Origin of the sequence: Bordetella hinzii LMG 13501 (assembly GCF_001548475.1) — a bacterium.
Classification (GTDB): domain Bacteria; phylum Pseudomonadota; class Gammaproteobacteria; order Burkholderiales; family Burkholderiaceae_B; genus Bordetella; species Bordetella hinzii.
On sequence record NZ_LRUJ01000026.1, the window covers coordinates 1 to 57,173 of the forward strand.

Here is a 57,173-nt window from a genome sequence, read left to right on the forward strand (position 1 = left end):
CGGCGCGCGGCGCGCGCGCCGGCCGGGCCGCGCAGCCGGCCAGGGCCAGCGCGGCCGAAGCGCCGGCCAGGCCAAGAAAACGACGGCGATCCCAGGCATCGATCATGACAACTCCCGCGGTGCGAATGCCGCGATTATGCCAAGCGCGCCCTTGGCTTGGCCAAACGGCGCGGCTGCACTTTCCGGCGCGGCCTTGTACAATGCCGGGCCATGACCCGTCTCGTGTATGCCGCCCGCTTTGATTGCACGCCCGCCCTGCTGCGCGGCGCGCTGCTGCGTGGCCGCCAGGCTGGCACCACGCCCACCCTCGCCGCAGATGATTAAGCCCGGCGACCTCAGCACCCTCCCCTAACAGCGCATTTCCTCCAGGTCGTCGGGCATAGCCCGCGCCCAGCCGCGTGCCCTCGCCGGCGCGCGTGTCGTCCCGCCCCGAGGCGGGCGGTAGGAATACGCATGGACATCACCAAGGCCTTCATCAAGGCCAAACAACCCTGCGCGGACGGCTTTCGCTGGTACGTCCGCAATGCCCGCCAGGACAGCAGCTACCAGGAACTGCTCGACGCGCTGGTGGCCGACGGCCGCGTCAACGACGCCGGCTGGCTGCTTGACCAGTTCGGTCCCACCGACGCCGTCCTCACCCTGGACCACGTCAATGCCGAGGCCCTGGTCTTTGCCGGCACCATCCGCGTGCGCGGCGGCATCGAGGCCGGCAGCCTCGTGCGCGCCGGCCGCGACATCCACGCCGGCGACGGCATCACCTGCGGCGGCGCCATCGTCGCCGGCGGCGACATCAAATGCGGCGCCTCGCTGCGCGCCGAAGGCAAGCTGCAGGCAGGCGGCCTCATCCAGGCCGAATGGAATATCGAAACCGGCGCCGAACTGGCCTGCGAAGCCCTGCGCGCCGGCTGGGAACTGCTGTGCCGCGGCGCGGCCGAGGTGGGCGGCGACTGCATCGTGGGCGAATCGCTCACCGCGCTGGACGATTTCTATTGCGCCAAAGGCCTGCGCGCCGGCGGCGGCATCGACGCGGCCCAGCGCCTGCAGGCCGGGCATGGCATCGAGTGCGGCGCCGATGTGCGCGCCGGCGGCCATCTGGGCGCGGGCTGGGGCATCAAGGCGCGCGGCGACATCCTGGCCGAGGGCAGTATCCGCGCCGGCGAAAGCCTGGCGGCCGAAGGCCGCATCCAGGCCGGCGACGGCTATGGCGTCTATGCCGGCGTGGAAGTCTGCGAACACGCCTGGGAATCCAGCGCGCGCGTGCACGCCAACCGGCCGCCGCGCGAGCTGCGCAGCGGCTGGTGGGCCGGCCCCCTGCCCGGCCTGGGACAGGCGGCATGAGAATCGATGTGCATTGGGATATCGCCACCGTCGAGACCGAACTGGACGCCCTGGAAACCCGGCTGCGCGACGCCGGGCGGCTGGACCCGTCCCTGGCCCTGCCCGCGATCCTGCCCGCGCCCCTGCGGGTCTGGCGCCAGGAGGCCGATGGCGAATTCTTTTTCTATATCGAGGATGCGGACCGCGGCCTGCTGGCGGGCTGCATCATCTTCAACCGCCTCATCGAGGTCAACCGGCGCATCGACGCGGTGTTGCGCTCGCCGCACGCCCGCCTGCGCGCCGCCTACCAGCGCCGCGGCCTGGCCGCCAGCCTCTACCAGCGCGAGCTGCAAGCCGGCTATTGCCTCATGAGCGGCGCGCGCCAGTCGCCGGGGGCCCACGCACTGTGGCAGTCCCTGGCCGCCCGCCATGAGTCCGGCTATGTCCGCGTCGCCGACAAGCGCCTTTACGGCCTGCCGTGCCGTCCGGACCCGGCGACCCTGGACGACCTGCACACCCGGCGCGTCCTCTGCGGCCGGGGCTGGACGCTTGAAACCCTGCTGCGCCTGACGCCGCGGCGCGGCCAGGCGCAGTCCGGCCGGCGCCGGCAGCCCGCGCCACGCGCCGGTATCCGTCCCTGAGGCTGGCCGGCCCGGCGGGGCTGGCCGCGCGCGAGCGCGGCGCAGGTATTACAATCGGCAGATGTGGCGGCCCCGCAGCTCTCCAACCCAATAAAGGAAGCGCGTGCCGGCATGGAAGGGACGACGCTGCCCGTTCAGACGGGAGGCGCCCGCTTTTCCGCTCCCGCCGGAGCGGCCAAGCGCGCGCCGCTCGATCCGCGGCGGTTAGCGGCGGCGCGTCGACCTGCTTAACACTCCCGACAAACTCTACAGCGTATTGCGCAAAGTATGTCCGGATGCGCGCAGCGCACACGGGCAGTCAAAAAGACTATGTCTAACACTCCGAAGATTATCTATACCTTCACCGACGAAGCCCCGGCCCTGGCCACCCGTTCGCTGCTGCCCATCATCCAGACCTTCGCCAAGCCCGCCGGCATCACGGTCGAAACCCGCGACATCTCGCTGGCTGGCCGCATCATCGCCGTATTCCCCGAATTCCTGACCGATGCCCAACGCATCGGCGATGCGCTCTCCGAGCTGGGCGCGCTGGCGCTCAAGCCGGAAGCCAACATCATCAAGCTGCCCAACATCAGCGCCTCCATGCCCCAGCTCAAGGCCGCCATCAAAGAACTGCAGGCCCAGGGCTACAAGCTGCCCGACTACCCGGACGAGCCCAAGACCGACGCCGAGCGCGACATCAAGGCCCGCTACGACAAGGTCAAGGGCAGCGCCGTCAACCCGGTCCTGCGCGAAGGCAATTCCGACCGCCGCGCGCCGCTGTCGGTCAAGAACTACGCCCGCAAGCACCCCCACAAGATGGGCGCCTGGTCGGCCGGCTCCAAGTCGCATGTCGCCAGCATGGATAGCGGCGACTTCTACGGCTCCGAAAAATCCACCACCATCGCCGCCGCCGGCGATCTGTCCATCGAACTGACCGCCGCCGACGGCAAGAAGACCGTCCTGAAGGACAAGGTCGCCGTCAAGGCCGGCGAAGTCATCGATGCCGCCGTGCTGTCCACCGGCAAGCTGCGCAGCTTCCTGCAGGCCCAGATCGACGACGCCAAGAAACAAGGCGTGCTGTTCTCCGTCCACCTGAAGGCCACCATGATGAAGGTCTCGGACCCGGTCATCTTCGGCCACGTGGTCTCGGTCTTCTACAAGGACGTGCTGACCAAGCACGCCGACGCCCTCAAGCAGGCCGGCTTCGATCCCAACAACGGCATCGGCGACCTCTACGCCAAGCTGGGCAGCCTGCCCGCCGACCAGCAAGCCGCCATCAAGGCCGACATCGAGGCCCTGTACAAGACGCAGCCGGCGCTGGCCATGGTCAACTCCGACAAGGGCATCACCAACCTGCACGTGCCCAGCGACGTCATCGTCGACGCCTCCATGCCGGCCATGATCCGCGACTCCGGCAAGATGTGGAATGCCGCCGGCCAGCTCGAAGACGCCAAGGCCGTCATTCCCGACCGCTCCTATGCCGGCGTCTACCAGGCCGTCATCGAGGACTGCAAGCGCAACGGCGCCTTCGACCCGGTCACCATGGGCAGCGTGCCCAACGTGGGCCTGATGGCCCAGGCCGCCGAAGAATACGGTTCGCACAACAAGACCTTCATCATCCCGTCCAATGGCGTGGTGCGCGTGCTCGACGCCAGCGGCGCCGTGCTGCTGGAGCAGCCCGTCGAAGCCGGCGACATCTGGCGCATGTGCCAGACCAAGGACGCCGCCATCCAGGACTGGGTCAAGCTGGCCGTTGCCCGCGCCCGCGCCACCAGCACGCCGGCCGTGTTCTGGCTCGACGAGAACCGCGCGCACGACGCGCAGCTCATCGCCAAGGTCAAGCGCTACCTGAAGGACCACGACACCAACGGCCTGGATCTGCGCATCCTGTCGCCCGTCGAGGCCACCAAGCTGTCGCTCGAACGCATCCGCGCCGGCCAGGACACCATCTCGGTGACCGGCAACGTGCTGCGCGACTACCTGACCGACCTCTTCCCCATCATGGAGCTGGGCACCAGCGCCAAGATGCTGTCCATCGTTCCGCTGATGGCCGGCGGCGCGCTGTTCGAGACCGGCGCGGGCGGTTCGGCGCCCAAGCACGTGCAGCAATTCCTCGAAGAAGGCTTCCTGCGCTGGGACTCGCTGGGCGAATTCATGGCCCTGGCCGAGTCGCTGGATCACCTGGGCACCACCTATGGCAATGCCCGCGCCCGCGTGCTGGCCAAGACCCTGGACCAGGCCACCGGCAAGTTCCTGGACACCAACAAGTCCCCCGATCGCAAGGTCGGCGGCCTGGACAACCGCGGCAGCCACTACTACCTGGGCATGTACTGGGCCCAGGCCGTGGCCGAACAGACCGAAGACAAGGAACTGGCCGCGCTGTTCGCGCCGGCCGCCGCCGCCCTGGCCGCCAATGAAGCCAAGATCCTCGACGAGCTGAAGGCGGCCCAAGGCAAGCCGGTCGACATCGGCGGCTACTACCAGCCCAACGCCGACAAGGCCAGCCAGGCCATGCGCCCGAGCGCCACGCTCAACAGCATCCTGGCCTCCATCGCCTGAAGAACACTCTCGGCATGACCCCAAAGCGGCCCTCGGGCCGCTTTTTTTTGCGCCGTGTTTTTCGGCGCCGCCCTTCACGTCTTTGCACGCGGGCTTTCCCGCCCGAAACCTGAAAGAAAGCTGAATGAAAGTTATAGGTATTTTCCCGTAAATTGCCGTCAATTAGGCACTGATTGAAAGCGGAACGGAAGTTTCGGCTTTTAGACTGCACGCCTTTTCAACCTAACGTCAGCTTGGCTTAAGACGTCCGTCAGCCAAGCAAGAGGAGAGACGAGGATGCAGCAAGAGCCAAGGCCTGCCCGCCGGGAGTGGGTGGCAGGCGGAACCATGATCGTGTTGGGATTGGGCGCCTTCGCCCTGGCCACCACCTACCAGCTCGGAACACTGGCCCGGATGGGCCCCGGCCTGTTCCCCGCCATTCTGGGCGTGTTGCTGGCGCTGCTGGGCCTGGCCATCGCCCGCAGCCCGGAAGAAGACCCCGCGGAGGCCGCCGAACACCAGGCGCCCCCCCAATGGCGCGGCTGGGGCTGCATCACTGGCGGCCTGGCCGCCTTCATGCTGCTGGGCCAGTACGGCGGCCTCGTGCCCGCCACGCTGGGGCTGGTCTTCATCTCCGCGCTCGGCGACCGCCAGCACACCATCAAGAGCGCGGCCCTCCTTGCCGTCGGCGTGACCCTCCTGGGCGTCGCCATTTTCTCCTGGGGCCTGCAGCTGCAGTTCCCGCTGTTCCGCTGGGGCTGAGCACAACATGGAAATCCTCAACAACCTGGCCCACGGCTTCAGTGTGGCCTTCGCCCTGGACAACCTGCTCTGGGCAGTCTTCGGCGTGTTCATGGGCAACCTGATCGGCGTGCTGCCCGGCATGGGCGTGCTGGCCGCCATCTCCATCCTGCTGCCGCTGACCTACACCATGACGCCCACGGCGGCCCTGGTCATGCTGTCCGGCATCTACTACGGATCGCAGTATGGCGGCGGCATCACGTCCATCATGCTCAACCTGCCCGGCACGGCCTCGCACGCGGTCGCCTGCCTGGACGGCAATCCGCTGGCGCGCAATGGCAAAGCCGGCTCGGCGCTGTTCATGCTGATGTTCTCGTCCTTCTGCGGCGCATCGGTGGGCATCCTGGCGATGATTCTGTTCTCGCCCATGCTGGTGGACGTGGCCTTCAAGTTCGGCCCGGCCGAATACTTCTCGATGATGATGCTCGGGCTGCTGGCCGGCGCCACGCTGGCCAAGGGCTCCGCGCTCAAGGGCGTGGCCATGGTGGTCGTGGGCCTGCTGTTGGGCGTGGTCGGCACCGACGTCAATACCGGCACCATGCGCTTTCACTTCGGCATCCTGGAGCTCAGCGACGGGCTGCAGATCGTCGCGCTGGCCATGGGCCTGTTCGGCGTCGCGGACTTCCTGAAGAACATCAACCGCATCGGCGACGGCGGCAGCGTCGCGACCACCAAGATCAGCATGAGCGCCATGCGCCCCCAGCCCGGCGACATCAAGCAGTCGCGCGGCGCGCTGGTGCGCGGCACGGCCATCGGCGCGGCCTTCGGCATCCTGCCGGGCACGGGCCCCACGATCGCCTCCTTCATCTCCTACGCCACCGAGAAAAAAGTGGCGCGCGAACCGCAGCGCTTCGGCCGCGGCGCCATCGAAGGCATCGCGGGCCCGGAAGCCGCCACCAGCGCATCCACCCAGACCAGCTTCATCCCCACCATGAGCCTGGGCATCCCCGGCGACCCTGTCATGGCGCTGATGCTGGGCGCGCTCATCATCCACGGCATCCAGCCGGGTCCTCAGATGATGGTCGAGCATGCCGACATGTTCTGGGGCCTGATCGCCAGCTTCTGGGTCGGCAACGTCCTGCTGCTCCTGCTCAACCTGCCGCTGATCGGCATGTGGGTGCGCATGCTGACCGTGCCTTTCCGCTATCTCTTCCCGGCGGCCCTGTTCTTCGTCTGCGTGGGGGTCTACAGCACCAACAACAACCTCTTCGACGTCGGCATGGTGACCTTCTTCGGGGTGGCCGGCTACTTGCTCATGCGCCTGCGCTTCGAGCCCGCGCCGCTGTTGCTGGGCTTCGTGCTGGGCCCCATGGTGGAAGAAAACTTCCGCCGCGCCCTGCTGCTGTCGCGTGGCGAGCTGTCGGTCTTTGTCACCCGCCCGATCAGCCTGGGCTTTATCCTGGCCTGCGCCGCCTTGATCGCGTTGCTCGCCGTCTCGGCCCTGCGCCAGCACCAGCGCCGCAAGGAGCTGGCCTTGCAAGGCTGAAAACCCTGACACCTTGCGGTCGCCGTCCCTGCGCGCAGGGACGGCTTTTCAAGCGCTCCTCAGGGAGCGTTTTTTTTCGCGTGGATCCCGCCACGAGGCGGTCGATTACGGCATCCGCCGGCGCGCCTCAGAGCATCTGCCCCAGGAAGGCCTTGGTGCGCGACTGCTGCGGCGCGTCGAAGAAGGCGTGCGCCGCAGCCTCCTCGACGATGCGGCCCTGGTCCATGAAAATCACCCGGTGCGCCACTTCGCGCGCAAAGCCCATCTCGTGCGTGACCACCAGCATGGTCATATGCTCTTCGGCCAGCTGGCGCATGGTGCGCAGGACCTCCACCGTCAGCTCCGGATCCAGGGCCGAGGTCGGCTCGTCAAAGAGCATGATGTCAGGCTCCATGGCCAGCGCCCGCGCGATGGCCACGCGCTGCTTCTGGCCGCCCGACAGCCGCCCCGGGTAGTTGTCGCGCTTGTTGATCAAGCCCACCTTGCGCAACAGTTCCTCGGCCTTGGGCACGATGGCGTCGCGCTTCATGCCCTTGACCGTCATGGGCGCCTCGATCACATTCTGCAGCACCGTCATGTGCGGAAACAGATTGAACGACTGGAACACCATGCCCATCTTGCGGCAGATGCGGCGCACCTCGGCGTCCGCGGCATACTGGCTTCTTCCGCCCGGCACGGCGCGCGCGAGCGCCTCGCCCTCGACCTCGATGCTGCCTTCGTCGATGGTCTCCAGGTGATTCAGGCAGCGCAGGAAGGTGCTCTTGCCCGAGCCGGACGGACCGATCACGGCCACGACCTCGCCTTTCTGCAGGGTCAGCGACACCCCATCGAGCACCCTGGCCGCGCCAAAGGACTTGACGATGCCTTGGGCGCGGATCATGGGCGGGCTATTCGTCGTACTTGGCATAGCGTTTTTCCAGGTGCTGGAAGAACCAGGTCAGCACCAGCGTCATGATGAGATAGAAGGCCGCCGCCACCAGGAAGGGCGTAGTGCTGAAATCGCGCTGCACGATGCCGCGCGCCGTGCGCAGGATGTCGTTAAGCGCGAGCACGTAGATGAGCGAGGTGTCCTTGACCAGGGTGATGGTCTCGTTGCTCATGGGCGGCAGCACGCGCTGCACCATCTGCGGCAGCACGATGCGGCGCAGTGTCTGCAGATACGTCATGCCCAGCACCTTGCTGCCCTCGTACTGCCCCCGGTCCACCGACAGGATGCCCGCGCGGAAGATCTCGGCGAAATACGCGGCATAGTTGAGCGCGAACGCCACGATGGCGGCCGGGAAATCCGGCAGGCGCACGCCGACGACCGGCACGAAAGGCAAGGCAAAATAAATGAACAGCAGCTGCAGCATCAGCGGCGTGCCGCGCATCAGCCAGATATAGCCATTGACCAGCCTGGACAACAGCTTGAACTGGGAAATGCGCGCCAGCGCCAGGGCCAGGCCCAGGGGCACGGCCAGGGCCAGGGTAATGAAGAACAGCGAGAGGGTGACCTTGGCCCCCTCGGCCATCGGTCCCAACAGGGATATGACGTAGTCCATGCGGTAAGCGGGCGCGCGCCCGCCGGCCTTATTTGATGATGTCGGCGCCGAACCACTGGGTGGCGATGCGGCCCGAGGTGCCATCCTGCTTCATCTCGGCCAGGGTCTTGTCCAGCTTGCCCAGCAGCTCGGTGTCGTCCTTGCGCACGCCCACGCCATAATCCTCGGTGCCGAAGTTCTCTTCCAGCACGCGGTACTGCCCCTCGCGCTTGGAGGCCAGGTAACGGCCGACCACCTCATCGACGACCACGGCGTCCAGGCGCATGGCCGACAGATCCATCAGCGCGGTCACGTTGTCGCCGAACATCTTCAGTTCTTTCAGGCTCTTGAAGACGGCCTCGTCTTTCTTGATGGCGTCCACGGCGCTGCTGCCGTCTTGCGCGCCCACGACGTGGCCCGCCAGGTCGGCACGAGTCTTGATGGGCGAATTGGCGGCCACCAGGATGATCTGGTGATTGGCCATGTAAGGCGCCGTGAAGGCAATATTCTTCTTGCGCTCCTCGGTGATGGTCAAGCCGTTCCAGAGCACGTCGACGCGCTTGCCGTTGAGCTCGGCCTCCTTGGCGCTCCAGTCGATCGGCTTGAACTCGACCTCCACGCCCAGGCGGCGGGTGGCCTCCTTGGCCATGTCGATGTCAAAACCCACCAGCTGGTTCTTCTCGTCCCGGAAACCCATGGGCGGGAAATTATCGTCCAGGCCGACCACGACCTTCTTGGCCACGGCCGCGGCGGGCGCGCTGGCCTGCGGGGCGTTATCGCTCTGGCCGCAGGCGGCGAGCAAGGCGGACATCATCAAGACAGCACTGAGTTTTTTCATTTGGATAGGGCGCAAAAACGGATGAACGCCGAAGCCCCACGCTCCGGCAGCGGACCGAATCCGCCATTATATCGGTCCGGCCCCATCCCTGCCCCGGCTACGGGCGACGCAAGGCCTCGACCTGGATCTTCAGCTCCACCTCGGGCTTGAAACCCATGTCCAGCCCGAAATCCAAGCCGAAATCGCGCCGGTTGAACTCGGTGGACACATCGGCGCCGCAGACCTCGCGCTTCTCCATGGGATGCGTCATGCACTTGAAGTCGTCGATGTCCAGCGTCACGGTGCGCGTGACGCCGCGCAGCGTGAGCTCGCCCCGCGCCTTCTCCGGCTTGTCGCCGTCAAATTCCGTAAACCGCCCCTTGAAGGTGGCCGTCGGGTATTTCCGCGCATCGAAGATATCCGGCGCCACGGCATGCTTGTTCATCTCATCGTGGCCGAAATCCACCGAATCGATCTCCACGGTCACGTCGACCGTGCCGCTCCTGGCCTGGCGGTCCAGCACGATCACCCCGCTGGAGCGATTGAACTTGCCCCGCCATGTCGACAGCCCGCCCATATGGTCGGCCTCGAAACTCGGATAGGTATGGGAAGGATCGATGTCATAGGTCACGGGCGCGGCCTGCGCCGCTTGCATTGCGAAGGCCAGGCCGGCGGCCACCAAAGCCAGGGATTTCATGCGGACTCCTCGTTGGGAGGGCGGCCCCGCGGCCGCCCTTGCTCTTGGTTCAGTTTATCGTCAGACAAGTTCCCTGGGGCTTGCGCCGGGTCAAACCGGCTTTCAGTCAAAGATATCGATCATCATGCCGGCGCCCGCGCCTATCATGGCGCCCGCCGTGCCGTCGCCGCCCGAGGCCCGGTCCACGCCTCCGCCGATCAGGCCGCCGGCGGCCGTCGCGCAGCCGGCCAGCACCAGCACCAGGAGGGCCGCCGCGAATTTGGCTTTCCGCTTCATAGTCTGTCCTCCTTGCTCAACGAGCCTGCTTGACGAGATCGCGCCAGATGACGCCCATGACCGGCGTGGACTGCTTGTCCGGATGGGCGCGATACCAGGCGGTCACCCGCTCGCTCCACTGCCAGAGATTCATGCCGCTGACCGCCTCGGTAATCGCCTTGGCCGCCCCGGGCTCATCCTGGTTGCGCCGCTTGGCATAGGCGTTCTCGGCCACGATCATATTGGCCACGCCGACCAGGAAAGCGCGCCGCTCCAGGTCGGACGCCGCCAGCCAGCCCTTGCCGTCGACCACGATGGCGCTGCGTGGCGCCGGCTTGGCGGGCGCGGCCGGCGTGGCGATCTGCGCCTGCGCCGGCCCCAATACGGCGGCCAGGCAAGCGGCCCCCAGCCAGCATTGCATTCGTTTATGCATATGGACCTCCCTCTATGGACGTTTCCGGGGCGGAAACGGATAGGCCGGTGACCCGGCCCGCGAGGGGCAGCCGGCGCCGGGGCCGACCGCCCAGGAACCAGCGTGTTACCTAGGGGTTAGCCCCACTATGCCATATCCGGCCGCCAGGGCCAAAGGCCGGCGCCTGGCCGCCGGGCCCGGCCATGCCAGACGGTCCGGGGCCTTGGGGCGGCTGGGCGAATCCATGCGTTTCTGTTCGAAATCGAAACGCCCCCTTCGAGAGGCAGCGCCGCGCATGAGGCATGTGTTATCCGTCCCCTGGAAATGATCAGGCTAATTCCATTACTATCGATTCAATAGTCAGACTAAACAGTTATTACATCCATAAATGGAATAATCTTTTCAAGATTACCGGGTTTATCCTAGGTCAATGCAAGTGCACAATGCAGTCATTGGGAAACAAAAACGAACTTTGACGGTAGCTCCGCCAGGTCCGCTCCCAGGAACCTAGACCTAAAGGAAACCGCTATGAAAACCCTGACTTCCGCCCTGTTGATGTCCATGGCCATGTTGAGCGCCGGCGCCTATGCCTCGCAGAACATCGAGCCCAACAACGTCCCCTTCCAGGGCGTCTACGGCCAACAAGACCAGGCCAAGAGCAGCGCCCAGGTGAAGGAAGACCTGGCCCAGGCCAAGGCCAACGGCCAATACACCTTCGGTGAAAACGACTACCCGCCCGTCGCCGCCGTGAGCACCTCCGGCAAGACGCGCCAGCAGGTCAAGGACGAGCTGGCCCAGGCCAAGGCCAACGGTGATTACACCTTCGGCGATCTGGACTACCCGCCCCACGCCAACTAAGCGCGAGCCACGCGCGATGCAGTAGCGAGCCAGAGCAACGGCTCGCGCAGTACCTGGACCAGAGCATCGGTCCAGCGCAGTAAAAGGCCAGAACATCGGCCTTGGCCGGACGCGCTCCGGCCGGAAACGCCGGCTCCTCCGCCGGCGTTTCTTTTTGGGCGATCTGCTCTACTATGCGCGCTTGCCTGGATTCACCGAGTCGTCTCTTGCCTTCCTCTTCCCCGCCGTCCAGGGCCACGGCCATCGGCCTGCTCGCCATTGTGTGCTGGAGCGCCGCCGTCGGCCTGATACGCAGCATCGCCGAAGCCCTGGGGCCGGCAGGCGGCGCGGCCTGCCTGTTCACCGCCAGCGCCCTGCTGGTCTGCCTGGTGCGCGGCCTGCCCGCCCTCTCGCGCTTTCATCCCGTCTATCTGTATGGCTGCGGCGCCCTCTTTGCCGCCTATGAAATCTGCCTGGCGCTGGCCATCGGCCTGGCGCATACCCGGGCCGAATCGCTGGAACTCGGGATGATCAACTATCTTTGGCCCAGCCTGACCATTGTCGTGGCCGTGCTGGCGCGCCAGGCCCGCGGCAATTGGCTGCTGTGGCCGGGCGCCGCGCTGTCCTTTCTGGGCATTGTCTGGATCACAGGCGAGGGCCAGGCCCTGTCGTTTGCCCGTCTGCAGGCCAATATCGCGGGCAACCCGCTGGCCTACGGCCTGGCCTTCGCGGCCGCCGGCCTGTGGGCGGCCTATTCCGTGCTTACACGCCGCTACGGGCGCGGCGAAAACGGCGTGGCGCTGTTCCTGACGGTCTCTGCCGCGCTGTTGTGGATCCATCATGGCCTGGGCGACGAAGCCAATGTGCTCGCCGCGCTGGTGTCCCATCCCGGCGCGGCCGGGCAGGTGCTGATACTGGGGGCGCTGGTCGCCACGGGCTATAGCTGCTGGAACCACGGCATACAGAAAGGCAATATGGCCTTCCTCGCCGCGGCATCCTATTTCACGCCGGTGCTCTCGGCGCTGCTGGCCGCCGCCTGGCTGCAGCAACAGCCCGGCGCGGCGTTCTGGCAAGGCGTGGCCATGGTGACGCTGGGCTCGCTGGTCTGCTGGCAGGCCACGCGGGCACGCGCCTGATTCACACGCTCAAGTAGGCACGCCGCGCGGCCTCGTCGGCGATCAGTTCGCGCATGCTGCCCTCGAAGCGGATCTGGCCTTTCTCGAGCACATAGGCGCGGTCGGCCACCAGGGCGGCAAAATGCAGGTTCTGCTCCGACAACAGAATGCTGGCGCCCAGGGATTTCAGGCGCAGGATCATCTGCGCCATCTGCTCGACGATGACCGGCGCCACCCCTTCCGAAGGCTCGTCCAGCAGCACCAGATAAGGATTGCCCATCAGCGTGCGCGCCACCGCCAGCATCTGCTGCTCGCCGCCGCTCATCTGGCCGCCCAGCCGCCGCGGCATGGCGCCCAGGTTGGGAAACAAGGCGTAGAGGTCCTGCGGCTGCCAATTCGGCGCCGCGCCGCCATCCGGCCAGCGGCGCGGCGGCTGGCGGCCCATATCGAGGTTCTCCTCCACGCTCAGGTCCGTGAAAATGCGCCTGTCCTCGGGCACATAGCCCAGGCCCAGGCGCGCCACCTCATACGGCGCGAGCGGAGCAATATCCCTGCCCATGAAACGCAGCTCGCCGCGCCGCCGCGCGACCAGGCCCATGATGCTCTTGATCGTGGTGGACTTTCCCGCGCCATTGCGTCCCATCAGGGCCACCACTTCGCCGCGGCCGACCTGCAGGTCGACACCGAACAGGATGTGGGCCGCGCCATACCAGGCATCGAGCCCGCGCACCGAAAGCAAGGGCGTATTCACTGGCCGTCCCCCGCGGCTTCGAACGTCCGGCCGGTGCCGAAATACACCTCCTGCACCTTGGGATGCTGGCGGATTTCCTCGGCCTGTCCCTGGGCGATGAGCCGCCCGCGCGCCAGCACGATCATGCGGTCGGCATAGGCGAAGACCACGTCCATGCTGTGTTCGGTGAAAAGCACGGCCAGGCCGCGCTCCACGACAAGGCGCTTGGTCAGCGCCATCAAGGCCTGCCGCTCGCCCGGCGCCATGCCGGCCGTGGGCTCGTCCATCAGCAGCAGCTTGGGGTCGCCGCCCAGCGCGATGGCCAGTTCGACCCGTTTGACGTCGCCATAGGCCAACTCGCTGCAAGGACGGTCGGCCTGCTCGGCCATGCCCACCTGGGCCAGCAAGTCCAGCGCCTCGCCGCGGTAGCGCCTGGCGGCCGCCCGCCCGAAGGCAAAGACCTGGCCATGATGCGACAGCAGCGCCATCTGCACATTCTCGGCGACCGTGAGCGAGGCAAACGTGGCGGCGACCTGGAAGGTGCGCCCCACGCCCAGCCGGCAGATCTCGCGCGGCTTGCGGCCAAGCAGTTCCTGCCCGTCCAGGCATACCGACCCGGCGCTTGCGCGCAGCTGCCCGCCCACCAGGTTGAACAGGGTGGACTTGCCCGCGCCGTTGGGCCCGATCAAGGCCAGGAGCTCGCCGGCCCGCAGATCGAAACTCACGCCGTCGACCGCGCGCACGCCCCCAAAGGCCACCGCCAGGTCACGCACCCGCAGCATCATGGCCGCGCCCCCTGCCCGCGCCGCGCCAGCTGGCCGCAGAACCCGGCGATGCCCTGCGGGAAGGCCAGGACCAGCAGCAGGATGATGCCGCCGAACAGCGCCCGCCAATATTCCGTGGCGCGCATCACGTAATCCTGGAGAAAGGTGAAGCTGGCCGCCCCCACGATGGGGCCCGCCAGGGATTGCACCCCGCCCAGCAGCACCATGACCAGGCCATCGACCGACTTGCCCACGGCCATGACGTCCGGCGAAATACTGCCCTTGGAAAACGCGAAAAGCGCGCCGGCCAGCCCGCCGAACAGGCCGGCCACGACGAAGGCGGCCCACTGCACCCGCCTGACGTCGATGCCGATGGCCTCGGCGCGCAGGGCCGAATCGCGCGCGGCGCGCAAGGCGTAGCCGAAAGGTGAAAACAGGATGTGGCGCAAGGCCCACAGCGACAGCCCGGCCAGCGCCAGGACGGCATAGTAGAAGGCCGTGCCGGACAGCCAATCGGCCGGCCAGACGCCGACCATGCCGTTCGAGCCGCCCGTGAAGGCATCCCACTGGAAGACCACCGACCACACGATTTGCGAGAATGCCAGGGTCAGCATGGCGAGGTAGACGCCGGACAGGCGCACGCAGAACCAGCCGAAGACCAGGGCGCCCAGGCCCGCGGCCAACGGCGCGAACAGGAGCGCCGCCTCCATTGGCAAGGCGGCGGCCTTGAGCAGCAGCGCCGCGCCGTAGGCGCCCAGCCCGAAATAGGCGGCGTGGCCGAAGGAATGCATGCCGCCCGGCCCCATGATGAAGTGCAGGCTGGCGGCAAACAGCACGGCGATCAGGACGTCCTGGGCCAGCACCACCGCGTAGGGCAGCGCCTGGGCCGCCAGCGGCAACAGCGCCAGGACGGCCAGCACGGCGGCAAAGACGGCCAGCATGCGCGGCGAGGCGAAGGCCAGCGGCGCCTCCACCGGCCCGGCGCCACGGCCGGCCGCCTGCGGCTTGCCGAACAGCCCCCAGGGCCGCACGACCAGCACCGCGGCCATGAACAAAAACTCCACCACCAGCGTCAGCTTGGAAAACGACAGGCTGATGCCCAGCCATTGCACCGTGCCCAGGCCGATGCACAAGGCCTTGATCTCGGCGATCAGCAGGGCCGCCACGTAGGCGCCCGGCAGCGACCCCATCCCGCCCACCACGACGACGACGAAAGCATCGCCGATGATGCGCAGGTCCAGGCTCAGGCTGGCCGGTTCGCGCGGCAGCTGCAGCGCGCCGCCCAGGCCGGCCAGCATGGCGCCCAGCGCGAACACGCCCGTGAATAGCCAAGCCTGGTTCACCCCCAGGGCGCCGAGCATTTCCCTGTCCTGCGAGGCCGCGCGCAACCGCCGTCCCCAGCGGCTGCGGGTCAAAAGCAGCCACAACAGCCCCAACACCACGGGGCCGATCACCATCAGGACCAGGTTGTAGACGGGATAGCGCCGGCCCAGCAGGTCGACCGCCCCGCTCAAGCCCGGCGCCCGCGGGCCCAGCAGGTCCTCCGCGCCCCAGAGCCAGAGCGCGGCGTCATTGATGACCAGCACCAGGGCGAAGGTCGCCAGCAGCTGGAAGAGCTCCGGCGCGCGGTAAATGCGGCGCAGCAGGAAAATCTCGATCAGCGCGCCCAGGGCCCCCACGGCCAAGGCGGCGGCCAGCACCCCGAACCAGAAGCCCAGCGCGCCGCCGCCAATGCGCTCGACCAGGGCATAGGCCACATACACGCCCAGCATATAAAGCGAGCCGTGCGCGAAATTGACCAGCCGCGTGACCCCGAAGATCAGCGACAGCCCGGCCGCCACCAGAAACAGCGAAGACGCCTCGGCCAGTCCGTTGAGCAGCTGCGCCAGGAAACCCGTTACATCCATGGGCTTTGCCGCGGCCTCAGTCCGCCCGGCGCAACTTGCGCACTTCGTCGTCCGGCGGCATCACCGCGGCGCCATCCACATAGCGGAAGTCCGTCATGATGCCTTTGCCGTCCTTATAGGCCAGCCGGCCCACATAGGCGCCCATGGTGGACTGATGGTCCAAGGCCCGGTACTCGATCGGGCCGAAAGGGATGGTGAGTTTCAGGCCGGCGAAGGCCTTGATCATGGCCTCGGTATCGGTCGAACCCGCGCGGCGCATGCCCTCGGCCAGCGACTTGATGGCGCTATAGCCCACCACGGACCCCAGGCGCGGATAATCGTGGAACTTGGCCTCATAGGCCTTCAGGAAAGCCTGGTGCTCGGGCGTGTCGATGAACTGCCAGGGGTAGCCGGTGACGATCCAGCCTTCGGGCGTCTCGTCGCGGAAGGTGTCCAGATACTCCGGCTCGCCGGTCAGCACACTGACCACCGGCCTGTCCTTGAACAGCCCGCGCGTGGTTCCTTCGCGCACGAACTTCGTCACGTCGGTGGCGAACAGCACATTGAAAATGGCATCCGGCCTGGCATCGGCCAGGGCCTGGGCCACGCTGCCCGCGTCCACCTTGCCCAGCGGCACGGCCTGTTCGGTCACGAACTCGATGTCTGGCTGCGCGGCCTTCATCAGCGTCTTGAACGTGCCGACGGCCGACTGGCCGTACTCATAATTGGGATAGACGATGGCCCAGCGCTTTTTCTTCAGCTTCAGGGCCTCGGGCACCAGCATCGCCACCTGCATATAGGTCGAGGTGCGCAGGCGGTAGGTATAGCGGTTACCGTCCTGCCAGACGATCTTGTCGGTCAGCGGCTCGCTGGCCAGGAAGAACACCTTTTTCTGGCGGGCGAAATCGCTCAAGGCCAGGCCAATATGCGACAGGAAAGAGCCGGTCAGCACATCGACCTTCTCGCGCGAGAACAGCTCTTCGGCCGCGCGCACGGCGTCGCCTGGATTGGCGTTGTCGTCGCGGATCACCAGTTCGAGCGGCTTGCCGCCGATGCCGCCGGCCGCGTTGACCTCGTCCACCGCCAGCTGCATGCCTTTTTTATACGGCTCCAGAAAAGCGGGCTGCGCCTTGTAGCTGTTGATCTCGCCGATCCGGATCGTGCCCTGCGCGGCCGCGGCCGCGCCCAGGGCCGTCAAGCCCGCTGCCATCAGCAGCCGGACGCCGCCCAAGCAAACCTTCATGATATTCCCCATCGTGATTGTGATGCGCGCCGCCGCGCGAGCCACAGAGTACACCGAGGCGCGGCCCTCAGGCGAGCGGGGCCTGTCCCCGAGCCCGGTACCACTGCGCAAAGGCCTCGGCCCGCAAAGGCGGGGACACCAGGAAACCCTGGACATAGGCCACGTCGCGCGCGCGCAGATAGTCCATCTGCGCCTGCTCGCTCACCCCCTCGGCGACCACCGCCAGGTCCAGGCGCTTGGCCAGCGCCAGGATGAGGTCCAGGATGGGTGTCTCCGGTTCGGGACCGGTGATCGCCTCGATGAAAAGCTTGTCTATCTTCAGGTAATCCACCGGAAACTGCTGTAGATAAGACAAAGAACAATAGCCGGCGCCAAAGTCGTCGATGGCAATGCGCACCCCGGCCGCCCGCATGCTGCGGATATGGTGCTGCACCCGGCCGGTGTCTTCGACCAGGCTGCGCTCGGTCAACTCCAGCACCAATTGCGGCGCGCTGGGCGCGACCTGTTCGGCGAAGGCCTCGATATCATCGACAAAGTCGTCGCGCCGCAGGTGTTCGGCCGCCACGTTCACGCTCAGGTGGAAACCGGGCGGCACGGCCATCAACGGCAAGTCACGCTCGATCAGGCGCAGCGCATGGCGTGTCAGGGCGACGATGGTGCCCTCGGCCTCGGCCGCTGCGATGAACACCTCCGGACTGACCGCCCCCACCCCCGGCCGTTCCCAGCGCATCAAGGCTTCGGCGCCTTCGCAGCGCCCGCTCAAGGTGTCATAGAGGGGCTGGTATTCCATATGGAATTCGCCAGCGCGCATGCCCCGGTGTATCTGGTCCCGGAAGGCCATGCGCTGCATTTGCAGACGATGCACCGCCCAGGCCATCAGGCCGCCCAGCACCAGCGCCATCGGCAGGAAGACCAGCAGCAAGCGCCGCCATTCCTGCAGCACCTGCGTGCTCGGCAAGGACACCTCGATGACGACGGGCACGCTCTCCGACGTGAAGGCCTCGCGGGCGCTCACGGAGCCGTAGTCGCGCGGCACGAAGGTCGAGTCGCGGGCCGGACGGCTGGTCAGCATCATGCCGCCATCGATCTTCAGTTCGATACGGTGGTTGTTCAAGGCCGCCACCGAATCCAGCAGATCCTGCAGATACTGGCTGTCGACGACCGCCATCGCGTGGCGTTCGCCCGGGCCCGCCGCGCCGGCCAGCAAGGCCGGGCGTCCCTGCATGAGCGGGGTGCCGTCGACCAGCCGCAGCCAGCGCCCGGGCGGGATGTCGGAGGGCCATTCGTACACGGCGCCGCGCGGCAAGGTGATGAGCGAAGCGCAATACACCCGCCGCCCCTCGAACAGGGCCAGGGAGCGGAAATACGGCCGCATGCTCATGATGCGCGACAGGATGGGCTGGGCATCGCCGCAGTCTTCGTGCAATAGCGGCCCCATGGTGTCGACCGCCACCCAGGCCTCGCGCAAAATGCGCTCGATATGGTTGCGGCTGATGCTGGCCTCGGTCTGCGCCTGCGTCAGGCTCAGCCGCTGCGCGCCCGCCCAGGTGAGCGCCAGGCAGGCCACCAGGGGCAGCAGCAGGGCCGCCGCCAACGGGATATAGCGCCAATACCTGCCACGCTGGACGGTCAAATCGGCGTTTTGCAATCTTCGGTACCGCCCCTGTTTCTGGATCACATTGCCTTGTGGCTCCAGCGTACCCGAGTTTTGGGCGTTCAGGCTTGTTCGCGCCGGCGCGAAAACAGCCAACCCAGGAAAACCAGGCTGCCCGCGCCCAGCAGCCCGGCCGCCGCGTAATAGACCGGCCGCGCGCGGCTGGCATGCTCGGCATGCAGACCGGCGCGCGCGATTGCCTTCGCGTCGGCGCCGGCGGCCAGCGGCGCCGGGTCCAGCGGCGCCACGATATAGGCAAAGGCGAGCAACACCCCGCCCAGCAAGACCAGGAAAAGCGCGCCCCACCCCAGGCCGGCCACCCGCGGCGCCCGCGCGGGCTTGGCGGACTTGGCGGCGCTTTTGCCGGTTTTGGCGGTTTTGACCGGCTTGGCGGATTTGGCGGGTTTGCCGCCTTGCGGGCTTTTCTCGGCGCGCGGCTCGCGCAGGCGCCGCCATAGGCCGGGCGCACCCGCGGCCAGCCCCAGGGCCACGGTCGCGCCCATCAGCGCGGCGGCCGACACATGGCTGTTGCCCGCCAGCCAATCAGCCTGCCCGCCAACCAGCGCGCTGCGCCCCAGCCAAGCATGCAAGGCATGGCCGCTGGCATAACAGGCGGCCAGCGCCGCGACGACCGACACAAACACCAGAACGCCGCTGGCCAGGTCCTGCTGACGCTCGGTCTCGAAAGTCTGCACGGCGCGCCGCACCAGCGCCAGGCATAGACCCGCCAGCGCCAGCAATATCGCGGCCGTGATCCAGGCCAAGGAAAAACCATACACAAAGCGCGCCAAGGCGACCGTCATCGAAGAAACCATTCCGTTCATGGGCGACGCTCGTTCTGGCGCCCATTGCCAATCAAATCAGAGGCTTATTTACCATAATTAAAGTCAAAAATCTAAGAAATCACCTGAAATACATGCGCTGGCGGCGCACACGGCGCGGCCGCGCCGCCCTTGCCCGCGCGGGCGCTCTCCCCTAGAATTGAACGATTCCCATTAACATTTCATACGGCGGCCTCGCGACGCCCCCGCCATGCCTGCCGCTTCCCCGCCCGCGCCTGCCGACAAACAGTTCAGCCTCCTCTACGCCGAACATCATGGCTGGCTCTGCCACTGGCTGCAGCGCCGGCTGGGCGACCACGGCGCGGCGGCCGACCTGGCCCAGGACACCTTTCTCAACGTCCTGGCAGGCCAGGCCGCCGACATCCGCGAGCCCCGCCCCTTCCTGGCGACCATTGCGCGCCGCCTGCTGGTGCACCAGCACCGTCGCGAACAGCTCGAAACCGCCTATATGCAGGCCTTGGCCGCCCTGCCGGCCGAGCATGCGCCGCCGCCCGAAGCCCACCTGGCCGCCCTGCAAGCCCTGCGCGCGCTGGACCGCGCGCTCGACGGCTTGCCGGCCAAGGCCAGGGACGCCTTTCTGCTGGCCCACATCGAATTGCTGTCCTATGCCGACATCGCCGCTCGCCTGCGAGTGTCCGCCAGTTCGGTCAAGCAATACCTGAGACGGGCCAACCGGCAGTGCTTCTACGCGCTGGCCGGCTGACCATGGCTCCGCCCTTCTCCCGCCGCCGGGCCGATGCCGCCGCCGACTGGCTCACCCTGCTGATGTCCGAAGAAGCCAGCGAAGCCGACCGGCAGCGCTGGCGGCAATGGCGCGCCGCCCATCCCGAAAACGACCTTGCCTGGCGACATATCGAGTCCATCGTCGGCCAGTTGCGCCAGCTGCCCGCCGAAGCCGCCATGCAAGCCATGCGCGCCCCCGCCTCCCGCCGCAAGGCGCTGCGTCTACTGGCCGGTGCCGGCATGGCCGGCACGGCCGTCCTGCTGGCGCGCCATGGCGACCTATGGCAGGGGCTGGCGGCCGACTACCGCAGCGCCACCGGCCAGCAGCGCCGTCTTGAGCTGCCGGATGGCACACGCCTGTTGCTGAATACAGCGACCGCCGTGGACGTGCATTTCACCGCCGCCGGGCGCGCTGTCATGCTGCGCTATGGCGAAGTGGCCATCGAAACCGGCCATGCCGACGGCCGCCCCTTCGTGCTGCGCACCGCCGACGGCGAGGTCCGTCCGCTCGGTACGCGCTTCACCGTGCGCGCCGGCCCGGCCGGCACGGCGGTCGCCGTCCAGGAAGGCGCGGTGGCGCTGGAGCCCCGCCAAGGCCCGTCGCTCGCGCTCAACGCCGGCCAGGCCGCCTTGTTGCGCGCCTGGGGCGCGGAGCGGCCACGCGCGGCCAACGCCCAGGACGACGCCTGGACGCGCGGCCAGCTGATGGCGGCCGACACGCGGCTGGCGGACTTTCTCGCCGATCTCGGCCGCTACCGCGCCGGGTGGCTGCGCTGCCACCCGGCCGTGGCGGATCTGCGCTTTTCCGGCGTCTATCCGCTGGCCGACACGGAGCGCGTGCTGCGGGCGCTGGAGCAGGCCCTGCCCATCCGGCTGCTCAGGCGCACCCGCTATTGGGTCAGCGCCGAACCCCTGGATTGATTTTTTTGCGGAAAAACCTGCCCGATTCTTCCGCTCAAGCCACCTAGCTCCTGATACCGCGCGCCTGGCGCGCACTTTGATCAGGACTGCCCATGCCCGATGCTTCCCTGCCTTTTTCCCGCCGGCTGGCCACCGCGCTGTACGCCGCCGCGCTGCTCGTCACGGCGCCGCCGGGCGCCTTGGCGCAATCCGCCCCGGAGCCGGCCGCCATCGGTTTCGATGTTCCGGCCGGCGACCTCGCGCCCGCCCTGCGCGCGCTGGCCAGCCAGGCCGGCATCATGCTGACCTTCACGCCCGAACAGACCGCGGGCAAGACCACCGCGGGTCTGAAAGGCCGCTACGGCATCGAAGAAGCCTTCGCCCGCCTGCTCGCCGGCAGCCAGCTGCAGGCCACGCGCCAGTCCGCCGGCGGCTACATCCTGCGCGCCGCCGAGGCCGCCACGCTGTCGGCCATCCGGATCACCGGCAATGCCGCCGAACCGCCCTCGCAAGACACGGGCGCCTATACAGCGGGCAGCAGCAAGGGCGCCACCGGGCTGTCGCTGTCGCTGCGCGAGACGCCGCAATCGGTGTCCATCATCACGCGCCAGCAGATGAGCGACTTCCAGCTCAACAACATCAACCAGGTGCTGGACGCCACGCCCGGCGTGGTGGTCGAGCGCGTGGAAACCGACCGAAGCTATTACACGGCGCGCGGCTTCAACATCACCACGTTCCAGGAAGACGGCATCGGCGCGCCCTTCGCCCATGGCCTGGTGGCCGGAGATCTGGACAGCGCCATCTACGACCGCGTCGAGGTCGTGCGCGGCGCCAACGGCCTGCTCTCCAATACCGGCAACCCATCGGCCATCGTCAACTTCGTGCGCAAACGGCCGGCAGAGGCCTTCCAGGCCTCGGCCGGGCTGTCGCTGGGGTCCTGGAACACCCGCCGCCTGGAGGCCGATGTCTCCAGCCCGCTGAACGCCTCGGGCAGCGTGCGCGGCCGCGTGGTGGCCGTCGGCCAGGACGGCGACTCCTACCTGGACCGCTACCACAGCGACAAGCGGACGCTTTATGCGATCTTCGAGGCCGACGTGAGCGAGCGCGACACGCTGTCGGCCGGCTATACCTATGAAAAGAACAAGACCCGCGGCCAGCTATGGGGCGGCCTGCCACTCTACGACAGCGCGGGCATGCCCACGCATTACGGCCGCTCGACCAATACGGCGGCCGACTGGAGCCGCTGGAACACCGAGACCCAGAGCGCCTTTGTCCAGGCCGTGCACCGCTTCGACAATGACTGGCAGGCCCAGGCCGTCTACACCCATCGCGAGATCCGCTGGGATGGCCGGCTGTTTTCGGTGTTCGGCCTGCCCGATCCGGTCACCGGCCTGGGGGTCAGCGGACTGCCCGGCAGCTATGACACCCGCAACCGCCAAGACTTGGTCGATGTGCGCGCCAGCGGCCCCTTCGACTTCCTCGGACGCCGCCACGAAGCCATCGTGGGCCTGAACTACGCGATCTCGCGCGTCCAGGGGCAGTCATGGAATGCCGACCCCATCGCCCTGCCCCCGCTGCAGGCCTGGGACGGCGACGTGGCCGAGCCGGCGTTCGACCAGGATGGGGGCGACGCCCGCTTCATCGACCGCCAGCGCGCCGTGTATGCGGCCCTGCGGCTGTCGCTGACCGACCGCCTGACCGTGATCGGGGGGCTCAACGCCCTGCAGGCCCGCTCCAGCGGCCAGAACTATGGCACCAAGCGCGACAAGTCCGATAGCGAAACCACGCCTTATGCCGGCCTGGTCTACGACATCAATGACTGGCTCAGCGCCTACGCCAGCTACACCGAGATCTTCACCCCGCAAAGCGAGGTCAACGCCCAATTCCAGCAGCTCGAACCCGTGCGCGGCCGCAGCTACGAGGCCGGCCTGAAAGCGCAGATCTTCGAGGACATGCTGGCCACCCTCAGCTTCTTCAAGGCCAAGCAGAGCAATCTGGCGAACTTCATCGGCATGTCGGGCGACCTCGCCCTCTACGATGGCACCGACGTCAAGTCCCAGGGGGTGGAGCTGGAACTGGCCGGCAGCCTGACCGAACGCCTGCAGCTGGTGGCCGGCTATACGCGCTTGTCGCTGCAGGACGCCCATGGCGCCTATACCCGCCCCTATACGCCGCGGGAAATGTTCCGGCTGTCGGCCACGTACCGGGTTCCCGGCCTGGAGGGACTGAAACTGGGCGCCAGCCTGAACTGGCGCTCGCGCACCTACAACGAGGGCAACGCCCTGCCCGGGGTGCGCATCGCCCAGCCCGCCTATGCCCTGCTCAACCTCATGGCGCGCTATGACATCAGCCGGCAGGTCTTCGTGGCCGTCAACGTCAACAACGTGACCGACAAGAAGGCCCTCACCAGCCGCTATTGGGCCGACCAGGGCTATTACGGCGCGCCGCGCAATGTGCTGGTGTCATTGAACTGGAAGTATTGACTGGCGGCCCCCAGGGCCCTAGAAAAGCAGTGGCGCGGCCACCGCGCCCGCTCCCGCGCCAAAGCCCAGCAAGGCCAGCACATCGCGCTTCTCACAGCCCTGGGCGCGCGCGCCCAGGGCCGCGAGCCCGCAGGTCGCGGCAAGAATCACCAGACACAAGGCCAATCCGGACATGACAGACTCCAGTCGTCCCGCCCCGCGGCGGGTGTGGTTGAGGAATGAGGATGATGCGGCCCGGCTCAGGGCACCTGGCGCGCCTGCACCTGGGCGATGCGGCGGCCATCCAGGCGCTTGACCTCGAACTCCCAGTCGCGCCAGCGCACGCGCACGCCCGCCTCGGGCAGGCTGCCCGCGGCGCGCAGCACGCAGCCGGCCAAGGTGGCATCGTCGGCGTAGTCCTGGCCCAGCTGCGGCGCGCCCATGATGCGCGCGGCCTCCGGCGTGGCCAGCCGGCCGTCCAGCAGCCAGGAGCCGTCGGCCATGCGCGCCGCGCCCGTGACGGTCTCGCCCGAGTGCTCGGGCAGATCGCCGGCCACCGCGGTCAGCAGATCCATGGGCGTCACCAGGCCCTCGCACACGCCATGTTCGTCGACCACGATCAACAGGTGGTCGCGCGACTCGCGCATGACCTCCAGCAGCTTGATCACCGGCACCGTCTCGGGCACGTAATGCGGCTCCTGCGCCAGCTCGACCAGGTCCACCGCCCCCGGTGCGCGCAAGGGGCCCAGCACATCCTTGAAGTGCAGCACGCCCACCACATTGGCCGGATCACCGTCACACAAAGGCAGGCGCGAGTGGCCCGAAGCAAACTTGTCCAGCACGGTCTGGGCGTCGTCCCGCACGTCCAGCCACACCATCTCGCCGCGCGGCACCATGATGCTGCGCAAATCGCGCTGCCCCATGGACAGCACCCCCTCGATCAGGCTGCTCTCCTCGGGGGCGAACGCCGCCTCCTCGTCGCCGGCGGCCTGCGGCTCGTCGGGCGCGCCATTGCCATCCTGGCCGCCGGCCCGCAGCAGCTTGAGCACCATGCGCGCCGTGCGCTCGCGGCGGCCCAGCCCATGCTCATCGCGCTGGCGGTTGCGCTGCGCCAGCTGGTTGAAAAGCTCGATAAGGATGGAAAAACCGATGGCGGCATAGAGATAGCCCTTCGGGATATCGAAGCCCAGGCCTTCGGCCACCAGGCTGAAACCGATCATCAGCAGCAGGCCCAGGCAGAGGATGACCACCGTCGGGTGGCGCCCCACAAAGGCCATCAGCGGGCGGCTGGCCAGCATCATCACCGCCATGGCGACGATCACCGCGGTCATCATGATGCTCAGGTCTTGCACCATGCCCACCGCCGTGATGACCGAGTCCAGCGAGAACACGGCATCCAGCACCACGATCTGGGCAATCACCTGCCAGAACACCGCGTACTGCTGGCGGCCGCCGGTGGCATGCGCGCGCCCCTCCACCCGCTCATGCAGCTCCATCGTGCCCTTGAACAGCAGGAACAGGCCGCCCAGGATCAGGATCAGGTCGCGCCCGGAGATCTCCGCGCCCAGCACGCTGAACAGCGGCTGGGTCAGGGTCACCACCCAGGCAATGCTGGCCAGCAAGCCCAGGCGCATGAGCAGGGCCAGGGTCAGACCCAGCATGCGCGCCCGGTTGCGCTGGTGCGCGGGCAGCTTGTCGGCCAAGATGGCGATGAACACCAGGTTGTCGATGCCCAGCACGATCTCCAGCACGATCAGGGTAGCCAGGCCCACCCAGGCCGTGGGGTCGGACATCCAGTCAAACAGCATCGACTTTCCTCAAGCGAAAAACGCCCGCGGTCTCATGGCGAGACGCGGGCTCATGACAAAACGGAAGCGGCCGCGAAGGGCGGCGGGAGATGAAACGTCCGCAAAGGGACAAAGGAGCGCGGCACAGGCCGCGCCTAGACGGAGGCTCTTCGGTCATAGGGAGGGAAGGCGGACCGGCGGTCAGCCTTCCCGGAAATCTGACAGGAACCTGAATCATACCAAAATCCGGACATCCACCAAGCCGACGGCTAAGGCGCCTTGCCCGCCGAAATATCCATGATCATCCTGGCCGTCAGATAGAGCCGAGGCACGATGGTCTGCGTGTCGACGTACTCGGCATCGTTGGAGTGCGCGCCGAAACCGCTCAGGCCGAAGCCCTCGATGACCGGCCCGCGCGCCTTGAGCTGGGCAAACGCCGCATCCGTGCCGCCGCCCGTGGCGCGGTCCAGCACCTTCATGGGCAAGCCCAGCTCCTCGTAGATGGACACGCCATGGCGGGCCAGCGCCCGCGATGCCTCGGTGGCCTCCAGCGGCGGACGCCGCACCTCGAACTTGAGCTCGACCTTGGCCTCGGGCAGCAACCGGTTGCGGATCTTCTCCTCCATGGCCTTCTGCAGCGCGTCGAAATCCGCCACGCGCAGCGCCCGGGCATCGGCCTGGGCCGTGGCCTGCCCGGGAATCACATTGCGATTGCCGCCCGCCTGGGCCACGGTCCAGTTCAGCTTCAGGCCCTGCTCCGGCCGGGATAGATCCTTCATCTGCAGGACCTGATGCGCCAATTCATAAAGCGCGTTCACACCGCCCTCAGGCCGCGCTCCGGCATGCGACGTCTTGCCCTGCACCGTCAGATAGGCCGCGCCAATACCGCTGGTGGCCAGGCGCAGGTCGCCGGCGCTGCCTCCGCCTTCAAAGGAAAACACGGCATCCTGGTCGGCCGCCAGCCGCGTAATGGTGGCGCGCGCTCCCGGCGAACTGATCTCCTCGTCCCCGTTCACCAGGACGGTCAGCGTGCCATAGTCCTGGTAGTCCAGCGCGCGCAGCAGCGCCAGCGCATGGATGATCAGCGCCACACCCTGCTTGTCGTCGGCGATGCCCAGACCGTAGGCGCGCTTGCCGTCGACCCGGAAGGGCTGGTCCTTGAGCATGCCGTCGCGGTACACCGTGTCCATGTGCGCGATCAGCATGATCTTCTTCTGGCCACGCCCCTTGAAAACCGCCTGGACCATGGGGCCGGTCTCCTCGGGCGTGTCGTCCATCCGGAACACCTCGCCGGGCGGCAGCACCTGCACCTGCCCGCCCTGCGCCCGCAGCCCCTCGGCCACCCGCTCGGCGATCCGCTTGACGCCATGCACGTCCCGGCTGCCGGATTCAATGTTCACCAGGTCGCGCAAGGTGTCCAACAGCCCTTGCTCCTGCGCCCGCGCCGCCTCCAGGACCGGCCCCACCGGTCCGGCCATCGCGGGCCCGCCCGCCAGGAGCGCGGCGGCCAAGGCCAGCCGCCACCCCGTTCTTACCGCTCGCGTCATGCTCTTGCTCCTCTGCATCTGCCTGTTGCTGGACAACCGCCCTCTTGCTCGCGCGCCTGGTCAGAACGCGCCGACGCGCCAGCATCCGGGGCGGCACGGTATGCCAAAGGACAGGCTCGCCCGCCTGTCCTACTCATTGGGGTCTGCCACACTGTCTGCCGCGCCATGGGGCACGTCAAGCCCCCGCGCCGGGCCGCGCTCTAAAGTTGCGCGGGTGGAGGACGTTAACGGCGTAATACGTTGTTGCGAAAAGAGCCCGCCATTTTGCATAGGATCAGTCTTGGATCGCGGCGTTGCCGATAGAACCCCAAGATTTATCTGATAGTTTGCGAGATCAGGGGCAACGATATCGGTAATTAACACGCATCGGGCCTGGATATTTTCTGGATTCGCCGCAGGGCGACCGCTTTATCGTTATGGCATTGTCGGGTCCCTCCAACGAGGCGCAGCCCCGTTGTCGACAATATACGGGACATGACCTTGGAAATTTGTGTTCAACCGGATATAAAAACAGATATAAATCGAAGGAATTCTGTCCTGGGCGGCCCCGAGAGGGAGCCGGCAGCAATGCATGCCCCGCGCCACAACAGCGCGTCTCCCCATGCTTTCGCCCCCACTGATAGTCACTATTTCGTATGAAACAGCCGGCCGTCCTCGTGATCGAAGACCATCCCGTGCAGCGGCTGGTCATAGTCCGAGCCCTTGAAATGCTCGGGTATACCCGTATCTTGCAGGCCCCGGAGGGCTACGAGGCGCTCGAGCAGCTCAAGCGGCATGGCGCCGCCGACATCGTGATCTGCGACGTCCGCACGCCGGGTATGGATGGCACCCAGTTCCTGCGCGAGGCCAGCCAGCGCAATCTCGTCAAGTCCGTCATCCTGAGCAGCGACGTCTCCAGCGACCTCACCGCGGCCATCCTGCACATGGCCAGCCTCTCCGGCATACAGGTGTTGGGCGACCTGGGCAAACCCCTCAAGCTCAGCCGCCTGGAGTCCCTGCTGCGCCGCTATGAGGCTGACGCGGCGGCCGCGCCGGGCCATGCGGAGGCGCCCGACCACGAGCCGCCTAGCGCCGAAGAGATCCGCCGCGGCCTGGACCGCGGCGAGTTCATTCCCTACTACCAGCCCAAGTTCGATGTGCGCACGCTGCAGCCGGCCGGCGCCGAGGTGCTCGCCCGCTGGAACCACCCTGACCGCGGCTTGCTCTCGCCGTCCTATTTCATCGAGGCGGTCAAGCACTGCGACGAACTCGACCGCATGACCTGGGCGCTGGCCGACCAGGCCATGGCGCAGACCGCCCGGTCGGTGCTGATGGGCCGGGGCGCCAGTCTGGCGCTCAACGTCGAGACCTGCCAACTGGGCAGCGCCCAGTTGATGACCGATCTCATCGCCGCCCTGGAGCGCCATGCGCTGCCGGCCACCGCGCTCACCATCGAAGTCACCGAAACCGGCCTGCTGTCGGTGCAGGCCGCCACGCTGGAAACCCTGGTGCGCCTGAGGCTGCTGGGCTGCACAGTTTCCATCGACGACTTCGGGACGGGGTTTTCTTCCATGGAGCGGCTCTGCAATCTGCCGTTCAACCAGCTCAAGATAGACGCCTCCTTCGTCCGTCGCCTGCCGGGCGATGCGCGCAGCGAAAGCGTGATCGCCGCCACGCTCTCCTTGGCCGAAAGCCTGGGCATCACCGTCGTGGCCGAAGGCATCGAAACCCCGGACCAACGCAACGCCCTGCTCGATATGCGCTGCGCCCTTGGTCAAGGCTATTGGTATGCGCGCCCCATGTCCGGCGACGAATACGAGTCCTGGCTGTTCAATCCCATGGTGGCCAACACCTGAGCGGCCTGAGCACGGCGAGGCTCCCGCAACCGGCTGCCAAGCTAGTCCGGTTGGCCCCTGCTCGCGGTTATATCGTCTTATTCGATATTTCCTGGCGGCCGACTCGGCTCGTCCGGCGAAACTGACACAGTACGCGACATCCGACAGCCGCATCAGATAAGACTAAAAGAACAGGGCTGGTCTGAGAACCTAGACTTGCCCTTGGAGCACACACTTAAACCAGTCTGATTTTTATTGGGTTCACCGTGACGTGCATTCTCGCAACATGCGGTATCCAAAAAGCAGAATATGCTCTAACTTGTCGCTGACCCTATAGCTTTAGATGCTTATCTTTCAATGTAATCGCCGCCACGCGAAAAAAGCGCCCCTGGCTGACTACAGCTTTTCAAACATAATAACGATCATTACAACTGAAGATTTGTGAGGTAGCGCACGGCCATGCAAAAGCTACTGATTATTGATGATCATCCCGTCATCCGCTATGCAGTAAAAGGTTTGATGGAGAAGGAAGGTTTCGAGGTTGTGGGCGAAACCGACAATGGTCTGGACGGCATCACCATGGCGCGGGAATTGCTGCCCAATCTGGTCATCCTGGATATCGGGATTCCCAAGCTGGACGGCCTGGAAGTGCTGACGCGCCTGCAAGCCCTCGGATTGCCCATGCATGTGCTTATCCTCACCGGCCAGCAACCGGCGCTTTTTGCCCGCCGTTGCCTGAACGCCGGCGCCGCCGGCTTTGTCTCCAAGCATGGCAACCTACAAGAGGTCGTGGATGCCGCCAAGGCGGTGGTCGCCGGGTACACCTATTTTCCGAAAACCACGCTCACCGATATACGCGGCGTCGAGAATCAAGACGACGCCATGATGATTTCTTCGTTGTCCAACCGCGAGCTGGCGGTGCTCCAGTTATTGGCGCAAGGCCTCACCAATAAAGATATCGCCGACAGCATGTTCTTGAGCAATAAGACCATCAGCACCTACAAGACCCGCTTGCTGCAGAAACTGAACGCCACCACGCTGGTCGAACTGATCGACATGGCCAAGCGCAACAACCTCGGATAACCCTATGCCGCTGCCCCTGGCTTGGCGCCTTTTGCTGGCCAGCCTGGCCGCCATCCTGTCCTTCCTGGGCACCGCGCCCGCCGCGTGGGCCGCCGCCGCCGGCCGCAGCCTGCCCGCCGGATCGACCGCCGAAGTGCCCAAGCTGTCCGTCGACCTGAACGCCGACGACTGGCAGTGGCTGGCCCAGCAAAGGGAATTGCGGGTGGGCATATTCAGCCCCGATTACGCGCCCTTTCAGTTCACGCAGAGCCAGCGTTTCCAAGGCCTCAATGCGGACTACCTCAAGATCATCAGCCACAATCTCGGCCTGATTCCGGCGGTCACGATTTTCCCGGACCGCGACAGCGCGCTGCGCGCCTTGAGCGACGGATTGGTCGACGTGGTCGATGATGTCGCCGACGGCACGCTCATGGGAGACCGGTTTTCCACCACCCAGCCATATATCAGCCACCCGGCCGTGGTCGTAGCCCGGCGCGAACAGGGCGATCTTCCCCCGGATCTCAAGACGCTGCGCGTCGCCGTCAATCCCCGCTCGCAACCCGCCGCGCTGCATCGGGGCGGGCCCCAGATCCGCTGGACCAGCTATGCCGACCCGCTGCTTGGCCTGAGCGCCGTGGCCTATGGGCAAGCCGATGTCTATCTCGGCGACCCGCTGGCCGTGGCCTATTACCTGACGGCGGGCATCTTCAGCGACATGCAGGTGCAGCGCCGCGACGATCTCGGCATGCGGGCCAATGTCTATACGCTGTTGCGCTCCAACAACCGGCTGCGCCACATTCTGGACCAGACCATCGCCAGCATCCCCGATACCTGGCGCCAGAACGCCGTCTACCGCTGGGGGCTGCCCAGCGGCGCCTTCATTCCGCCGGCGCCCCTGGCGCTGACCGAAAAAGAGCGGCGTTGGATGGAACGCCACCCCGTGGTGCGGGTACGGGCGCTGAACCTCTTTCCGCCCTTTTCGATGCACAGCCAGGACAGCACCGCGCTTTCGGGGCTGTCCATCGATATGCTGCAGCGCATCGGCCGCCTGACCGGGCTGCGTTTCAGCATCAAGGGAGCGGACTCCACCGCCGAGATGAAAGCCGCGCTGCAGAACCACGAGGCAGACATGAGCGCGGGCCTGTTCTGGAGCGAGAGCCGCGAGGACGCGCTGGATTTCAGCACGCCCTACCTGAGCACCGCCTTTGTGCTGGTCGGCAAACAGGACGGCCCCAAGCAGGCGGCCGGGGCGGACTTCGCGGGCGCGCGCATCGCCAGCGTGCCCAGCAGCGCGGCGTCCGATGTATTGCGCCGCTACTATCCCCAGGCCAGGCTGGTGTCGGCGACCAGCCCCAACGACGCCTTGCTCAAGGTGCTCGACGGCAAGGCGGATTTCGCGGTGCAGACCCAGATCGCGGCCAACTTCTACCTGCGCAATTATTTCCGCGACGAGCTGCGCATCGTCACGGCGCTGGACACCGTGCCGGCGCGGCTGGCTTTTGCCTTCCCCCGCGACCAGGATGAACTGCAAAGCATCATCAACAAGGCGCTGGCGACGCTGCCGGCCGACGAGCCCATCTACCTGATGAATCGCTGGCGCGCGGAGTCGCCGCCGACGATCAATACCTGGTATGCCTACCGCCAGGAGATCTATCTGCTCATCGCCGCCGCGGCGGCCTCGGCAGCCATCTTCCTGGCCTGGATCCTCTATCTGCGCAGGCAGATACGCAAACGCCGCAAGGCCGAGCGCGCCCTGAGCGATCAGCTTGCCTTCATGCGCGTGCTGCTCGACGGCATCCCCAACCCCGTCTTCGTGCGCGACCGGCAAGGCCGCATGGTCACCTGCAACCGCAGCTATCTCGACACCTTTGGCATGAGCGCCGACGACGTGGTGGGACGCACCTTGCTCGAATCGCCCATGAGCGCCGAGAATCCCCAAGAGGCCGCCCGCGTCCACCAGCAGTACCTGCTCGCCATGGAGGAGTCCAGCACGCCCGTCTTTCAGGATATCGAGGTCAAGCTCAGGGGCAAGACCCACTATATCTACCATTGGCTGATGCCCTATTCGGACTCGCTGGGCCAAGTCAGCGGCCTGATCGGCGGCTGGACGGACCTGACCGAACGCATGCAGCTGCTGCGCGACCTGCACGAAGCCAAGGAGGAGGCCGACGCCGCCAATCGCGCCAAGACCACCTTCCTGGCAACCATGAGCCATGAGATCCGCACCCCGATGAACGCCATCATCGGCATGCTGGAACTGGTGCTGCGCCGTCCGCCCGGCCAGCAGGCCGACCGCGAGGCCCTGCAGGTCGCCTACGACTCGGCACGCTCGCTGCTGGACCTGATCGGCGACATCCTCGACATCTCCAAGATCGAAGCCGACAAGCTTGAACTGACGCCCATTCCCACCGACCTGCGCCATCTGCTCGAAGGCGTGGTCAACGTCTTCCAGGGCATGGCGCGCCAGAATGGCCTGAGCCTGAAACTATCCCTGGCGCCTTCGTCTCCACCGGCCGTCTCGCTGGACGCCGTGCGCCTGAAGCAGGTGGTGTCCAACCTGGTCAGCAATGCCCTCAAGTTCACCGAAGTGGGCGGCGTCACGGTGTCGCTGAACGTCGCCGTCGACGACGACGGGCAGGCCAGCATCGAAATCGCCGTCGACGACAGCGGCCCGGGCATCAGCGCGGCGGACCGGCGCAAGCTTTTCGAGCCCTTTACCCAGGTGCACGACGAAGCCCGCGCCAATAAGGATCGCGTGGCCGGCACGGGCCTGGGGCTGGCCATCAGCCGGCGCATCATCGAGGCCATGGGCGGCAGCTTCGAACTGAGCAGCATCCCGGGCAAGGGCACGCGCATCGACCTGCACCTGCGCGCCCCGCTGATCAGCGCCGACACGCCACCGCCGTCCTCGATGCAGGCCGTCGAACAGCAGGATCTCCGGACCGCCCGGCTCAAGGTGCTGGTCATCGATGACCATGCCCCCAACCGCATGCTGCTCGGCCAGCAGCTCGCCTATATCGGCCACGATGTGCTGGAAGCGGCCGATGGCGCGCAGGGCGTGGCGCTGTGGCGCCAGCATGCCCTGGACGCCGTGCTCACCGATTGCAACATGCCTGGCATGAGCGGCTACGACGTGGCGCGCGAAATCCGCCGCATCGAGGCCGAGGAACATCGTCCGCGCACCGTCATCTACGCCATCACCGCCTCGGCCCAGGCGGAGGAATTCGCGCGCTGCGAGGCGGCCGGCATGGACGGCTGCCTCTTCAAGCCCCTGGACATCGACACCCTGAAACAGCGGCTGTTGCCCCTGGCCGTGCGCAAAGCCGAGGACACCCCCATGCCCTTCTCGCCCGCGACCTTCCGGCCCCAGGGCCTGCTGGACCTGACTCAGGGCGATGCCGTCATGACCCGCCGCATCGCCGAAGAACTGATCAAGGCCAACCGCCAGGACATCGCTGACCTGATGCAGGCGTCCTCATCGCAAGACCCGGCGGCCGTGGCCGACCTGGCGCACCGCATCGCCGGCGGCGCGCGGGTGGTCGCGGCCGACCAGGCCGTCGCCCAGGCGCAGGCCCTGGAGGCCGCCGCCCGCGGCGGCCAGGCCGACACAGCGCCGGCCGTCGAAGCCCTCGTCCAGGCGCTGCAGGCCCTGGAAGCCGACTTGCAGGCCTGGCTGGCCAGCCGTGAGTGAGACGCCCCATGCCCGGCCGCCCGCGCCTTGCCCGTGTCCGGCGCGGGTCCCGCCGCCCCGGGATGGGCGGCTTGACTTGACAGTCTCTCGGGTCGCGGGGGAATCTCATGCTTTCGGCCCCCACGGGCCGCCGCGGCAGGAGACTTCCTACCCCATGTTGCAACCGCCTTCCGGACAAAACGACCTGCCCCCGGGCACAACGCCCGGCCCGGCCCCCTCAACGGCAGGCGTGCTCGCCCCCTTGCGGCGGCAGGCTTTCCGCAGCATATGGATCGCCAATCTGTTCGCCAACCTGGGCGTCTGGGCCCAATCCGTGGCCGCGGCCTGGATCGTGACCACCCAGCAAAGCAGCCCCGTGGTCGTGGCCATGATCCAGGTGGCCGCCGCGGTGCCCCTGGTGCTGCTGTCCATCCTGACGGGCGTGCTCGCGGACAACTATGACAGGCGCAAGGTCATGCTGGTGGGCATGAGCCTGGAGCTCGTCATGGGCCTGGTGATCACGACCCTCGCCTTCATGGGCATGCTGCATCCGTACAGCCTCATCGTCGCCGTCTTTCTCGTGTCGGTCGGCAGCGCCATCGTCACCCCGGCTTGGCAGGCCGCCGTGGGCGAACAGGTCCCCAAGCCCGAAGTGGGCCGGGCCATCTTGCTGAACTCGGTGAACTACAACGTGGCTCGCGCCCTGGGCCCCGCCCTGGGCGGCCTGATGCTGGGCGTCTTCGGCGCGCCCTGGGTCTTCCTGTTCAATTGCGCCTGCTATGCCGCCCTGATGTGGGCTATCTGGCGCTGGCGCCGCGAGCTGCCTAAGCGTACGCTGCCGCCGGAGCGCATTCTCGAAGGCGTGATCGCCGCCCTGCGCTTCACGGAGTACTCCAGCGTCACGCGCCTGGTCATGCTGCGCTCTTTCAGTTTCGGCATCTCGGCCAGCGCCCTGTGGGCGCTGCTGCCGCTGCTGGCCCATGCCCACGCCGCCGGCAGCGCCTCGCTCTACGGCTATATGCTGGGCGCGCTGGGCCTGGGCGCCATCGGCGGCAGCCTCTGGATCAGCGCGGCCCAGCGCCGCCTGGGCACCGGCCGCCTGATCAGCGCCGGCGCGTTCCTGATGTCGGTCTGTTTGCTGCTGCTGGGCAGCGTGGACAGCCTGGCGCTGCTGTTTCCTGCGCTGCTGGTGGCCGGCAGCTGCTGGATCGCGGTGCTGGCGACCTACAACACTTCCATCCAGGTCCTGGTGCCCGACTGGGTCAAGGCGCGTGCCCTGGCCCTCTACCAGATGTCGATGTTCGGCGGCCTGGCGCTGGGCTCTTTCGCCTGGGGGCATTTCACCGAGACACTGGGGGTCAAGGGCAGCCTCGCCGCGGCCGGCGTCACGCTGGCCTTCACGGCGCTGCTGTTTTTCCGGTCCCATCTGCCCAGCCTGAACGAAACCCAGGACCTGGCGGCCTGGCCGCTGGCCTCGCAGTCGCCCAGCAAACAGGATTTCGACCCCGAGCGCGGCGCCATCATCATCAATGTGCACTACATCATCGAAGAAACCCGTCAACCGGGCTTTCTGAGCAGCCTGCGGCCGCTGCGGCGCATGCGCATGCGCAATGGCGCCGACCAGTGGCAGATGTTCCGCGACCTGAATGACCTGTCGCGCTGGACCGAGGTTTTTGTCGTGGACAATTGGCTGCAATACTTGCGCATGATGGACCGCATGACCCTGGCCGACAAAATGGTATTGGAAGCCGTGGAGGCTCACCATCGCGGCCCGCAGCCTCCGCAGGTCAGCCAGGGCGTGAGCTACCTGGCGATCCGCAGCCGGGCGCAGGCCGATCCCCCCGCCCCGGAGGATGTGGGGGCCGGCGCCTGAGGCTCTAAAAGTCGTAACAAAAATCCGGCACAGTTGTTATCATTTCGAACATCAGGCATCATCGTTAAATTGGTACCGCAACGGTACCCGGCGCTGGAGAAACCGCGGCGCCCGCGCAGGAAGAACGCTAGACATTGGGGCCCGCTGCCCGCCTTGACGGCAGCGGTTTGCATAAATCGTTTATGTGAGCACTACCCTATGAAAGTCAACGCGCTTGCCTTGTTCTGCCTTGCCCCGTGCGGCGCCCCGAGCGCGCCGCCGCTTGCCATCCCTGCTTTCTGTATCCACAACTAAGTCGTTTCTGGCTGGCCCCTGGCGTGTCCCGCGCGGACGCGGCCGGGATTTTCTGCCGCGGCTGGCGCCGGGCAGCCCCAAACTTGTAGAGCGTGTGTCTTTTCGGAGAATCGAGCATGAGTCAATCCCCTGATCTCTTGACCCCGTACGACCAGTTCAATTTTGAAGTGCCGGAGGATCATTTTCCCAAGATGGGGATGAGCTCGCGAGCGGCCCAGGCCCTGGTCCTCAGCGACGAGTGGACCGACACCAACCCGATGCTGAACATGTCGTCTTTCGTGACCACCTATGCCGAACCCGAAGCGCGGTCGGTGGCGCACCAGAACATGTTCAAGAACTACATCGATCACGACATGTATCCGCAGCTGTTCGCCATGGAAACGCGCATGGTCAAATGGCTGCACCAGCTCTGGAACGGCCCCAAGGGTGTCGAGCCCTACGGCACGGCTACCGTGGGTTCGTCGGAGGCGTGCATGCTGGCGGGCCTGGCTCATAAATGGAATTGGCGCCAGCGTCGCCAGAAGGAAGGCAAGGACGCCTCGCGCCCCAATATGGTGACGGGCGGCAACGTGCAGATCGTGTGGAAGAAATTCCTGCGCTACTTCGATGTCGAACCGCGCATCGTGCCCCTCAAGCCCGGCCAGTACACGCTGACCGCCGAAGAGCTGGACAAATACGTCGACGAGAACACCATCGCCGTGGTGGCCATTGCCGGCCAGACGTTCACCGGCGAGGATGACGACATCCAAGGCATTCATGATTGGCTCGACGCCTACGAGAAGAAGACGGGCATCTCCATCCCGATGCACATCGACGGCGCCTCGGGCGGCTTCGTCAATCCCTTCCTCTATCCCGACTACAAGTGGGACTTCCGCCTGCCGCGCGTGCAGTCCATCAATGCTTCGGGCCACAAATACGGCCTGACCCCGCCGGGTCTGGGCTGGGTGGTGTTCCGCGAACGCTCGATCTTCAACGAAGACCTGGTGTTCTACGTGAACTACCTGGGTGGCGAAATGCCGACCGCGACCTTGAACTTCAGCCGCAACTCCATGCAGGTCGCGGTGCAGTACTACCAGTTCCTGCGCCTGGGCTTCGAAGGCTACAAGCGCATCATGCAGCGCACGCTGGACAATGCCGTGGCCCTGCGCAAGCGCCTGGTCGACAGCGGCTACTTCACCATCATGAACGACACCCAGCGCATCCCGGTCGTGGCCGTGACGCTGGACAAGAAGGTGAAGAAGTTCAGCGAGTTCGATGTCTCGAACAAGGTGCGCGAGAAAGGCTGGGTGCTGTCGGCCTATCAGATGCCGCCCAATGCCGAGTCGGTCAACAGTCTGCGCGTGGTGGTGCGGCCGCACATCAACCACAATGTGTCGATGAAGCTGGCCGACGACATCATCGCCGCCTGCAAGTGGCTGGAGCAGCATGGCGGCACCGCCACGCCGCCGCAGCTGCATGGCCATGCGGACGAGAAGACGACACCGGCAAAGTGCTGATACCGGCGGTGTTGCTTGCATGATGCGCAACGCGCGCCCCGGGCGCGCGTTGTCGCTGGCTTGGATGCTACCTGGAGCGCCATATGCACTCAGCAATGCAGTTTCTAGCGGACAATCCGTATATCCTGCTCTTCCTGACCATAGGTTTGTCGGTATGGGTGGGCAAGTTCAGCATCAAGGGCTACGGCCTGGGCTCGGTGGCCGCGGCCATCGTGGTGGGATGCCTGCTGGCCACGCTAGGCGCCAGCTTCGGCGTGAAGTTCCACCTCGATGACTTCGCCAAATCCCTGCTTTACTACCTGTTCATGTATGGCGTCGGCCTGCGCGTGGGCCCGTCTTTCATCAACGCCCTGAACAAGGACTCCATCAATTACGCCATCCTGGCCGTCATCGCGCCTATCCTCGGTCTGGTCATCGTGGTCTTCGGGGCGCAGTTCTTCAATCTGCCCCAGGGCGCGGCCGGCGGCATGCTGGCGGGCTCGCAGACCATGTCGGCGGCCATCGGCTCGGCGGAACAGGCCATCACCTCGGGCACGCTGGCGCTCAAGGACGGCATGACCAAGGAACAGGTCGATGCCATGATTGCCCTGTCCTACGGCATCACCTATATCTGGGGCACGGTGGGCATCATCCTCTTGTGCAAGTACCTGCCCCGCATCTGGGGCGTGGACGCCAAGAAGGCGGCTGTCGAGTTCGAGAAAGAGCACGGCGTGCCCAACGTCGATGACGCCGGCATCACCGCCTTTCATCCATTTGACGTGCGCGCCTACCGCGTGGTCAACGACTCGCCCGTCGGCAAGAGCGTCAAGGACTTCCGGGCCCGCTTCCCCATGTATCAAGTGGTCAATGTGGAGCGCGACGGCCAGTTGCTGGGGGCCGACGAAACCATCGTGCTGCAGAAGAACGATGTCGTCGCCCTGGGCGGAAACCTGCAGTCCATGACCGAGAACATGGGCGTCATCGGACCCGAGGTGCCGGATGCCAAGGCCCTGAACATCCCGCTGGACCAGGCCGAGATCCTGGTGATGAACAAGGAAACCATGGGCATTCCGCTCAAGGAATTCCGCAGCCATCCGCTGGCCGGCCAGATCCAGCTGCAGCGCATCGAGCGCGGCGGCGTGCCCATCCCGCTGGGCCTGGAGACCAAGCTGCAAAAGCGCGACGTGCTGTTTGTCACCGGCCTGAAGGTGGCCGTGGACAAGGCGGGCGACATCTTCGGCGTGATCGCGCGGCACAGTTCGGCCACCGATCTGCTGACCTTGTCGGCCGGCATGATCCTGGGCTTTTTGATCGGGCTGATCGAGGTGCCGGCCTTCGGCGCCGCCGTAGGCCTGGGCAACGCGGGCGGTCTGCTGCTTTCGGGCATCATCGTGTCCTCCATCTCGTCGCGCCTGCGGTTCTTCGGCAATACGCCGAACGCCGCGCGCAACATCCTGGAAGACCTGGGGCTGATCGGCTTCGTGGCCATCGTCGGCATCAACGCCGGCGCCGAGCTGCTCACCCAGCTCACGGGCGCGATCGCGCTGAAGATCTTCATCGTCGGCTTCCTGGCGTCGACCATTCCGCCGATCATCGTGTGGGCCATTGGCTTTCACATCATGAAGATCAACCCGGCCCTGCTGATGGGCGCCACCGCCGGGGCGCGCAGCCACTCGGGGCCCGCGCGCGAAGCGGCCAAGGAAGTGGGCTCCAGCGTCCCCTGGCTGGGCTTCCCGGTGGGCTATGCGGTCTCGGGCGTGCTGCTGACCGTGTTTGGCTACTTCGCCATGATGATGGCACACTGAAGACCGGGCCGACCCGGCCTTCCCCAAGGGCGGACCCGACGGTCCGCCCTTTTTCATTCCGGCTGGAGGCAGGCATGAGCAAGCCCAAGGACATCGCCATGAAGCGCGCCTACGACGCCGCCGCGCCCGAGGACGGATACCGCGCCCTGGTCGACCGTCTCTGGCCCCGGGGCCGCTCCAAGGACACGCTCAAACTGGACGAATGGGCCAAGTCGCTTGCGCCCAGCGAGGCGGTGCGCAAAGCCTATTGCCATGATCCCGCCCTCTGGGACGATTTCCGCAAGGCTTACCGGCATGAATTGGCCCAGGCCGACCAGCAGGCGCGGATGCAAGCCCTCCTCCAGGCGGCTGGCGGCCGGCGCCTGACCCTCGTCTATGCCTCGCGCGACGGCGAGCACAGCAATGCCGAGGTGCTGCTTGAAGCCCTGCGGGACAAGATCGGGCGCCCCTGAGCGCCGGCGCGTGCCCGGCAACCGGCAGGGCCGCCGGCGCGCCTAGTGGTTTTCCCTAGATCCTGCGCCTGACGATTTTTTTACGGCCGACAGTCCGGTATAGTCCAGTGGCCTGACCACTCGGCCACCGGATACCTAGACAGCATGGCTACCTTCCAAGCGGTTGCTTCGACCCGCCTCTATCGCATGATTGCCGACCAGATCGCCAGCCGCATACGCGCGGGCGACTTTGAGGCCGGAGGCCGCCTGCCCGCCGAGCGCGACCTGGCCGAACAGCTGCAGGTCAGCCGCGCGTCGGTGCGCGAAGCCTTGATCGCGCTGGAGATCGAGGGCTATGTGGAGGTCCGCGTGGGCACCGGCGTCTTCGTCTGCGCGCCGCGCGAGGACGGCCAGTACGGCCATGCGCAACCCGCCGCCCATGGCGCCGAGCGCACCGACATCGGCCCCTTCGACCTGCTGGACACCCGCTTGCTGCTGGAGCCCGAGTGCGCCGCGCTGGCGGCCCAGAAGGCCTCGTCGGCCCAGATCGCCGTCATCCGCGCCGCCCATGAGGCGATGTCGCTGACCGAAAGCCCCAGCCTGCATGACCAGGCTTTCCATGGCGCGATCGCCGCGGCTTGCGGCAACGCCGCCCTGGCCGCCGCCATCTCGCATATCTGGCATCTGAGCACCATCAGCCCGGTCTTCAGCCGCCTGGAGACCCACTTCGTGACGACCCGGGTCTGGAGCGCCGCGCGCGACGAGCATGAGCGCATCCTGGAGGCCATCACCGAGCGTGACCCCATCCGCGCCCGCCACGCCATGCATGATCATCTGGTCGGCATCCTGGCGCGCCTGCGCGAAGACTTCGGCAGCGGGCCCATCCGATGATGACAGGCTGACCGCGTCCCATCCCTCTTTCCCGTAATGCCCGACAGGCGCCGACAAAGGCGCCGGGGCCCGTTTGCGCCGGCGGTTCCGGCCGGGCCCGGTCCCTCGCGGGGACCAGCCACAACATTCCAAGGTGAAACATGCAGCTAACCCGTATCTTCCGTTCTCTCTTGGCCGGCGCCGGCCTGGCTTTGGCGGCCGTCCCCGCGGCGCACGCCCTGGACGTCAAGCTCGGCCACGTGCTCGCGCCCAGCCACAGCTGGAACAAGGCGGCCGAAGGCTTTGCCGCCGAGGTCAAGGAAAAGACCAACGGCCGCGTGAACTTCATCCTCTTCCCGAGCGGCCAGCTGGGCAATGAGAAGACCATGCTCGAAGGCCTGCAGATCGGCAGCCAGGGCGCGGCCATCATCGGTTCGGGTTCACTGCAGCCCATCGAACCCAAGTTCGGCATCGTCGAGCTGCCCTACACCTGGAACACCGCCGCCCAGGCCTATCGCGCCTATGACGGCGAATTGGGCGCGGCGCTGGCCAAGCTGGCCGAGAAGAAAAACCTGGTCATCCTGTCCTGGTGGGAAAACGGCTTCCGCCATCTGACCAACAATCGCGGCCCGATCAACAAGCCCTCCGACCTGAACGGCCTGAAGACCCGCGTCACGCCCGACAAGATGCGCCTGGACACCTTCAGCGCCCTGGGCGCCAACCCCGCGCCGCTGGCCTTTGGCGAACTCTACTCGGCCCTGCAGCAGAAGGTGTTCGACGCACAGGAAAACCCCCTGTCCATCATCTACACCTCGTCCTTCTTCGAAGTGCAGAAGTATCTGTCGCTGACCGGCCACGTCTGGGGCCCGGCCAACCTGATCGTGTCCAAATCGGTCTGGAACCGCATCTCGGCCGATGACCGCAAGGTGGTCCAGGCCGCCGCCGACCGCTGGCGCGATGAGCAGCGCAAGATGATCACCGAAAGCGATGCCCAATACATCGCCCAGCTCAAGGAAAAAGGCATGCAGGTCAACGAAGTCGACAAGGCGCCGTTCGCCGCCGCGGTCGAGCCTGTGTGGAAGACCTACTCTGTCACCTACGGTCCCGAGCTGATGGGCCTGGTCCAGAAGTACCGCGAGGCGAAATAAGCATGCTCCAACGACTGTCCGTCATTCTGTCGGGCATCAGCAAAGCCATCGCCGCCCTGGCGGTGGCCTTGCTGGCGATCCTGATCAGCTACGTGGTGTTTTCGCGCTTCGTCACGCACACCACTCCTCATTGGGCCGAGGAACTGCCCCGCCTGGTCCTGGTCTGGTCCGCCTTCATCGGCGGCGTCACCTGCAGTTTCGAACGTTCCCACCTGATGGCCGGCCTGCTGCCCTTCGTGGTGCGCAGCCCGCGCGTCCTCAATTTCTTCGAGCGCCTGAACCAGGTGTTCGTCATCGTCGGCCTCATCGTCCTGGGCTATGCCGGCTGGGAGCTCGCCGACCTGACCATGGACCAGACGCTGCCGGCGCTGGATGTGTCGGCCGGCGCGGTCTATCTCGCCCTGCCCTTCGCCTGCGCGATCACCGTCGTCGTGCACCTGGCGCAATTGTTCGAGCCCGCGCCCGCAAAGGAATAACAAGATGTCTACCGGTGCCCTCTTTCTCATGGGCGTTTTCACACTGACCGTGCTGATCGACATGCCGATCGCCTTCGGTCTGGTGGTCGCCTGCCTGGCCTACCTGGCCGTCTACGACGCCGCGCCCATGATGGTCGCGGCCCAGCAATACGTCGCCGGCCTGGACAGCTTCACGCTGCTGGCCATCCCGCTGTTTATCCTCGCCGCCCAGCTCATGAACGGCGCGGGCCTGACCCAGCGCATCGTGCGCCTGTGCGCGGCCATCGTGGGCGACATCAAGGGCGGCCTGGCCGTGGTGGCCGTGCTGGCCTGCCTGATGTTCGGCGCGCTGTCCGGTTCGGGCGTGGCCGACGTGGTGGCCATCGGCAGCCTGCTGCTGCCGGCCATGGCCCGCAGCGGCTACGACAAGGGTTTCAGCTGCGCGCTCATCGGCAGCGCCGGCGCCACCTCGACCATCATCCCGCCCAGCATTGTGCTCATCGTCTACGGCACGATCACCGACACCTCGGTGGGCAAGCTCTTCCTGGCCGGCATCGTTCCGGGCCTGCTCCTGGGCCTGTCGCTGATCGGCGTGGCCATCTGGCAGGCGCGCAAGCACAACTGGGCTGGCGGCCAGCCCTTCAGCTGGGGCGAACTGCGCGCCGCCCTGATCGACGCCATTCCGGCCCTGATGGTGCCGGTGCTCATCATCGGCGGCATCCGCTTCGGCCTTTTCACGGCGACCGAGGCGGCATCCAGCGCCATCGTCTACGCGCTGCTGATCGGTTTCTTCTGGTACCGCACGCTGACGCTGAAGTCGCTCTGGGAAAGCCTGAAGTCCACCGGCGAAGGCAGCGCCTCCATCCTGCTCATCATCGGCGCCTCGGGCCTGTTCGCCTGGGTGCTGATCGCCGAGCAGGTGCCGCAGGCCCTGTCGCAGCTGCTGGTCGACTGGACCGACAGCAAGGTCGCCGTGCTGCTGGTGCTGACCGTGGTGCTGCTGGCGCTGGGCACCTTCATGGAAGCCATTCCGGTCATCATCATCGTGGCTCCCGTGGTCATGCCCGTGCTGGCCCACTACAACATCGATCCGGTGCACTTCGGCATCCTTCTGTCGATCAACATGGCCATCGGCGCCAACACGCCTCCGGTGGGCGTGGACCTCATGGCGGCCTGCAAGATAGGCGGGATCAACATGATGCAGACCCTGCGCCCGCTGTCGTGGATGATGCTGGCCATGACGGCCGTCATGCTGCTGCTGACCTTCGTGCCCGAACTGGTGCTCTTCCTGCCGAGGCATGTGCAATGACGCTGCGTCCCATCGCGCTGCGCCGCAGCTGGATGTTCGTCCCGGGCCTGGATGCCCGGGCCCAACGGGCCGGCCTGGACGGCGGGGCCGACGCCCTGGTGGCCGACCTGGAAGAGTTCACCCGTCCCGAGGACCGGCCGGCGGCCCGGCAGCGCATCGTGGCCCTGATGCGCGAATGCCGCGAGCGCCAGGTGGTCGCCGCGGTGCGCATCAACAAACTCGATGCCGATGGCTTGGCCGACCTGGACGGTGTGATGCCGGGCGCGCCCGACGCCATCTTTCTGCCGCATGCCGAGAGCGCCGCGCAGATCGCCGCGCTGGACGCCGCCATCACGGCGCGCGAACAGGCCCTGGGCCTGCCCGCCGGCCGCACCGAGATCATCCCCACGCTGGAGTCCGCCCTGGGGCTGGTGCGCGCCTACGACATCCTGACGGCCAGCCCGCGCGTCTCGGCCTGCCTGTTGGCCGCCGAAGACCTGAGCGCCAGCCTGGGGGCCGAACGCGCCCCCGACGGCCTGGAGCTGCACGCGGTCCGCGCGCGCTTCCTGGTCGACTGCACGGCGGCGGGCTGCCTGCCCATCGACTGTCCGTTCAACTTCCGCGACGCCCAGGCGCTCGAGGCGGACCTGCGCTGGGCGCGCCGGCTGGGCCTGAAGTCCAAGTGCGCGACCTTCCCCGAGCAAGTGCGCCAGATCCATGCGGTCTTCACGCCGCAGCCCGAAGAAGTCGCCCAGGCGCGCGAACTCGTCGGCCGGCGCGAGGCCGACCTGGCCGCCGGCCTGGTGAGCCCGGTCGATCCCCCCCTCTACAACACGGCGCGGCGCCTGCTCGCGCGCCACGCCGAATTCGAACAATGGGCCAATGCAGCCCAAGGAGTACACGCATGAGCCAGACACTCGTCGAACGCAACGGCGGCCAGATCCTGATGCAGCAGCTGCGCATTCACGGCGCGCGCCGCATTTTCATGATCCCCGGCGAGAGTTATCTGCCCTGCATCGATGCCCTGAATGAACACAAGGACGCCATCGAGCCCATCGTCTGCCGCCAGGAAAGCGGCGCGGCCTATATGGCCGAAGCCTATGGCAAGCTCACCGGCGAGCCGGGCATCTGTTTCGTGACCCGCGGCCCGGGCGCCACCAACGCCAGCATCGGCGTGCACACGGCTTTCCAGGACTCCACGCCCATGATTCTGTTCGTGGGCCAGGTGGGCAACGATTTCTACGAGCGCGAAGCCTTCCAGGAGATCGACTACCGACGCATGTTCGGCCAGATGGCCAAATGGGTGGCCCAGATCGACCGCACCGACCGTATCCCGGAGTTCATCGCCCGCGCCTACGCCGTCGCCACCAGCGGACGGCCCGGCCCCGTGGTGCTGGCCCTGCCCGAAGACACGCTGTGGGGCCGCGCCACCGTGGCCGACATGCCGCGCTACCAGCGCAGCCGCAGCCATCCCGGCGCGGCCGACCTGGCGCGCATGACGGCCCTGTTGGATGTGGCCGAGCGTCCCTTCCTGCTGCTGGGCGGCTCGGGCTGGACCCATACCGCCATCGAACAGATCGCCGGCTTCGCGGAACGCTTCGAGCTGCCCGTGGGCACGGCCTGGCGCCGCCTGGAATGCTTTGACCAGCGCCATGCCAACGCCGCCGGCCACGTAGGCTGGGGCATGACGCCGGCCCTGCGAGAGCGCCTGCGCCAGGCCGACCTGGTGCTGGCCGTGGGCACGCGCATGGGCGAAGCCACCACCGAAGGCTATACGGTCATCGAAAGCCCGATGCCGCGCCAGAAACTCGTCCATGTTTATCCGGATCCCTGCGAGCTGGGCCGCGTCTTCGCGCCCACCCAGGGTATCGTGGCCGACGTGGCGAGCTTTGCCGAAGCCGCCGCTTCGCTGCGTCCGGGCCACCAGGTCTCGCGCGCCGCGCATGTGGTGCAGGCCCGCCAGGACTATCTGGACAGCACCCGCCCGCTGCCGTCGCCCGGCCCCATGAGCCTGGACGAGGCGGCCGCCTGCGTGGATGCGCGGATCCCGGCCGATGCCTGCATTACCGTGGGCGCCGGCAACTACGCCCTTTATCCCCACCGCTACCGCCGCTTCACGGGACCGGGCACCAGCCTGGCCCCCACCGTGGGCTCCATGGGCTACGGCCTGCCCGCGGCCATCTCGGCCAAGCTGGAGAACCCCGGACGCACCGTGATCTGCTACGCCGGCGACGGCTGCTTCCAGATGAATCTCCAGGAGCTGGGCGTGGCGCTGCAGTACCGCGTCGGCATCGTGGTGCTGGTGTTCAACAACGGCATGTGGGGCACGATCCGCGCCCACCAGGAAAGAGACTTCCCGGCCCGCACCATCGCCCTGACTTTCGAGAACCCCGACTTCACCCAGATCATCCGCGGCTACGGCGGCCACGGCGAGGCGGTCGAGCGCAGCGAGGATTTCGCGCCGGCGCTCGAGCGCGCCCTGGCCTTCGCCGACAGCCAGCGCCTGCCCGCGCTGCTGGAGATCCGCTACGACGCCGACGGCATCGCGCCCGGGCAGACGCTCAGCGGCATCCGCGAGGCCGCCCTGGCACGCCAGCAGTAACCCGCATCAGTTAGGAATCGCATCATGACTACCCCTCTTTCCGTCAACGGCAACCGTCTGTGGCAATCGCTCATGGACCTGGCCAGAATCGGCGCCACGCCCAAGGGCGGCAATTGCCGGCTGGCGCTCACCGCGCTGGATGGCCAGGGCCGCGACCTGGTCACCGGCTGGATGCGCGAAGCCGGCCTGAGCGTGCGCGTGGACCAGGTGGGCAATATCTTCGCCCGCCGCGCCGGCCTGGACGACAGTCTGCCGCCGGTCATGACCGGCAGCCATATCGACACCCAGCCTACCGGCGGCAAGTTCGACGGCTGTTATGGCGTGATGGCGGGCCTGGAGGTCATGCGCACCCTCAACGACCACGGCGTGCAGACCCGCGCGCCGCTGGAGGTGGCCATCTGGACCAATGAGGAGGGCTCGCGTTTTCTGCCGGTCATGATGGGTTCCGGCGTGTTCGCGGGCAAATTCCCGCTGGAAACGGCGCTGTCGGCGCGCGACGCCGAAGGCAAGTCGGTGGCCGAGGAATTGCGCGCCATCGGCTATGCGGGCGAGGACCCCGTCGGCGGCCGTCCGGTGGGCGCCTATTTCGAGGCGCACATCGAGCAAGGCCCCATTCTTGAACATGAAGCCAAGACGGTGGGCGTGGTCACCGGCTCGCTGGGCGTACGCTGGTATGACGTCACGGTGACCGGCATGGAAATGCATGCCGGTCCCACGCCCATGCCCATCCGCAAGGATGCGCTGTACGCCGCCAGCTTTCTGCTGCAGACGGTGGTCGAACTGGCGCGCGCCCACGCCCCGCATGGCCGGGGCACCGTAGGCGAGATCCACGCCCATCCGGGCTCGCGCAACGTCATTCCCGGCCAGGTGCGCCTGACGGTCGACCTGCGCCACGAGGACGAAGCCACCCTGGCCGAGATGGACCGGCAGTGGCAGGCCCGCGCCGCCGAGGTGGCGCGCGAACACGGCGTGCAGATCGAGGTGCGCCCGGTGCAATATTTCCCGCCGACGCCCTTCGATCCCGAGCTGGTGAACTGGGTGCGCGAAGGCGCGCAGCGCCGCGGCCTGCCGGCGATGGACATCGTCACCGGCGCCGGCCACGACGCCGTCTACATGGCCGGCGTCACGCCCACGGCCATGATCTTCGTGCCCTGCAAGGATGGCGTGAGCCACAACGAGATCGAGGACGCCAAGCCCGCCGACCTGGAGGCCGGCGCCAACGTCCTGCTCGATGCCATGCTGGCGCGCGCCAACGCCCAGCGTTGAGCGCCCTCCGAGCCCGGGCCGCCACGGCCCGGGGGTCCCAACCCGCCTCTCCCACCGCCATGACTCTGCATGACTCCGCCTACTGGCACGCCCGCGCGGCCAGCCTCTCCATCGTCGGCCAGGCCTACATCGACGGCGCGTATTGCGATGCCGCCGACGGCTCGACCTTCGCCGCGCACAGCCCTATCGATGGGCGCAACCTGGCCGATGTGGCCGCCTGCGGCCAGGCCGATGTCGACCGCGCCGTGGCCGCGGCCCGCCGCAGCTTCGACGCTGGCGTCTGGGCCGGCCTGGCCCCGCGCGAGCGCAAGGCCCGCCTGTTGCGCCTGGCCGCCCTCATCGAGGAAGACAGCGAAACGCTGGCCCTGCTCGAAACCCTGGACATGGGCAAGCCCATCCGCGACGCGCTGCTGTTCGATCTGCCGGAAACCGCGCGCTGCTATGCCTGGTACGGCGAGGCCATCGACAAGCAGTACGACGAGATCGCCCCGACCGGGCCCGACGCCCTGGCCACCATCACCCGCGAACCCCTGGGCGTGGTGGCGGCCGTGGTGCCCTGGAACTACCCCTTGATGATGGCCGCCTGGAAAGTCGCCCCGGCCCTGGCCGCCGGCAATTCCGTGGTGCTCAAGCCGGCCGAACAATCCTCGCTGTCGGCTTTGCGCCTGGCGAGCCTGGCCGAGGCTGCCGGCATCCCCGCGGGCGTCTTCAACGTCGTTCCCGGACTGGGCGCAGTGGCCGGCCAGGCCCTGGGGCGCCATCCCGACGTGGACTGCCTGGCCTTCACGGGCTCCACGGCCACCGGCAAACGTTTCATGGAGTACTCCGGCCAGTCCAATCTCAAGCGGGTCTGGCTGGAGTGCGGCGGCAAGTCGCCCCATATCATCTTCGACGACTGCCCCGACCTGGACCGCGCCGCCCAAGTCGCCGCGCTGGCCATTTTCTCCAACCAGGGCGAGGTCTGCATCGCCGGCTCGCGCCTCTATGTGCAGGCCGGCATCTATGACCGCTTCATGGCGCGCCTGGCCGAGTTCGCCGCCGCCATGCAGCCCGGCGACCCGCTCGACCCGGCAAGCGCCATGGGCGCCATCGTCGACGAGCGCCAGATGCAAGGCATCCTCGCCCGCATCGAGGCCGGCCGCGCCGAAGGCGGCAGGCTGCGCCTGGGCGGCAGGCAGGTCCGCGGCGACACCGGGGGCTATTACATCGAACCCACCATCGTGGAATGCGCCAGCCAGGACAACTCCCTGGTGCGCGAAGAGGTCTTCGGGCCCGTGCTGGCCGTGCAGCGCTTCGAGGACGAAGACGAGGCCATCGCCCTGGCGAACGACTCCGCCTACGGGCTGGGCGCCGGCCTCTGGACCGCCACGCTGTCGCGCGCGCACCGTCTTTCGCGCCGCCTGCGCGCCGGCCTGGTCTGGGTCAATTGCTATGCCGACGGCGACATTTCCGTGCCTTTCGGCGGGGTGAAGCAATCCGGCTTCGGCCGCGACAAATCGCTCCATGCGCTGGATAAGTACACTGATCTGAAGACCACCTGGATCAGCCTGCGCTGAAGTTCCGGGCATCGCGGCCGTTAACCAGGCAGCGCAGGTAAAATGCTGCGCTTCCTTGTCTTCCAAGGTCGACGATGCCCGCTCCCACTTCCCTGCCCACGATATTCCTCTACACCGAAGAGCAACGCGGCAAGCAGCTCGTGGAGTCGGAGGTGGTCGGGATGTTTTCCGATATCTCGGGCGCCGACAAGCTTGTCGTGATCCGCGACCCGCACACCCGCCTGCAATTCGTCTACCGCGTCGAGCACGACAGCAGCAACCTGGACGCGGTCGCCATCACCGAGCTGGATGCCGGCCTGTTCGACGGCAAGCACAGCACCCAGATCAATGCCATGAGCTACCGGCTCGGCAGCCCCGCCTCGGCGCTCAAGCTGCTGCGCGGCAAGACGCAATGGATCCAGGACAAAGGCGCCGTGCTGTCGGTGCTGCTGCAGAATGCGGCCTCCCGCAGCGCCAGTTTCAGCCTGCGCCGCATCCATCGCGACCGCATCGATAAAGTGCCCCCTGGGGTGCCGGTCGAGTACCTGCCCCGCGAGGCGGCCGACCCGCAGGCCGAAGCCCCGTGGCTGGCGCCCGACGGCGATAAGCGCTGACGCGCCCCAGACGTTACACTTCAGCCTAGTTTCGACCCGCCGGCCCCAAGAAGGCCGGCTATCCAGGGTATCCATGTCCATCAAAGACCAGCTCTTCCTCGCCAGCCAATATCTCGCGCCCCATCATCTCGTCTCGCGCGCCATGGGCCTGCTGGCCGACAGCCGCGCGCCCGAGATCAAGAACGCCATGATTTCGCGCTTCGTGCGGCGCTATCGGGTCGACATGAGCGAAGCCCTGGTCGAGGATCCGCGGGCCTACGCCAGCTTCAATGATTTCTTCACCCGGGCCCTGAAGCCCGACGCCCGGCCGCTGGACGACGACGAAAGCAATATCGTCTCGCCGGCCGATGGTGCCATCAGCCAGCTGGGCCCCATCCAGGCCGGCCGGATCTTCCAGGCCAAGGGGCACAGCTTCGGCCTGAGCGCCTTGCTGGGCGGCGACGCCGAGCGCGCCGCTCCCTTCGAGGGCGGCGACTTCGCCACCATCTACCTCTCGCCGCGCGATTACCACCGCGTGCACATGCCGGTCACGGGCACCCTGCGCGAAATGATCCACATCCCGGGCCGGCTGTTCTCCGTCAATCCGCTGACCGCCAGCCATGTGCCGGAATTGTTCGCCCGCAATGAACGGGTCGCCTGCATCTTCGATACCGAGTACGGCCCCATGGCCCTGGTCCTCGTCGGCGCCATGATTGTCGCCTCCATCGAGACCGTGTGGGCCGGCCTGGTCACGCCGCACAAGCGCCAGGTGCGCAGCCTGCGCTATGACAGCCAGGCCCGCCAGCCCATCACCCTGGCGCGCGGCGCCGAAATGGGCCGCTTCAAGCTGGGGTCGACCGTCATCGTGCTGTTCGGGCCGCGCCGCATCCGCTGGCTGGACACGCCATCGGTGCGCGGCCCCATCCGCATGGGCGAGACGCTGGCCCTGCCTGCAAGCAGCAGCGCCGACATTCTCGCCGTTTGAGCGACTTTCCATAAAGCGAACAAATCTTTCCAGATTTATTCGCTTTCTGCCACGTATGGGTCCTGGTAGATTGCCGGTCTTTGGCGCCCCCGCGCCTGCCCGGAGTCCCGATGTCCCTGCCCCGCGCCCTCAAGTCCATCCTATGCCTGGATGATTTCGAACAGGCGGCCCGCCGCCGCCTGCCACGGCCGATATTCGGCTATATCGCCGGCGCGGCCGAGAACAATCTCTCGCGCGACGATAACCGCGCCGCCTTTGCCGAACTGGGCTTCGTGCCCCGCGTGCTGCGCAAGGTATCCGAGCGCGACCAGGGCGTCGAGCTCTTCGGCACCCGCTACGCGGCGCCTTTCGGCATCGCGCCCATGGGCATCAGCGCCTTGTCGGCCTACCGTGGCGACATCGTGCTGGCCAGCGCGGCGCGCCAGGCCGGCATTGCCGCCATCATGAGCGCCACCTCTCTCATACGCCTCGAAGAAGTGGCCCAGGCCGCGCCGGGCACCTGGTTCCAGGCTTATCTGCCTGGGGACGTCGAGCGCATCGACGCGCTGGTCGACCGGGTCGCCGCCGCGGGCTATCGCCAACTGGTGCTCACCGTGGACATCCCGGTATCGGCCAATCGCGAGAACAACGTCCGCACCGGCTTTTCCACGCCGCTCAAGCCCAGCCTGCGCCTGGCCTGGGATGGCATGATCCGCCCACGCTGGACGGCCGGCGTTTTTCTGCGCACCCTGGCCCGCCACGGCATGCCGCATTTTGAGAACTCCTTCGCCACGCGCGGCGCCCCCATCATGTCGGCCAGCGTGCTGCGCGACTTCAGCGCCCGCGACCACCTCAATTGGGAGCATGTGGCGCGCATCCGCGCCCGCTGGCAGGGGCAGCTGATCATCAAGGGCATCATGCATCCGGCCGACGCCGCCCTGGCGCGCGAGCACGGCGCCGACGGCATCATCGTCTCGAACCACGGCGGGCGCCAGCTCGATGGTACGGTCTCGCCGCTGCGCGTGCTGCCCGATGTGGCGCGCGCGGCGGCCGGCATGGTGGTGATGATGGACAGCGGCATCCGCCGCGGCACCGATGTGCTCAAGGCGCTGGCCCTGGGGGCGCATTTCGTCTTTGTCGGCCGTCCGTTCAACTACGCGGCCGCCGTCGGCGGCCAGGCCGGCGTGGCCCATGCCATCCGGCTGCTGCGCGAGGAAGTCGACCGCGACATGGCCATGCTGGGCATCCTGTCGCCCGCCGACATGAAGCCCTCGCTGCTGGCCGCGCGCGCCGCTCCCGCGATGCCGTCTATTCCCAGGGAAAACGGATGAGGTCGCCGTACAGGCGCTTGAGCGTGCTCTTGACTTCGGGCGACTGCTGGTAGATGGCAATGAACTTCAAGAGCCGCGGGTCCTGGGCCTTTTGCGGCGTGGTCACCCAGCGGATGGCATAACGCTTGATCGTGTCGGCATCGGTGTTGTCAAAAGCCAGGCCGTCTTTCTCGTCGATGCCGGCATGCTTGGCAAAAGTGGTGTAGGTGACCGAGGCCGTGACATCGTCGAAAGTGCGCGCCGACTGCGAGCCCTCCACCTGCACCAGCTTGATGCCGCGCGGGTTGTCGACCACATCCTGCAAGGTTGCGCGGTGGCCTGCGCCCGGCTTGAGCTTGATCAGGCCGATGCGGTCGAGCAGCAGCAAGGCGCGGCCGGTATTGACCGGGTCATTGGGCACGGCAATGGTCGCGCCTTGCGGAATCGCATCGCCGCGCTTGAGCTTCTTGGAAAACAGCCCGATGGTGGTCGAATAACCATAGGCGATGGCCGTGAGCTGCGTGCCCCGGCTCTGGTTGAACAACTGCAGAAACGGCTCGTGCTGGAAGAAATTGGCGTCGATGGAGCCATCGGCCACGGCGATATTGGGCAGCACCCAGTCGCTGAACTCGACCAGCTTGACCTCCAGCCCCTGGTCGGCGGCTTGCCGGATGGCGATTTCGGTCGCCTCGTTGGCCACGCTGGCGATCACGCCGATGCGCAAGGGCTGCGCCTGCGCGGCTCCCAGCAAGCCCGACAAGACCAGAAGGCCCCATCCCCATAGCCAGGCCCGCAAGCCGCCCATTCCGCCTTGATTCATGTCTTATCCCGCCCCTGGCTGGGCCACACATGTGGCCGATGGCGCCATTGTGCCCCAGGCGCGGCCGCCGGCCCGCCTTGCCCCTGGCCGTTCCGAGGCTTTTGCGCCCCCGCGCGCGGCGCCCTCATGCCGGGCGAGGCCCCAGCCGCGGGTCATAGATGAATTTTTCGCAGCGCGCCACGCGGATCGCGCCGGCGTCGGCATGCCGGGGATTGATCAGCACATTGCCATCGGGCAGCCCCTGGTGCGGCAGGATGGCGCTGGGCAAGGCCAGCAGGGCCGATTTGCCGGCCCGCACCCATTCGTCGCCGATGCGCTGCGAGGCCTCGGCAAACGGCACCGCATCCCAGAAAGGATGCTGGCGCCGCAACTGCGCCACCGTCAAGGTCTGGCGCGCTTCGTATACGGACAGCGGCACATGCAGTTCGACCAAGTAGCGGTTGGCGTGCTCGCTGGCCTTCACGCCGAGATGGACCAGCGTCTCAAGCACGGCCAGGGCCACGCTGCTGCTGCAGTAGACAACGGCGGTGCCGGCGCTGTTGTACCGCCCGCCCACGGCGGCCGCGCCCGCGCCGCTCAGGTCGTCGGCGCGATACTTGCCCACGGTGGCCGCAATCCGCCACAGCGAGATCATGCTCAAGCCAGGACTCCGGCCGCCGACCGGGCCAGCGCGTCTTCCACCATGCGGCTGCCGGCATCGGAGGTCAGCAGCGACAGCGGGCGCACATTGCCCAGCGCGGGCACCGGCGTATTGAGCCACTGCACGGCGTCCTCGGCGCTGCCCAGCAATTGGCGCGCCAGGCGCGTCACGCGCGCCACCCGCGCCAGGCGATCCGATTCGCCCATGGGCAAGGGCTGGCCCTCGCGGCTCCAGCGCGACAAGGAGGCCGGCTTGACCTCGGTGATGGCCATGATCTCGGCCTTGCTGACCTGCAGGAAATCCGCGGCATCGTCGACCAGCCGCGGCGACAGGCCACGGCCCACCTCGCGGGCCAGGTCGGGCAAGGCCGAATCGACCAGGGCGAGAAAGGTCTTGGGCGAGCTCCGGCCGGCGCGGCGGCGGGCAGGCTGTTCCGTACTGCTGGCAAGGGCGACCGACATAGGCGTTCTCCGGCGTGAAGCGGGCGGATCCCGGCGGGTTGATTCCAATTGGGATCTATTTTATACCAAATGGAATGCGGCGGCCACGCTCAGCGCTTGCCGCGCCAGGCGTCGATGATGCGGCGGTCGCGCTTGGTGGGCCGGCCGTCGACGATGTCGCGGGCGGGTTCCGGCGCCAGGCGGCGCATTTCGGCGGCACGTTCGCGCGCGGCCTGGCTTGCGGGCGTCTCTTCGTACAACAGCCGCGCCACCGGCGCCGGCCCGCGCACCGCGCTCACGCCCCGCACCCAGACCTCGATGCCGGGATCTTCCTTGCGTACTCGGACCCGGTCGCCCGGCGCCACCTCGCGCGCCGGCTTGGCGAGCTGATCATTGACCAGCACGCGGCCGCGCCCGATTTCCTCGGCCGCCAGGCTGCGCGTCTTGTAAAAGCGCGCCGCCCATAGCCATTTGTCCAATCTCAGCTTCTCGGTCACACTGCTATCCTTGCACACAAGCATCCTATGATAGCCCCACCGTCGCGGCCCGCCGCCACTGCAACACCCGAGGATTCCATGCCCGACCGCCCCTTCGTCATTCTCGCCGCCCTCAATATGATCATCGCCGTGGGCGCGGGCGCATTCGGAGCGCACGGCCTGAAGCGGGTGCTCGATCCGGAAATGCTCGCGGTCTGGCAGACCGGCGTGCTCTATCACCTGATCCATGCGCTGGGCCTGCTGGCCGTGGCCTGGCTGGCCACGCGCTACAGCTCGGGCCTGCTGCCGCTGGCCGGCTGGCTGATGTTCGCCGGCATTGTGCTCTTCAGCGGCAGCCTCTATCTGCTGGCCGGCACCGGCACCCGCATCCTGGGCGCCATCACGCCGCTGGGCGGCGTGGCTTTTCTGCTGTCCTGGGCATTGATCGCCTGGGCCGTCTGGCGCCATCCCCAATAACGCCATGGCCGCCTCACCCTCCCAGGCGCCCGGCCAGGGCGCGGGCCCGCTGGCGGGCATTGCCTGCGTCGTGGCGGGGATTTTCTGCCTCACCCTGAGCGATGCCCAGGCCAAGTGGCTGGGCGCCCACTATGCACCCATCCAGATCCTCTTCCTGCGCGCGCTGATCGCCACGCCGGTCGTGCTGCTGCTGGCGGCCGGCCTGGGCGGGCGGCGCAGCCTGCGCACCCGCCATCCCGGCATCCATCTCCTGCGGGGCGCGATCAATATCCTGTCGGCCAGCTGCTTCTACCTGGGGCTGAGCTATCTGCCCCTGGCCGAAAACACCGCCATCGCCTTTGCCGCGCCACTGTTCGTCACCGCGCTGTCGGTGTTCTTCCTGAAAGAAAAAGTCGATGGCCGGCGCTGGCTGGCCGTGGCCGCGGGCTTTGCCGGCGTGCTGGTGATCGTGCGCCCGGGCTCGGCGAGCTTCCAGCTGGCCGCCCTGCTGCCACTGGTCACCGCCCTGCTCTACGCCGTCATGATGATCACGGCGCGCGCCATCGGCAAGGGCGAAGGCATGCTGACCACCATGTTCTATATCGTGGTGGGCCAGCTTGTATCCAGCGCCGTGCTCGTCCCCTGGTTCTGGGATACGCCGCGGCTGGCGGACCTGCCGCTGTTTGCCGGCGTGGCCCTGTTCAGCACGCTCGGCCTGACGCTCATCACCCAGGGCTTTCGCATCGGCCCGGCCTCCGTGGTCGCGCCCTTTGATTACACCGGCCTGCTGTGGGCGACGCTGCTGGGCTGGCTGATCTGGAACGAAAGACCCGATGTCTCGGCCACCGTCGGCGCCTTGTTCATCGCCGGCAGCGGCCTGTACATCGCCTGGCGCGAAACCGGCAGGCGCCGCCGCGCCTGATCACTCCAAGGGCCGGTCGAAATGCCGGGCGAGCACCCCGGCCACCACCGGGGACTCGGCCGCGCGCAGAGCCGCCGCATGGATCCGGGGGCATTCGGTCTCGAACCAGGCCCGCCCCGGATACCAGTGGGTCATCACCGCCACATACAGATCCAGCACCGAGTAGCGGCGGCCCAGCACATGGGGCTCGCCGGTCTGCGACTCGAACTCGCGCCAGAGCTGCTCGCGCCGCTGGCGCACGGTCTGGCGCAGGCGCTGCGCCCCCGGGCCCGCCGTCGTCCAGTTCTCCGGGATATCGGAATAGGTGAACGTCGGGTAGATAGACGACACCAGCCGGATCAGCAGATTCCAGCAACGCGCGCGCTCTTGTCCCTTGGGCGGGATCAGGCCGGCCGCCGGCGCGATATCGTTCAGGTGCAGCATGATGGCCGCGCTCTCGGTCATCACCTGTCCATCGGGCAGGACCAGCGTGGGCACCTGCCCGGAGGTGTTCAGGCCGAGGAGCCGGTCGCGGCCCGGGCCTGGCTTGAGATAAGGCAGGTCGGTCAGGCGATACGGGATATTGGCCTGTTCCAGCGCCATCTCCACAATGGCCGAGCCGCAGCCGCGCGAACCTATCAATTCCATATCGCTCATTTCGCCTCTCCCGGCGTCACACGCAGCAATGCGCCCTGGGGCGCATCGGTCAGCACATAGACGGCGCCATCGGGTCCCACCCGCACATCGCGGATGCGCGCGCCGCGGTCCTTGAGCAGACGCTCTTCGGCCACCACCTTGTCGCCCTCCAGGGTCAGCCGGATCAGCGCCTGGTCCGCCAACGCGCCGATAAAGAGCGAGTGCTTCCATTGAGGATAGGCCTGGGCATCATAGAAGGCCATGCCGGAGACGGCCGGCGATTTTTCCCACCAGTAAAGCGGCTCCGCCCCGCCCGCCAGCTTCGTTCCCTTGGCCTCGGGAATCTTGAGCCCCGAATAATTGATGCCATGGGTGGCCAGGGGCCAGCCATAGTTGGCGCCGCGCTGGATGATATTGACCTCGTCGCCACCGCGCGGGCCGTGCTCGTGCTCCCAGAGCGCGCCGCTCCAGGGATTGAAGGCCAGGCCCTGGGGATTGCGATGCCCATATGACCAGATCTCCGGCCGGACCCGTTTGTCGCCATGGAAAGGATTGTCCCCGGGCACCGTGCCGTCAGCCCGCAGGCGCACGATCTTGCCCTGCAGCTTGTCCAGATCCTGCGCGGTGGGCCGGTCGTTGTTCTCGCCCAGGGACACGAAGAGATAGCCCTGCCGGTCGAAGGCCAGGCGCGCACCATAATGCTGTCCGCGCGACAGCTTGGGCACTTGGCGGAAGATGACGGTAAAGTCCGCCAGCGTCGTGCCGTCCTCGGACAGGCGCCCTCGGCCCACGGCGGTGCCGCTCTTACCATCGCCGGCCTCGGCATAGGCCAGGTAGACCAGCCGGTCCTGGGCGAAACCGGGCGACAGCGCCACATCGAGCAGCCCGCCCTGACTCTCGGCATGGACCTTGGGCAGCCCCGGGATAGGCGGCGACAGGCGGCCGCCGCGCCACAGGCGCAGGCTGCCGGGTCTTTCCGTGATCAGCGCCGAGCCGTCCGGCAGGAAGGCCAGGGCCCAGGGGTGGGACAGGCCGCTTGCGACCTCGCTGACCTGGACAGCCGCCGGCGCCGGACGGGGAGCCGCCTGGACCGGCCCCAGGGATAGAAAGCCGATCGCCAGGGCGATCCGCCGCGACCAATGACACAACATGGGACCTCCCCGCGACAGGTGTCGAATGCGTGCGAACACGCCGTCTCCATCGGGCGTACCATACGCGCTGGACAAGATACGTCCTCTTTTGGGAGACCACGCTCAATGAAACTGTACTACATGCCCGGCGCCTGCTCGCTGGCCGACCACATCGTCCTCGAATGGATCGGCAAACCCTACGAGACGCACATGCTCAGCCGCGAAGCCCTCAAGGGCCCCGAGTTCCTGAAGATCAATCCGCTGGG

52 protein-coding genes (1 of these 52 running past the window's edge) are annotated in these 57,173 nt (G+C 67.0%); 31 read left to right on the plus strand and 21 right to left on the minus strand.

Annotated elements, in window-relative coordinates; all coding sequences use genetic code 11:
• The first annotated feature begins 453 nt into the window (after positions 1-453).
• The 5 genes from AXA74_RS16180 to AXA74_RS16200 all read left to right on the plus strand — a co-directional run bounded on the left by AXA74_RS16180 (position 454) and on the right by AXA74_RS16200 (position 6,762).
• Positions 454-1,338, plus strand: a complete 885-nt coding sequence (locus AXA74_RS16180) for a hypothetical protein (protein WP_032978502.1) — start codon at positions 454-456, stop codon at positions 1,336-1,338.
• Positions 1,335-1,958: an N-acetyltransferase gene (locus AXA74_RS16185; RefSeq protein ID WP_185843337.1), complete on the plus strand. Its 624-nt coding sequence runs from the start codon at positions 1,335-1,337 to the stop codon at positions 1,956-1,958. Before AXA74_RS16180 ends, AXA74_RS16185 begins: the two co-directional genes overlap by 4 nt.
• A 309-nt stretch (positions 1,959-2,267) precedes the next feature.
• Entirely contained in the window at positions 2,268-4,496 is a 2,229-nt protein-coding gene (locus AXA74_RS16190) for an NADP-dependent isocitrate dehydrogenase (RefSeq protein ID WP_029580910.1), read from the plus strand.
• A 276-nt stretch (positions 4,497-4,772) separates the two neighbouring features.
• Positions 4,773-5,237, plus strand: a complete 465-nt coding sequence (locus tag AXA74_RS16195) for a tripartite tricarboxylate transporter TctB family protein (protein WP_029580909.1) — start codon at positions 4,773-4,775, stop codon at positions 5,235-5,237.
• A gap of 7 nt (positions 5,238-5,244) precedes the next feature.
• Positions 5,245-6,762, plus strand: a complete 1,518-nt coding sequence (locus AXA74_RS16200; protein WP_032956025.1) for a tripartite tricarboxylate transporter permease — start codon at positions 5,245-5,247, stop codon at positions 6,760-6,762.
• A gap of 127 nt (positions 6,763-6,889) precedes the next feature.
• On the opposite strand, the gene AXA74_RS16205 is transcribed toward AXA74_RS16200, so the two are convergent.
• The 6 genes from AXA74_RS16205 to AXA74_RS16225 form a co-directional block, all read right to left on the minus strand.
• On the minus strand, positions 6,890-7,642 hold the full coding sequence (locus tag AXA74_RS16205) for an amino acid ABC transporter ATP-binding protein (RefSeq protein WP_029580907.1): 753 nt from the start codon (positions 7,640-7,642) through the stop codon (positions 6,890-6,892).
• A gap of 7 nt (positions 7,643-7,649) precedes the next feature.
• Complete coding sequence (locus tag AXA74_RS16210) at positions 7,650-8,303, minus strand: amino acid ABC transporter permease (protein WP_029580906.1); 654 nt, start codon at positions 8,301-8,303, stop codon at positions 7,650-7,652.
• 28 nt (positions 8,304-8,331) lie between these two features.
• Positions 8,332-9,120, minus strand: coding sequence for an amino acid ABC transporter substrate-binding protein (locus tag AXA74_RS16215; protein ID WP_029580905.1), 789 nt, complete (start codon positions 9,118-9,120; stop codon positions 8,332-8,334).
• A gap of 97 nt (positions 9,121-9,217) precedes the next feature.
• Positions 9,218-9,796: a YceI family protein gene (locus tag AXA74_RS16220; RefSeq protein ID WP_032956029.1), complete on the minus strand. Its 579-nt coding sequence runs from the start codon at positions 9,794-9,796 to the stop codon at positions 9,218-9,220.
• A gap of 102 nt (positions 9,797-9,898) precedes the next feature.
• Positions 9,899-10,072: a hypothetical protein gene (locus AXA74_RS24245; protein WP_155271634.1), complete on the minus strand. Its 174-nt coding sequence runs from the start codon at positions 10,070-10,072 to the stop codon at positions 9,899-9,901.
• A gap of 16 nt (positions 10,073-10,088) precedes the next feature.
• Positions 10,089-10,484, minus strand: a complete 396-nt coding sequence (locus AXA74_RS16225; RefSeq protein WP_169800083.1) for a hypothetical protein — start codon at positions 10,482-10,484, stop codon at positions 10,089-10,091.
• A 507-nt stretch (positions 10,485-10,991) separates the two neighbouring features.
• On the opposite strand from AXA74_RS16225, the gene AXA74_RS16230 reads away from it, so the two are divergent.
• Both AXA74_RS16230 and yddG read left to right on the plus strand, forming a co-directional pair.
• Entirely contained in the window at positions 10,992-11,321 is a 330-nt protein-coding gene (locus AXA74_RS16230; RefSeq protein WP_029580902.1) for a DUF4148 domain-containing protein, read from the plus strand.
• A 206-nt stretch (positions 11,322-11,527) separates the two neighbouring features.
• Positions 11,528-12,436: an aromatic amino acid DMT transporter YddG gene (yddG, locus tag AXA74_RS16235; RefSeq protein ID WP_032978493.1), complete on the plus strand. Its 909-nt coding sequence runs from the start codon at positions 11,528-11,530 to the stop codon at positions 12,434-12,436.
• A 1-nt stretch (position 12,437) separates the two neighbouring features.
• Here the strand turns inward: yddG and AXA74_RS16240 are convergent, their stop codons facing one another.
• From AXA74_RS16240 to AXA74_RS16265, 6 genes are all read right to left on the minus strand, one after another.
• Positions 12,438-13,166 (minus strand): ABC transporter ATP-binding protein, encoded by a 729-nt coding sequence (locus AXA74_RS16240; RefSeq protein ID WP_032962687.1) that lies wholly within the window; start codon positions 13,164-13,166, stop codon positions 12,438-12,440.
• Positions 13,163-13,927 (minus strand): ABC transporter ATP-binding protein, encoded by a 765-nt coding sequence (locus AXA74_RS16245; protein ID WP_032956101.1) that lies wholly within the window; start codon positions 13,925-13,927, stop codon positions 13,163-13,165. Before AXA74_RS16245 ends, AXA74_RS16240 begins: the two co-directional genes overlap by 4 nt.
• Positions 13,927-15,816: an ABC transporter permease gene (locus tag AXA74_RS16250; RefSeq protein WP_029580898.1), complete on the minus strand. Its 1,890-nt coding sequence runs from the start codon at positions 15,814-15,816 to the stop codon at positions 13,927-13,929. Before AXA74_RS16250 ends, AXA74_RS16245 begins: the two co-directional genes overlap by 1 nt.
• Before the next feature lie 16 nt (positions 15,817-15,832).
• Positions 15,833-17,038, minus strand: a complete 1,206-nt coding sequence (locus AXA74_RS16255; RefSeq protein WP_029580897.1) for an ABC transporter substrate-binding protein — start codon at positions 17,036-17,038, stop codon at positions 15,833-15,835.
• Between the two features lie 67 nt (positions 17,039-17,105).
• A complete protein-coding gene (locus AXA74_RS16260; RefSeq protein ID WP_032962751.1) occupies positions 17,106-18,671 on the minus strand; it encodes an EAL domain-containing protein in 1,566 nt (521 codons plus the stop codon).
• Between the two features lie 83 nt (positions 18,672-18,754).
• Positions 18,755-19,516: a hypothetical protein gene (locus AXA74_RS16265; RefSeq protein ID WP_230588816.1), complete on the minus strand. Its 762-nt coding sequence runs from the start codon at positions 19,514-19,516 to the stop codon at positions 18,755-18,757.
• 208 nt (positions 19,517-19,724) lie between these two features.
• On the opposite strand from AXA74_RS16265, the gene AXA74_RS16270 reads away from it, so the two are divergent.
• From AXA74_RS16270 to AXA74_RS16280, 3 genes are all read left to right on the plus strand, one after another.
• Positions 19,725-20,237 carry a sigma-70 family RNA polymerase sigma factor gene (locus AXA74_RS16270; protein ID WP_032978478.1) on the plus strand — a complete coding sequence of 171 codons (513 nt, stop codon included), beginning with the start codon at positions 19,725-19,727 and terminating at the stop codon, positions 20,235-20,237.
• A gap of 2 nt (positions 20,238-20,239) precedes the next feature.
• Positions 20,240-21,178: a FecR domain-containing protein gene (locus AXA74_RS16275; RefSeq protein ID WP_032978475.1), complete on the plus strand. Its 939-nt coding sequence runs from the start codon at positions 20,240-20,242 to the stop codon at positions 21,176-21,178.
• Between the two features lie 92 nt (positions 21,179-21,270).
• On the plus strand, positions 21,271-23,640 hold the full coding sequence (locus AXA74_RS16280; RefSeq protein ID WP_051593927.1) for a TonB-dependent siderophore receptor: 2,370 nt from the start codon (positions 21,271-21,273) through the stop codon (positions 23,638-23,640).
• Positions 23,641-23,658: 18 nt separating this feature from the next.
• Here the strand turns inward: AXA74_RS16280 and AXA74_RS24250 are convergent, their stop codons facing one another.
• The 3 genes from AXA74_RS24250 to AXA74_RS16290 form a co-directional block, all read right to left on the minus strand.
• Positions 23,659-23,814 (minus strand): hypothetical protein, encoded by a 156-nt coding sequence (locus AXA74_RS24250; protein ID WP_155271746.1) that lies wholly within the window; start codon positions 23,812-23,814, stop codon positions 23,659-23,661.
• 65 nt (positions 23,815-23,879) lie between these two features.
• A complete protein-coding gene (locus AXA74_RS16285) occupies positions 23,880-25,427 on the minus strand; it encodes a TerC family protein (RefSeq protein ID WP_029580891.1) in 1,548 nt (515 codons plus the stop codon).
• A 248-nt stretch (positions 25,428-25,675) separates the two neighbouring features.
• Positions 25,676-26,953, minus strand: a complete 1,278-nt coding sequence (locus tag AXA74_RS16290) for a M20/M25/M40 family metallo-hydrolase (RefSeq protein ID WP_095075200.1) — start codon at positions 26,951-26,953, stop codon at positions 25,676-25,678.
• A 635-nt stretch (positions 26,954-27,588) separates the two neighbouring features.
• Between AXA74_RS16290 and AXA74_RS16295 the strand changes: the two genes are divergently transcribed.
• The 18 genes from AXA74_RS16295 to AXA74_RS16380 all read left to right on the plus strand — a co-directional run bounded on the left by AXA74_RS16295 (position 27,589) and on the right by AXA74_RS16380 (position 51,429).
• Positions 27,589-28,788, plus strand: a complete 1,200-nt coding sequence (locus AXA74_RS16295; protein ID WP_029580889.1) for an EAL domain-containing response regulator — start codon at positions 27,589-27,591, stop codon at positions 28,786-28,788.
• Positions 28,789-29,226: 438 nt separating this feature from the next.
• The gene (gene bvgA / locus AXA74_RS16300) at positions 29,227-29,850 is read left to right on the plus strand and encodes a virulence response regulator transcription factor BvgA (RefSeq protein WP_029580888.1); all 624 of its coding nucleotides are present in this window, start codon (positions 29,227-29,229) and stop codon (positions 29,848-29,850) included.
• A gap of 4 nt (positions 29,851-29,854) precedes the next feature.
• Positions 29,855-33,520 (plus strand): transporter substrate-binding domain-containing protein, encoded by a 3,666-nt coding sequence (locus AXA74_RS16305; protein ID WP_032978473.1) that lies wholly within the window; start codon positions 29,855-29,857, stop codon positions 33,518-33,520.
• 154 nt (positions 33,521-33,674) lie between these two features.
• Positions 33,675-35,372: an MFS transporter gene (locus AXA74_RS16310; RefSeq protein ID WP_029580886.1), complete on the plus strand. Its 1,698-nt coding sequence runs from the start codon at positions 33,675-33,677 to the stop codon at positions 35,370-35,372.
• Between the two features lie 410 nt (positions 35,373-35,782).
• A complete protein-coding gene (locus tag AXA74_RS16315; protein WP_029580885.1) occupies positions 35,783-37,162 on the plus strand; it encodes a glutamate decarboxylase in 1,380 nt (459 codons plus the stop codon).
• 95 nt (positions 37,163-37,257) lie between these two features.
• Positions 37,258-38,946 carry an aspartate:alanine exchanger family transporter gene (locus AXA74_RS16320; protein WP_080666617.1) on the plus strand — a complete coding sequence of 563 codons (1,689 nt, stop codon included), beginning with the start codon at positions 37,258-37,260 and terminating at the stop codon, positions 38,944-38,946.
• Between the two features lie 74 nt (positions 38,947-39,020).
• Positions 39,021-39,398, plus strand: coding sequence for a DUF488 domain-containing protein (locus AXA74_RS16325; protein WP_032973785.1), 378 nt, complete (start codon positions 39,021-39,023; stop codon positions 39,396-39,398).
• Between the two features lie 144 nt (positions 39,399-39,542).
• The gene (locus tag AXA74_RS16330; protein WP_029580882.1) at positions 39,543-40,268 is read left to right on the plus strand and encodes a FadR/GntR family transcriptional regulator; all 726 of its coding nucleotides are present in this window, start codon (positions 39,543-39,545) and stop codon (positions 40,266-40,268) included.
• A 140-nt stretch (positions 40,269-40,408) separates the two neighbouring features.
• Positions 40,409-41,395 (plus strand): TRAP transporter substrate-binding protein, encoded by a 987-nt coding sequence (locus AXA74_RS16335; RefSeq protein ID WP_029580881.1) that lies wholly within the window; start codon positions 40,409-40,411, stop codon positions 41,393-41,395.
• A 2-nt stretch (positions 41,396-41,397) separates the two neighbouring features.
• Positions 41,398-41,871, plus strand: coding sequence for a TRAP transporter small permease (locus tag AXA74_RS16340; RefSeq protein WP_029580880.1), 474 nt, complete (start codon positions 41,398-41,400; stop codon positions 41,869-41,871).
• Between the two features lie 4 nt (positions 41,872-41,875).
• Complete coding sequence (locus AXA74_RS16345; RefSeq protein WP_029580879.1) at positions 41,876-43,159, plus strand: TRAP transporter large permease; 1,284 nt, start codon at positions 41,876-41,878, stop codon at positions 43,157-43,159.
• Entirely contained in the window at positions 43,156-44,046 is an 891-nt protein-coding gene (locus tag AXA74_RS16350) for an HpcH/HpaI aldolase/citrate lyase family protein (protein WP_032962707.1), read from the plus strand. Before AXA74_RS16345 ends, AXA74_RS16350 begins: the two co-directional genes overlap by 4 nt.
• The gene (locus AXA74_RS16355; RefSeq protein ID WP_032956041.1) at positions 44,043-45,740 is read left to right on the plus strand and encodes a thiamine pyrophosphate-binding protein; all 1,698 of its coding nucleotides are present in this window, start codon (positions 44,043-44,045) and stop codon (positions 45,738-45,740) included. The genes AXA74_RS16350 and AXA74_RS16355 overlap by 4 nt, the downstream gene beginning before the upstream one ends.
• Positions 45,741-45,764: 24 nt before the next feature.
• A complete protein-coding gene (locus AXA74_RS16360; RefSeq protein WP_032978469.1) occupies positions 45,765-47,006 on the plus strand; it encodes a Zn-dependent hydrolase in 1,242 nt (413 codons plus the stop codon).
• A 59-nt stretch (positions 47,007-47,065) separates the two neighbouring features.
• The gene (locus AXA74_RS16365) at positions 47,066-48,562 is read left to right on the plus strand and encodes an aldehyde dehydrogenase (RefSeq protein ID WP_032978465.1); all 1,497 of its coding nucleotides are present in this window, start codon (positions 47,066-47,068) and stop codon (positions 48,560-48,562) included.
• 74 nt (positions 48,563-48,636) lie between these two features.
• Complete coding sequence (locus AXA74_RS16370) at positions 48,637-49,155, plus strand: hypothetical protein (RefSeq protein ID WP_032962710.1); 519 nt, start codon at positions 48,637-48,639, stop codon at positions 49,153-49,155.
• 73 nt (positions 49,156-49,228) lie between these two features.
• On the plus strand, positions 49,229-50,119 hold the full coding sequence (gene asd, locus AXA74_RS16375; protein ID WP_029580873.1) for an archaetidylserine decarboxylase: 891 nt from the start codon (positions 49,229-49,231) through the stop codon (positions 50,117-50,119).
• 110 nt (positions 50,120-50,229) lie between these two features.
• Complete coding sequence (locus tag AXA74_RS16380; RefSeq protein WP_029580872.1) at positions 50,230-51,429, plus strand: alpha-hydroxy acid oxidase; 1,200 nt, start codon at positions 50,230-50,232, stop codon at positions 51,427-51,429.
• Here the strand turns inward: AXA74_RS16380 and AXA74_RS16385 are convergent.
• The 4 genes from AXA74_RS16385 to AXA74_RS16400 form a co-directional block, all read right to left on the minus strand.
• Positions 51,407-52,213 (minus strand): MetQ/NlpA family ABC transporter substrate-binding protein, encoded by an 807-nt coding sequence (locus AXA74_RS16385; RefSeq protein WP_048940091.1) that lies wholly within the window; start codon positions 52,211-52,213, stop codon positions 51,407-51,409. The genes AXA74_RS16380 and AXA74_RS16385 overlap by 23 nt on opposite strands.
• A 139-nt stretch (positions 52,214-52,352) precedes the next feature.
• Complete coding sequence (locus AXA74_RS16390) at positions 52,353-52,868, minus strand: RES family NAD+ phosphorylase (RefSeq protein ID WP_029580870.1); 516 nt, start codon at positions 52,866-52,868, stop codon at positions 52,353-52,355.
• Positions 52,865-53,329 (minus strand): type II RES/Xre toxin-antitoxin system antitoxin, encoded by a 465-nt coding sequence (parS, locus tag AXA74_RS16395; protein WP_032962712.1) that lies wholly within the window; start codon positions 53,327-53,329, stop codon positions 52,865-52,867. The genes AXA74_RS16390 and parS overlap by 4 nt, the downstream gene beginning before the upstream one ends.
• 89 nt (positions 53,330-53,418) lie before the next feature.
• The gene (locus tag AXA74_RS16400; RefSeq protein ID WP_032962716.1) at positions 53,419-53,829 is read right to left on the minus strand and encodes an RNA-binding S4 domain-containing protein; all 411 of its coding nucleotides are present in this window, start codon (positions 53,827-53,829) and stop codon (positions 53,419-53,421) included.
• Positions 53,830-53,883: 54 nt separating this feature from the next.
• On the opposite strand from AXA74_RS16400, the gene AXA74_RS16405 reads away from it, so the two are divergent.
• Both AXA74_RS16405 and AXA74_RS16410 read left to right on the plus strand, forming a co-directional pair.
• Positions 53,884-54,261, plus strand: coding sequence for a DUF423 domain-containing protein (locus tag AXA74_RS16405; RefSeq protein ID WP_029580867.1), 378 nt, complete (start codon positions 53,884-53,886; stop codon positions 54,259-54,261).
• A gap of 4 nt (positions 54,262-54,265) precedes the next feature.
• Positions 54,266-55,162, plus strand: coding sequence for a DMT family transporter (locus tag AXA74_RS16410; protein WP_029580866.1), 897 nt, complete (start codon positions 54,266-54,268; stop codon positions 55,160-55,162).
• On the opposite strand, the gene AXA74_RS16415 is transcribed toward AXA74_RS16410, so the two are convergent.
• Together AXA74_RS16415 and AXA74_RS16420 are read right to left on the minus strand one after the other, a co-directional pair.
• Positions 55,163-55,798, minus strand: coding sequence for a glutathione S-transferase family protein (locus tag AXA74_RS16415; protein WP_032978461.1), 636 nt, complete (start codon positions 55,796-55,798; stop codon positions 55,163-55,165). It abuts the gene before it with no gap.
• On the minus strand, positions 55,795-56,928 hold the full coding sequence (locus AXA74_RS16420; protein ID WP_032962719.1) for a PQQ-dependent sugar dehydrogenase: 1,134 nt from the start codon (positions 56,926-56,928) through the stop codon (positions 55,795-55,797). Before AXA74_RS16420 ends, AXA74_RS16415 begins: the two co-directional genes overlap by 4 nt.
• Before the next feature lie 105 nt (positions 56,929-57,033).
• Between AXA74_RS16420 and AXA74_RS16425 the strand changes: the two genes are divergently transcribed.
• Positions 57,034-57,173, plus strand: the beginning of a protein-coding gene (locus AXA74_RS16425) for a glutathione S-transferase family protein (protein ID WP_032978458.1). 475 nt of this gene lie beyond the right edge of the window; the window shows 140 of its 615 coding nt (coding positions 1-140); its start codon is at positions 57,034-57,036; the stop codon falls past the right edge of the window.

Coding starts and splice junctions, on each gene's coding strand:
- AXA74_RS16180 (WP_032978502.1), top strand. CDS start 454: ATGGACATCACCAAGGCCTTCATCAAGGCCAAACAACCCTGCGCGGAC.
- AXA74_RS16185 (WP_185843337.1), top strand. CDS start 1,335: ATGAGAATCGATGTGCATTGGGATATCGCCACCGTCGAGACCGAACTG.
- AXA74_RS16190 (WP_029580910.1), top strand. CDS start 2,268: ATGTCTAACACTCCGAAGATTATCTATACCTTCACCGACGAAGCCCCG.
- AXA74_RS16195 (WP_029580909.1), top strand. CDS start 4,773: ATGCAGCAAGAGCCAAGGCCTGCCCGCCGGGAGTGGGTGGCAGGCGGA.
- AXA74_RS16200 (WP_032956025.1), top strand. CDS start 5,245: ATGGAAATCCTCAACAACCTGGCCCACGGCTTCAGTGTGGCCTTCGCC.
- AXA74_RS16205 (WP_029580907.1), bottom strand. CDS start 7,642: ATGATCCGCGCCCAAGGCATCGTCAAGTCCTTTGGCGCGGCCAGGGTG.
- AXA74_RS16210 (WP_029580906.1), bottom strand. CDS start 8,303: ATGGACTACGTCATATCCCTGTTGGGACCGATGGCCGAGGGGGCCAAG.
- AXA74_RS16215 (WP_029580905.1), bottom strand. CDS start 9,120: ATGAAAAAACTCAGTGCTGTCTTGATGATGTCCGCCTTGCTCGCCGCC.
- AXA74_RS16220 (WP_032956029.1), bottom strand. CDS start 9,796: ATGAAATCCCTGGCTTTGGTGGCCGCCGGCCTGGCCTTCGCAATGCAA.
- AXA74_RS24245 (WP_155271634.1), bottom strand. CDS start 10,072: ATGAAGCGGAAAGCCAAATTCGCGGCGGCCCTCCTGGTGCTGGTGCTG.
- AXA74_RS16225 (WP_169800083.1), bottom strand. CDS start 10,484: ATGCATAAACGAATGCAATGCTGGCTGGGGGCCGCTTGCCTGGCCGCC.
- AXA74_RS16230 (WP_029580902.1), top strand. CDS start 10,992: ATGAAAACCCTGACTTCCGCCCTGTTGATGTCCATGGCCATGTTGAGC.
- AXA74_RS16245 (WP_032956101.1), bottom strand. CDS start 13,927: ATGCTGCGGGTGCGTGACCTGGCGGTGGCCTTTGGGGGCGTGCGCGCG.
- AXA74_RS16250 (WP_029580898.1), bottom strand. CDS start 15,816: ATGGATGTAACGGGTTTCCTGGCGCAGCTGCTCAACGGACTGGCCGAG.
- AXA74_RS16255 (WP_029580897.1), bottom strand. CDS start 17,038: ATGAAGGTTTGCTTGGGCGGCGTCCGGCTGCTGATGGCAGCGGGCTTG.
- AXA74_RS16265 (WP_230588816.1), bottom strand. CDS start 19,516: ATGAACGGAATGGTTTCTTCGATGACGGTCGCCTTGGCGCGCTTTGTG.
- AXA74_RS16270 (WP_032978478.1), top strand. CDS start 19,725: ATGCCTGCCGCTTCCCCGCCCGCGCCTGCCGACAAACAGTTCAGCCTC.
- AXA74_RS16275 (WP_032978475.1), top strand. CDS start 20,240: ATGGCTCCGCCCTTCTCCCGCCGCCGGGCCGATGCCGCCGCCGACTGG.
- AXA74_RS16280 (WP_051593927.1), top strand. CDS start 21,271: ATGCCCGATGCTTCCCTGCCTTTTTCCCGCCGGCTGGCCACCGCGCTG.
- AXA74_RS24250 (WP_155271746.1), bottom strand. CDS start 23,814: ATGTCCGGATTGGCCTTGTGTCTGGTGATTCTTGCCGCGACCTGCGGG.
- AXA74_RS16285 (WP_029580891.1), bottom strand. CDS start 25,427: ATGCTGTTTGACTGGATGTCCGACCCCACGGCCTGGGTGGGCCTGGCT.
- AXA74_RS16290 (WP_095075200.1), bottom strand. CDS start 26,953: ATGACGCGAGCGGTAAGAACGGGGTGGCGGCTGGCCTTGGCCGCCGCG.
- AXA74_RS16295 (WP_029580889.1), top strand. CDS start 27,589: ATGAAACAGCCGGCCGTCCTCGTGATCGAAGACCATCCCGTGCAGCGG.
- bvgA (WP_029580888.1), top strand. CDS start 29,227: ATGCAAAAGCTACTGATTATTGATGATCATCCCGTCATCCGCTATGCA.
- AXA74_RS16305 (WP_032978473.1), top strand. CDS start 29,855: ATGCCGCTGCCCCTGGCTTGGCGCCTTTTGCTGGCCAGCCTGGCCGCC.
- AXA74_RS16310 (WP_029580886.1), top strand. CDS start 33,675: ATGTTGCAACCGCCTTCCGGACAAAACGACCTGCCCCCGGGCACAACG.
- AXA74_RS16315 (WP_029580885.1), top strand. CDS start 35,783: ATGAGTCAATCCCCTGATCTCTTGACCCCGTACGACCAGTTCAATTTT.
- AXA74_RS16320 (WP_080666617.1), top strand. CDS start 37,258: ATGCAGTTTCTAGCGGACAATCCGTATATCCTGCTCTTCCTGACCATA.
- AXA74_RS16325 (WP_032973785.1), top strand. CDS start 39,021: ATGAGCAAGCCCAAGGACATCGCCATGAAGCGCGCCTACGACGCCGCC.
- AXA74_RS16330 (WP_029580882.1), top strand. CDS start 39,543: ATGGCTACCTTCCAAGCGGTTGCTTCGACCCGCCTCTATCGCATGATT.
- AXA74_RS16335 (WP_029580881.1), top strand. CDS start 40,409: ATGCAGCTAACCCGTATCTTCCGTTCTCTCTTGGCCGGCGCCGGCCTG.
- AXA74_RS16340 (WP_029580880.1), top strand. CDS start 41,398: ATGCTCCAACGACTGTCCGTCATTCTGTCGGGCATCAGCAAAGCCATC.
- AXA74_RS16345 (WP_029580879.1), top strand. CDS start 41,876: ATGTCTACCGGTGCCCTCTTTCTCATGGGCGTTTTCACACTGACCGTG.
- AXA74_RS16350 (WP_032962707.1), top strand. CDS start 43,156: ATGACGCTGCGTCCCATCGCGCTGCGCCGCAGCTGGATGTTCGTCCCG.
- AXA74_RS16355 (WP_032956041.1), top strand. CDS start 44,043: ATGAGCCAGACACTCGTCGAACGCAACGGCGGCCAGATCCTGATGCAG.
- AXA74_RS16360 (WP_032978469.1), top strand. CDS start 45,765: ATGACTACCCCTCTTTCCGTCAACGGCAACCGTCTGTGGCAATCGCTC.
- AXA74_RS16365 (WP_032978465.1), top strand. CDS start 47,066: ATGACTCTGCATGACTCCGCCTACTGGCACGCCCGCGCGGCCAGCCTC.
- AXA74_RS16370 (WP_032962710.1), top strand. CDS start 48,637: ATGCCCGCTCCCACTTCCCTGCCCACGATATTCCTCTACACCGAAGAG.
- asd (WP_029580873.1), top strand. CDS start 49,229: ATGTCCATCAAAGACCAGCTCTTCCTCGCCAGCCAATATCTCGCGCCC.
- AXA74_RS16380 (WP_029580872.1), top strand. CDS start 50,230: ATGTCCCTGCCCCGCGCCCTCAAGTCCATCCTATGCCTGGATGATTTC.
- AXA74_RS16385 (WP_048940091.1), bottom strand. CDS start 52,213: ATGGGCGGCTTGCGGGCCTGGCTATGGGGATGGGGCCTTCTGGTCTTG.
- parS (WP_032962712.1), bottom strand. CDS start 53,329: ATGTCGGTCGCCCTTGCCAGCAGTACGGAACAGCCTGCCCGCCGCCGC.
- AXA74_RS16400 (WP_032962716.1), bottom strand. CDS start 53,829: ATGCTTGTGTGCAAGGATAGCAGTGTGACCGAGAAGCTGAGATTGGAC.
- AXA74_RS16405 (WP_029580867.1), top strand. CDS start 53,884: ATGCCCGACCGCCCCTTCGTCATTCTCGCCGCCCTCAATATGATCATC.
- AXA74_RS16410 (WP_029580866.1), top strand. CDS start 54,266: ATGGCCGCCTCACCCTCCCAGGCGCCCGGCCAGGGCGCGGGCCCGCTG.
- AXA74_RS16415 (WP_032978461.1), bottom strand. CDS start 55,798: ATGAGCGATATGGAATTGATAGGTTCGCGCGGCTGCGGCTCGGCCATT.
- AXA74_RS16420 (WP_032962719.1), bottom strand. CDS start 56,928: ATGTTGTGTCATTGGTCGCGGCGGATCGCCCTGGCGATCGGCTTTCTA.